The 57,671-nt window shown below is 58.5% G+C and carries 55 protein-coding genes (1 of these 55 running past the window's edge); 35 read left to right on the top strand and 20 right to left on the bottom strand.

Features of this window, described 5'->3' with window-relative positions; translation table 11 throughout:
* From HC757_RS14305 to HC757_RS14295, 3 genes are all read right to left on the bottom strand, one after another.
* Positions 1-3,101, bottom strand: the 5' portion of a protein-coding gene (locus HC757_RS14305) for a two-component regulator propeller domain-containing protein (protein ID WP_169565059.1). Its footprint begins 124 nt before the window's first position; 3,101 of the gene's 3,225 nt are visible here — the first part of the coding sequence; its start codon is at positions 3,099-3,101; the stop codon falls past the left edge of the window.
* Between the two features lie 161 nt (positions 3,102-3,262).
* Complete coding sequence (locus HC757_RS14300) at positions 3,263-3,919, bottom strand: hypothetical protein (protein ID WP_169565058.1); 657 nt, start codon at positions 3,917-3,919, stop codon at positions 3,263-3,265.
* Between the two features lie 89 nt (positions 3,920-4,008).
* Positions 4,009-6,675 carry a YHYH protein gene (locus tag HC757_RS14295; RefSeq protein ID WP_169565057.1) on the bottom strand — a complete coding sequence of 889 codons (2,667 nt, stop codon included), beginning with the start codon at positions 6,673-6,675 and terminating at the stop codon, positions 4,009-4,011.
* Between the two features lie 250 nt (positions 6,676-6,925).
* Here HC757_RS14295 and HC757_RS14290 point away from each other — a divergent pair, with 250 nt between their 5' ends.
* The 4 genes from HC757_RS14290 (at position 6,926) to HC757_RS14275 (ending at position 10,117) form a co-directional block, all read left to right on the top strand.
* Positions 6,926-7,711, top strand: coding sequence for an HNH endonuclease (locus tag HC757_RS14290; protein WP_169565056.1), 786 nt, complete (start codon positions 6,926-6,928; stop codon positions 7,709-7,711).
* 122 nt (positions 7,712-7,833) lie between these two features.
* Positions 7,834-8,730 (top strand): LysR family transcriptional regulator, encoded by an 897-nt coding sequence (locus HC757_RS14285; protein WP_169565055.1) that lies wholly within the window; start codon positions 7,834-7,836, stop codon positions 8,728-8,730.
* 157 nt (positions 8,731-8,887) lie between these two features.
* Complete coding sequence (locus tag HC757_RS14280) at positions 8,888-9,217, top strand: ester cyclase (protein ID WP_244623562.1); 330 nt, start codon at positions 8,888-8,890, stop codon at positions 9,215-9,217.
* Between the two features lie 138 nt (positions 9,218-9,355).
* Positions 9,356-10,117 (top strand): sulfotransferase family protein, encoded by a 762-nt coding sequence (locus tag HC757_RS14275; protein ID WP_425313976.1) that lies wholly within the window; start codon positions 9,356-9,358, stop codon positions 10,115-10,117.
* Between the two features lie 73 nt (positions 10,118-10,190).
* Here the strand turns inward: HC757_RS14275 and HC757_RS14270 are convergent, their stop codons facing one another.
* The 4 genes from HC757_RS14270 to HC757_RS14255 all read right to left on the bottom strand — a co-directional run bounded on the left by HC757_RS14270 (position 10,191) and on the right by HC757_RS14255 (position 15,292).
* Complete coding sequence (locus HC757_RS14270) at positions 10,191-10,901, bottom strand: hypothetical protein (protein ID WP_169565053.1); 711 nt, start codon at positions 10,899-10,901, stop codon at positions 10,191-10,193.
* Positions 10,902-11,136: 235 nt separating this feature from the next.
* The gene (locus HC757_RS14265) at positions 11,137-12,555 is read right to left on the bottom strand and encodes an MFS transporter (protein WP_169565052.1); all 1,419 of its coding nucleotides are present in this window, start codon (positions 12,553-12,555) and stop codon (positions 11,137-11,139) included.
* 119 nt (positions 12,556-12,674) lie between these two features.
* The gene (locus HC757_RS14260; RefSeq protein WP_169565051.1) at positions 12,675-13,742 is read right to left on the bottom strand and encodes a phosphotransferase enzyme family protein; all 1,068 of its coding nucleotides are present in this window, start codon (positions 13,740-13,742) and stop codon (positions 12,675-12,677) included.
* A gap of 275 nt (positions 13,743-14,017) precedes the next feature.
* Positions 14,018-15,292: a hypothetical protein gene (locus HC757_RS14255; protein ID WP_169565050.1), complete on the bottom strand. Its 1,275-nt coding sequence runs from the start codon at positions 15,290-15,292 to the stop codon at positions 14,018-14,020.
* 287 nt (positions 15,293-15,579) lie between these two features.
* On the opposite strand from HC757_RS14255, the gene gmk reads away from it, so the two are divergent.
* The 28 genes from gmk to HC757_RS14115 all read left to right on the top strand — a co-directional run bounded on the left by gmk (position 15,580) and on the right by HC757_RS14115 (position 44,534).
* On the top strand, positions 15,580-16,203 hold the full coding sequence (gmk, locus tag HC757_RS14250) for a guanylate kinase (protein ID WP_169565049.1): 624 nt from the start codon (positions 15,580-15,582) through the stop codon (positions 16,201-16,203).
* Between the two features lie 61 nt (positions 16,204-16,264).
* Complete coding sequence (rpoZ, locus tag HC757_RS14245) at positions 16,265-16,543, top strand: DNA-directed RNA polymerase subunit omega (RefSeq protein WP_102531199.1); 279 nt, start codon at positions 16,265-16,267, stop codon at positions 16,541-16,543.
* 30 nt (positions 16,544-16,573) lie between these two features.
* Complete coding sequence (gene spoT, locus HC757_RS14240) at positions 16,574-18,679, top strand: bifunctional GTP diphosphokinase/guanosine-3',5'-bis pyrophosphate 3'-pyrophosphohydrolase (protein WP_169565048.1); 2,106 nt, start codon at positions 16,574-16,576, stop codon at positions 18,677-18,679.
* A gap of 53 nt (positions 18,680-18,732) precedes the next feature.
* Positions 18,733-19,116, top strand: a complete 384-nt coding sequence (locus tag HC757_RS14235; RefSeq protein ID WP_169565047.1) for a RidA family protein — start codon at positions 18,733-18,735, stop codon at positions 19,114-19,116.
* Positions 19,117-19,192: 76 nt separating this feature from the next.
* A complete protein-coding gene (trmH, locus tag HC757_RS14230; protein WP_169565046.1) occupies positions 19,193-19,888 on the top strand; it encodes a tRNA (guanosine(18)-2'-O)-methyltransferase TrmH in 696 nt (231 codons plus the stop codon).
* A gap of 297 nt (positions 19,889-20,185) precedes the next feature.
* Entirely contained in the window at positions 20,186-21,841 is a 1,656-nt protein-coding gene (locus tag HC757_RS14225; RefSeq protein ID WP_169565045.1) for an AMP-binding protein, read from the top strand.
* 153 nt (positions 21,842-21,994) lie between these two features.
* Positions 21,995-24,070, top strand: coding sequence for an ATP-dependent DNA helicase RecG (gene recG / locus HC757_RS14220; protein ID WP_169565044.1), 2,076 nt, complete (start codon positions 21,995-21,997; stop codon positions 24,068-24,070).
* Positions 24,071-24,275: 205 nt separating this feature from the next.
* Complete coding sequence (locus tag HC757_RS14215; RefSeq protein ID WP_169565043.1) at positions 24,276-25,139, top strand: DUF3014 domain-containing protein; 864 nt, start codon at positions 24,276-24,278, stop codon at positions 25,137-25,139.
* Positions 25,140-25,420: 281 nt separating this feature from the next.
* Complete coding sequence (locus HC757_RS14210) at positions 25,421-26,158, top strand: beta-ketoacyl synthase chain length factor (RefSeq protein ID WP_169565042.1); 738 nt, start codon at positions 25,421-25,423, stop codon at positions 26,156-26,158.
* Positions 26,151-26,957, top strand: a complete 807-nt coding sequence (locus HC757_RS14205; protein WP_169565041.1) for a lysophospholipid acyltransferase family protein — start codon at positions 26,151-26,153, stop codon at positions 26,955-26,957. The genes HC757_RS14210 and HC757_RS14205 overlap by 8 nt, the downstream gene beginning before the upstream one ends.
* Positions 26,944-27,204 (top strand): phosphopantetheine-binding protein, encoded by a 261-nt coding sequence (locus HC757_RS14200; RefSeq protein ID WP_169565040.1) that lies wholly within the window; start codon positions 26,944-26,946, stop codon positions 27,202-27,204. Before HC757_RS14205 ends, HC757_RS14200 begins: the two co-directional genes overlap by 14 nt.
* Before the next feature lie 2 nt (positions 27,205-27,206).
* Positions 27,207-27,455, top strand: a complete 249-nt coding sequence (locus HC757_RS14195) for an acyl carrier protein (protein ID WP_169565039.1) — start codon at positions 27,207-27,209, stop codon at positions 27,453-27,455.
* Positions 27,455-28,003, top strand: coding sequence for a COG4648 family protein (locus HC757_RS14190; protein WP_169565038.1), 549 nt, complete (start codon positions 27,455-27,457; stop codon positions 28,001-28,003). The genes HC757_RS14195 and HC757_RS14190 overlap by 1 nt, the downstream gene beginning before the upstream one ends.
* The gene (locus HC757_RS14185; RefSeq protein WP_169565037.1) at positions 28,000-29,364 is read left to right on the top strand and encodes an AMP-binding protein; all 1,365 of its coding nucleotides are present in this window, start codon (positions 28,000-28,002) and stop codon (positions 29,362-29,364) included. The genes HC757_RS14190 and HC757_RS14185 overlap by 4 nt, the downstream gene beginning before the upstream one ends.
* A gap of 131 nt (positions 29,365-29,495) precedes the next feature.
* On the top strand, positions 29,496-29,876 hold the full coding sequence (locus HC757_RS14180) for an ApeI family dehydratase (protein WP_169565036.1): 381 nt from the start codon (positions 29,496-29,498) through the stop codon (positions 29,874-29,876).
* Entirely contained in the window at positions 29,876-31,645 is a 1,770-nt protein-coding gene (locus HC757_RS14175; RefSeq protein ID WP_169565128.1) for a glycosyltransferase family 2 protein, read from the top strand. The genes HC757_RS14180 and HC757_RS14175 overlap by 1 nt, the downstream gene beginning before the upstream one ends.
* On the top strand, positions 31,646-33,202 hold the full coding sequence (locus tag HC757_RS14170) for an HAL/PAL/TAL family ammonia-lyase (protein ID WP_169565035.1): 1,557 nt from the start codon (positions 31,646-31,648) through the stop codon (positions 33,200-33,202).
* Positions 33,199-33,633, top strand: coding sequence for an acyl-CoA thioesterase (locus tag HC757_RS14165; protein ID WP_169565034.1), 435 nt, complete (start codon positions 33,199-33,201; stop codon positions 33,631-33,633). Before HC757_RS14170 ends, HC757_RS14165 begins: the two co-directional genes overlap by 4 nt.
* Positions 33,634-33,643: 10 nt before the next feature.
* A complete protein-coding gene (locus tag HC757_RS14160; RefSeq protein ID WP_169565033.1) occupies positions 33,644-34,447 on the top strand; it encodes an outer membrane lipoprotein carrier protein LolA in 804 nt (267 codons plus the stop codon).
* A complete protein-coding gene (locus tag HC757_RS14155; protein WP_169565032.1) occupies positions 34,444-36,918 on the top strand; it encodes an MMPL family transporter in 2,475 nt (824 codons plus the stop codon). Before HC757_RS14160 ends, HC757_RS14155 begins: the two co-directional genes overlap by 4 nt.
* Entirely contained in the window at positions 36,906-38,192 is a 1,287-nt protein-coding gene (locus HC757_RS14150) for an NAD(P)/FAD-dependent oxidoreductase (RefSeq protein WP_169565031.1), read from the top strand. The genes HC757_RS14155 and HC757_RS14150 overlap by 13 nt, the downstream gene beginning before the upstream one ends.
* Positions 38,189-38,878 (top strand): DUF3261 domain-containing protein, encoded by a 690-nt coding sequence (locus HC757_RS14145; protein ID WP_244623561.1) that lies wholly within the window; start codon positions 38,189-38,191, stop codon positions 38,876-38,878. The genes HC757_RS14150 and HC757_RS14145 overlap by 4 nt, the downstream gene beginning before the upstream one ends.
* Before the next feature lie 38 nt (positions 38,879-38,916).
* On the top strand, positions 38,917-40,110 hold the full coding sequence (locus HC757_RS14140; protein WP_169565030.1) for a beta-ketoacyl-[acyl-carrier-protein] synthase family protein: 1,194 nt from the start codon (positions 38,917-38,919) through the stop codon (positions 40,108-40,110).
* The gene (locus tag HC757_RS14135; protein WP_169565029.1) at positions 40,103-40,612 is read left to right on the top strand and encodes a hotdog family protein; all 510 of its coding nucleotides are present in this window, start codon (positions 40,103-40,105) and stop codon (positions 40,610-40,612) included. The genes HC757_RS14140 and HC757_RS14135 overlap by 8 nt, the downstream gene beginning before the upstream one ends.
* Positions 40,613-40,691: 79 nt before the next feature.
* Positions 40,692-41,417, top strand: a complete 726-nt coding sequence (locus HC757_RS14130) for a 3-ketoacyl-ACP reductase FabG2 (RefSeq protein WP_169565028.1) — start codon at positions 40,692-40,694, stop codon at positions 41,415-41,417.
* 345 nt (positions 41,418-41,762) lie between these two features.
* Positions 41,763-43,001 (top strand): beta-ketoacyl-ACP synthase, encoded by a 1,239-nt coding sequence (locus HC757_RS14125; protein ID WP_169565027.1) that lies wholly within the window; start codon positions 41,763-41,765, stop codon positions 42,999-43,001.
* 31 nt (positions 43,002-43,032) lie between these two features.
* Positions 43,033-43,776 (top strand): hypothetical protein, encoded by a 744-nt coding sequence (locus HC757_RS14120; protein WP_169565026.1) that lies wholly within the window; start codon positions 43,033-43,035, stop codon positions 43,774-43,776.
* A gap of 278 nt (positions 43,777-44,054) precedes the next feature.
* Positions 44,055-44,534: a GNAT family N-acetyltransferase gene (locus tag HC757_RS14115; RefSeq protein WP_169565025.1), complete on the top strand. Its 480-nt coding sequence runs from the start codon at positions 44,055-44,057 to the stop codon at positions 44,532-44,534.
* 72 nt (positions 44,535-44,606) lie between these two features.
* Here the strand turns inward: HC757_RS14115 and HC757_RS14110 are convergent, their stop codons facing one another.
* The 5 genes from HC757_RS14110 to HC757_RS14090 all read right to left on the bottom strand — a co-directional run bounded on the left by HC757_RS14110 (position 44,607) and on the right by HC757_RS14090 (position 48,158).
* Positions 44,607-45,200, bottom strand: a complete 594-nt coding sequence (locus HC757_RS14110) for an FMN-dependent NADH-azoreductase (RefSeq protein WP_169565024.1) — start codon at positions 45,198-45,200, stop codon at positions 44,607-44,609.
* 137 nt (positions 45,201-45,337) lie between these two features.
* Positions 45,338-45,805 carry a thioesterase domain-containing protein gene (locus HC757_RS14105; RefSeq protein WP_425313974.1) on the bottom strand — a complete coding sequence of 156 codons (468 nt, stop codon included), beginning with the start codon at positions 45,803-45,805 and terminating at the stop codon, positions 45,338-45,340.
* A 36-nt stretch (positions 45,806-45,841) separates the two neighbouring features.
* Positions 45,842-46,279: a D-aminoacyl-tRNA deacylase gene (gene dtd / locus HC757_RS14100; protein WP_169565125.1), complete on the bottom strand. Its 438-nt coding sequence runs from the start codon at positions 46,277-46,279 to the stop codon at positions 45,842-45,844.
* A 22-nt stretch (positions 46,280-46,301) separates the two neighbouring features.
* A complete protein-coding gene (locus HC757_RS14095) occupies positions 46,302-47,240 on the bottom strand; it encodes an alpha/beta fold hydrolase (protein ID WP_169565023.1) in 939 nt (312 codons plus the stop codon).
* Between the two features lie 39 nt (positions 47,241-47,279).
* Positions 47,280-48,158 (bottom strand): virulence factor BrkB family protein, encoded by an 879-nt coding sequence (locus HC757_RS14090; RefSeq protein WP_342343073.1) that lies wholly within the window; start codon positions 48,156-48,158, stop codon positions 47,280-47,282.
* A gap of 89 nt (positions 48,159-48,247) precedes the next feature.
* Here HC757_RS14090 and HC757_RS14085 point away from each other — a divergent pair, with 89 nt between their 5' ends.
* On the top strand, positions 48,248-48,475 hold the full coding sequence (locus tag HC757_RS14085; RefSeq protein WP_169565021.1) for a hypothetical protein: 228 nt from the start codon (positions 48,248-48,250) through the stop codon (positions 48,473-48,475).
* 60 nt (positions 48,476-48,535) lie between these two features.
* Positions 48,536-49,183 (top strand): DUF2959 domain-containing protein, encoded by a 648-nt coding sequence (locus HC757_RS14080; protein ID WP_169565020.1) that lies wholly within the window; start codon positions 48,536-48,538, stop codon positions 49,181-49,183.
* A 12-nt stretch (positions 49,184-49,195) separates the two neighbouring features.
* On the opposite strand, the gene HC757_RS14075 is transcribed toward HC757_RS14080, so the two are convergent.
* The 8 genes from HC757_RS14075 to HC757_RS14040 all read right to left on the bottom strand — a co-directional run bounded on the left by HC757_RS14075 (position 49,196) and on the right by HC757_RS14040 (position 56,307).
* Complete coding sequence (locus HC757_RS14075; RefSeq protein WP_244623560.1) at positions 49,196-50,134, bottom strand: DMT family transporter; 939 nt, start codon at positions 50,132-50,134, stop codon at positions 49,196-49,198.
* A 198-nt stretch (positions 50,135-50,332) separates the two neighbouring features.
* A complete protein-coding gene (gene fusA / locus HC757_RS14070; protein ID WP_169565019.1) occupies positions 50,333-52,393 on the bottom strand; it encodes an elongation factor G in 2,061 nt (686 codons plus the stop codon).
* A gap of 278 nt (positions 52,394-52,671) precedes the next feature.
* Positions 52,672-53,193, bottom strand: a complete 522-nt coding sequence (locus HC757_RS14065) for a type II secretion system protein (RefSeq protein WP_211164426.1) — start codon at positions 53,191-53,193, stop codon at positions 52,672-52,674.
* Positions 53,194-53,366: 173 nt separating this feature from the next.
* Positions 53,367-53,885 carry a YdeI/OmpD-associated family protein gene (locus HC757_RS14060; RefSeq protein ID WP_244623559.1) on the bottom strand — a complete coding sequence of 173 codons (519 nt, stop codon included), beginning with the start codon at positions 53,883-53,885 and terminating at the stop codon, positions 53,367-53,369.
* 149 nt (positions 53,886-54,034) lie between these two features.
* Positions 54,035-54,397 (bottom strand): S1 RNA-binding domain-containing protein, encoded by a 363-nt coding sequence (locus tag HC757_RS14055; protein ID WP_169565017.1) that lies wholly within the window; start codon positions 54,395-54,397, stop codon positions 54,035-54,037.
* A gap of 83 nt (positions 54,398-54,480) precedes the next feature.
* Complete coding sequence (locus tag HC757_RS14050) at positions 54,481-54,888, bottom strand: GFA family protein (RefSeq protein WP_169565016.1); 408 nt, start codon at positions 54,886-54,888, stop codon at positions 54,481-54,483.
* Positions 54,889-55,000: 112 nt separating this feature from the next.
* Entirely contained in the window at positions 55,001-55,618 is a 618-nt protein-coding gene (locus HC757_RS14045) for an HAD family hydrolase (protein WP_169565015.1), read from the bottom strand.
* A 137-nt stretch (positions 55,619-55,755) separates the two neighbouring features.
* Complete coding sequence (locus tag HC757_RS14040; protein WP_169565014.1) at positions 55,756-56,307, bottom strand: ADP-ribosyltransferase; 552 nt, start codon at positions 56,305-56,307, stop codon at positions 55,756-55,758.
* A 698-nt stretch (positions 56,308-57,005) separates the two neighbouring features.
* Here HC757_RS14040 and HC757_RS14035 point away from each other — a divergent pair.
* Positions 57,006-57,443 (top strand): Sbal_3080 family lipoprotein, encoded by a 438-nt coding sequence (locus HC757_RS14035; protein ID WP_169565013.1) that lies wholly within the window; start codon positions 57,006-57,008, stop codon positions 57,441-57,443.
* Positions 57,444-57,671: the final 228 nt, after the last annotated feature.

Genomic DNA, 57,671 nt, shown 5'->3' with positions numbered 1-57,671 from the left:
GACTCATCCGAGCCCTCAGCGCTGCTGCCGCGGTAGAGGCGCTCAAACAAACGCTCAAGTTCCGTTTCCGGCACGCCGGGGGCGCTGTCTTCTATGCGGATCTCAATCTCCTTTGCCCCGGCTTTCAAGCTGAGCCGCACCCGGCCACCCATGGCCGTGTAGCGATAGCTGTTCTTCAGCAAGTTGCCAAGCACCTGCTCCAGCCGGTCCTTGTCGGCCAGTATGAATTGTGGCTCCTTGGTGTCCCGTACCAGAGACGCGGAAATGCCTTTTTGTGCCAGCAGGGGGGTAAAGGCGGCCAGTTGCGCTTCCAGCAGCTGACCCAGATCCATGGGCTGCTTGCTCATGGCGAGATTGGCGCCTTCCTGGGCGGACAACTGCACTATGTCTCCTACCATGCGATTGAGGTTACCAAGGCTGTTTATCAGCGATTCAAAGGTGGCGTCGCTGCTCTGCAGCAGCCCATCTTGCATGGCTTCAAGCTGCAATTTGATCATCGCCAGCGGAGTTCGCAGGTCGTGGCTCACTTCTGCCAGCACCCGGTTTTTCTGCTCCATCAATTCAGACAGCATCTCGGCTTTTCTAAGCGCGTCGCGACGCTCAAATTGAGCCAGTTGCCGGCGCCGACCATGTGCCAGGCGCCAGCGAAACAGCCCATAGAGCCCCGAGAAGATGATGGCCGCCACCAGCAGCCGAAACCACAGGGTTTGATGGTATTTGGGCGCTATGCTGACCTTGAGGGGCAGCTCAGGTCCCCAATTTGCGCCTTGCTCCCTTGCCTGCAACCTCAGCAGGTAATCACCCGGCGAGAGCGAGGTGTAGCGGGCAAGGCGAATATCGGCAGGGGCGCTGAGCCAGTCGCGGTCATAACCATCAAGGCGGTAGCGGTATTCGACTTCATCCGGTGCCGTGGCCCCCGGGCTGGCAAAATGCACTGAAAACTGCTGTTCATCGGCGCCCACATCCAATATCGGCTCCAGTGGATCGAAGGGGAGCGCTTTGCTGCCAAACTGTAACTGAGTAATGGCCACGGCCGCCGGCGTGCTGGGGCTTGGGCTGGCATTGTTGTCCACCAACAACATGCTGTTTGAGGTGACATGCACAAACTGCCTGTCGCTGACGGGCACATTGTTGCGGCCCCAACCCAAATCGAGGGCGCCTTCCTGCTCACGAAATTTGGCAAGCAGCTTGCCGTTCGTATCCAGCAGATAAGAGTTACCCAGCCACAGGCGGCCATCGGCCAGAGCCAGCAATCTTGCGGGTTCGGTCATACCGGCGGTGATGCCCTCGGCAAAGGGGCTGAAGTACGGCAGGGCGCCGCTGTCTTTATCTTGGCTTTGGCCCATTGCCAAGGCCACTGCATTGATGTTTGCCGGCGTCAGCTTGTCTATGCCCTCGGGGTGAACCACCAACAGGTTGCCATGGCTGTCACTGAGGATTTGATTAATCTGATTGTGGCGCAGGCTGCCATCGGTGCCGCTAATCCGCTTGAACATAGTTACCTTGTCAGCGCCGGGCAAGACCAGTCCAAGCCCACCCTGTGTGCCGACCCACAAACGATTTTGCCGGTCCAGGAAGAGACAACGTACAAAGCTGATGAAGGGGCTGCCATCGGCGTTTTTCAACGGCCAGACGTCCTGGTTGCTGAGGGAGACCTTTACCAGCCCCCGGTCGCTGCCGGCCCAAAGCACCCCGTCGGGTCCCAGGGCCAGACTCTTCACAAAGGTGCCCTGATTTTTGGTCAGCGGCAGCGCCAATTCCTGTAACCACTCACCCTTGGCATTGGTATGGACAAGGTTGCCGCTGTCGCCGCCAAACCAATACTCGCCCCGGTTGTCTTTGACTCCTGTGACCAGCAGTTTTTGCAATGTGCGCTCATCGCTACTGAAAGGGCTTAAGCTGCCATCGTTAAGGTTCAATCTGGCGGCCTGCTGCTCTGTCAGTATCAGCAATTCGCCCTTGCCCATGTTCACCACATCATGGATAAAAGAGGAGAAGAGATCTTTGAGTGTGGGAGAAAACCGGTCGAAAAAGGCAAAGCCCGCCGCCTGGGGGGGATGATATTGAAGTCCTTCCCCCAGTACCCCAAGCCAGAGTGTGCCCGATGCCGAGCTGGTTATCGAATAAACTATATCCCCGGCAAGTCCATGACGGTCCGATAAATTTCCCTGCAGCAGCTTGATAAGCCTGCCGGTTTTGCCGTCGCGCATCTCCACCCCTTTGGTGCCGCTGAGCCAAATGCGGCGGCTGCCATCGGCTCCAAAGGTTTCGGCTATGCCTGTGTTGATGGCGTTGCCCCGATCGTCGCCTTCGTTGACGTGAATCACCTCGCGGGTGACGGGATCCAGTATGTAAGAACCCTGGTTTTGGCTGGCAAGCCAGAGGCGGCCATCGCTGGCAAGCAAGAGTCTGCGCAGCACCACCTTGTGCAACAGCTCCCCCTCGTGGGCGAAAAGCGCAAAACTGTCAGTGCCTTTAGCCAACGTTGCCAGTCCCATGGCCGTGGAGAGCCACATGTCGTCATTGGCATCAAATTCGATATCCAGCAAGTAATTGTAATAACGCTCACTTGGCTTATCGAGGGAGCGAAAGGGCTGGAAGCTTGCCGATGCCCAATCCCAGCGGTCCAGGCCATAGTCATGGGCAAACCAGAGCCGGCCTTGGCGGTCTTTTTTGATGGCATTGACCTGATTGCCGCCTATGGTGCCCGGCGCGTCAGGCGCACGGGAAAACCTTGTTGCCTGCAAACTGGTCAGGTCGACCCGGTACACGCCTTGGGTCATGGTACCAATCCACAAAAAGTTGCCATCGGCAAGCAGGGAACGCACATGCAGTTTTGACAGTTCCAGGCCATTAACCGCCTTCAGTGGCTGATATTCATAGCCGTCGAAACGATACACGCCCCTGCGGGTTCCCACCCAGATAAAGCCCCGGGCATCGGTTTCCAGCTTGAGGATCTCCTTGTTTGGCAGCTTGCGGTTGGCCTCGACACTGAACAGCGGCGGTGTGAACAGCCCGGCACTGTAGGCCGGGGCCTGTCCGGAAAACAGCAGGCATGTCAGCCAAAGCAGGGCAAGACGTAAGTATGGTTTCAAATGCATATTCTTCTTTTGGGACTATTAAGTGGGATCCTCTTTTATTCAGGCCAAGATACCTTGTTCAGGCGGCCGGGGAAAGGTGGGATAGGTCGGGGAAGGTTATCCGGCCACCGGGAAACCCGGCGGCCGGCAGGTCTGCACCTGTGCCTTCGGACCTTAATGCATCAGTGCTTGAGTCCTATCTTCAGGCTGCTGCCATCGGCCCCCGGGGTCAGGGTTTGGCTGCGCGGCTCGCTGTAGTTGGTCAGCACTGGCCCCAGGGCTGGTGGAAAGTGGACATTGAGCATTTCGGCCTTGGCGGCGCGCGGCATGAAACCGTCGATATGGATCACCAGGGTCTGATACTCCTCATGAGACAGTGGCTCGTGAGAGAGTGGCTCATGTGACATGTCCTCGTGTGGCGCTTGTCCATGAGCTGCATGTACTGCTGTGTGGGCCGGAGGCAGCAAAGCCTCGGCGATTTCCTCCTCCAGCCGCTGCCTCAACTGTGCCTGGCTGGGGGCCCGGGTCTGGCGGCTTTCCAGCGGCTGGCCATCTATGGCGACGGTCAGTTGCTCGGCAAAGACTTGCACCAGTTGGCGGTGAAATTCCGCCAGTTTGGCCTCATCGGCCACCAGATGGGCTATCGACGCAGGCTTGCCCTGCCACTCCAGCCGCTGAAACAGCGCCGTCAGCGAGGTCGACACACTCAGCGACAGGTGGTTGTGCTGCCTAAGGGTGATGTTGGCCGAGGTCATGTTGAGTCCATGTGCACTGGCGCCTGTCATGGAGATCAGGCCGGCGCAGAGGGCGAGCAGTGGCAATATATGTTTCTTCATCATTCATTTGTTCTCCCGTTTATCGATGCCGATTCCTTGTCTGGCCGCTTCAAGGACGCCAGGTTAAGGGCGCCCTGTTTAACGGCTCAGGTCTAACGACAGTGGGCGGTCACCAGATCATCGCTGCCCGTGCTGTCATTCTTGTCCAAGCGGTAACGGAAGCGGTAGCAGTCCTTGCCTGCCTGGTAACCGGACTCGCCGGACACCAGAGGCCGATAGAGGATCATGGCGACGTTGCCGGCGGGAATATGGCTATTGTCCGCGCTCGGGGTCACTTCGATATAGGTCCAGGTGGCACCGTTCAGACTCAGGGTGTCGTAGTCCGTCAGTTCCACTTCTGTGCCGAAGGTGAAGTCTTGCAGACGCTCGTTTTCCCAGTGGGCCGCGACCGTCTGCATGGCCGTGGCCTGGCTGGCCTCGGCGCGATAGCAGCCTATGGTGTAGGGCGCGGTTGCGCTTGAGTAGTACACATACTCGCTGCCGTCGCCGTGCAGATCGTAGGCGTTGCACTCATCCAGCGGCCGCTCGCCGGTTTTCACCTTCTGCGGTCTGTAATCCAAATTCGTGTAGCGTCCGCCGCCGTAGTTGACGCCGCCGCTGGTCAGCTGGCCGCCGCCGGTGCCGAAGTACAGGGGTATGCCGTCAAACATGTAGGCCAGAGGTTTGGAGGGATCCTGGGTATCCATCAGACACAGGGGCGCATAATGGTAGTGGTAGTCCTCGCCGTTGCCGGCATGGGCGCCGCACTGATCCACTTCGCCCAACAGCACAGTATCGCGGCTGCTGTAGTCCTGGCCCAACTGCGCTACCTCGTCCGGGCTGTTCTCCTTGGCGTAGTGCAGAATAGGCACGCCATCGACCGCTATGCCTATGGGGTGGTGAATGTTGAGGTTGCTGCCGGTGCTTGCCAGATATTGGGGCGCCAGAGGCACGGACCAGCTGGGCTGTTGCGGCAGCGGCACCCGGCCTATCCAGGAATGAGTGCCGACGTTGGCCTTGTCGACATCCAATTGCGAGCGATCCGGCAGGCCCACCAGGGTATTCACCGTCATTGTGCTGCTGTCACAGCTGACCGACACCAGACCGGCATAATCCTCGAAGGCCGCCGACTTGGTGGCGCAGTCGCTGGGGGTGCTGGTCGGTACATGCTCGTCGTTGTTGGGGTTATAGCGCACCCGGGTCATGTGCAGGCTGCTGCTGCCCAGCACTTTGTCTGCGATGGCGTTTTCCAGGGCAACCAGATCCGTGCTGGCGGCGGTTAATCCCAGGCTGCCCACAGGGGCCGACAGGGCATAGAGACTGAGGATATAGGTGTGCTCAGCCGCCCCCTGGGAGCAGGGCGCGGAATAAGACTGCTGACCGTTCACCGAGTTGATGCCGTACAGCCCGGTGCCGTGATCCCCCTCGCTCAAGGCCGTGGTGGCGGCAGGAATGTCGTACTGGATCTGGTAGTAGTGGGCACCGGCAAAATCTGTGTCGCTTGGATTGGGGAAGGTGTACATGGCCAGGGCAAACGACTGGGTGCCCTCGGGGGCATTCTCCCAGGAAAGCGGCAGCATCTTGCCATTGTCCGCCCCCTCGCAGGTGGCGCTGAGTGGCATTATCAGCTTGGATTTCAGCGCCTGACTGCTCAGGAAAAAGTCCCCTGAGGAGCCGCTGCCCGTGCCAGTACCTGAGCCGGAACTGCCTATGATGGCCCGCACCAGCACCTGGTTATCCAGGATAAGGTTGCTGCTCCAGATAAACTGGGCGTCGCTCGCGCTGTTATCGAACAGATCGGTAAATTGGGTGTAGGCAGGTTTGTTGTCGACCCCGACAGTGGTGTTGCTGTAGCTGTAGGCGTTTGGCCAGAGCGAATCATCGAAGTCGCTCGCGGCCCAGTTTTCCGGCACGGCCCAGTGGGCGGCATAGACAGTGGCTATGTCCGAGGGGGCCGTGGTGGCACAGCTGCTGCTGGCGCGCAGCCCGGCGCTCTGGCTCAGACAAGCCGTGTCCGTGATGGGCGCGGTATAGAAGGTTTGCGCCTTCCAGCTGCTGTCTGTCTTGCCTATGATGTTGCCGCCGGCATCCTTGAACAGGGCCACCATGCCGCCGTCGCCGGGATGGAAGCTGCTGCCCTGGTTGTTCTCTGTGCCTGTGCCCAGGTTTTCTTCCCAGTCCACCAGATGCATGGCCACCGTAAAGGGCTGCTTGACCCGAAAACGCACTATGTTGGAGTTGAACTCGGTAAAGGGCACGGGATCCTTGGCGATGGCGATGCCGTTCACGTACAGCTCGAAGTAATTGTCGGCGAAGATAAAGGCGCTTATCACCTCACCATCGGCGTCAATCTCCACTATGTCGCTGCCATTGGCATCCAGGGCGGCAACGGCGGCCGCCGAATCGGCATAGCTGTGACCGGAAACGTAAGCGTTGTAGAGATCGCTCGCCATGGGCACTGTATTGTCCTGATAACGCACCTCGGCCGGTACCAGCCAGGATGTACCATCGCCGTCGAAGCTGCGCCCCAGCGCGGCCACCCGGCTGCCGGCAGAAAACAGGTTGGCCAGTTCCACGCTGGCCGGCCCCTGGGTCAGAGTCGGGCTATCGCTGCTGCCCGTGCCCGTACCGCCGCCGGTACCACCTGTGCCACCTGTGCCAGTGCCACCTGTACCTGCGCCACTGCCGTTATCCTGAGTGCTGTCACCGGCACCGTCACCGCCGCCACAGGCGGTCAATACCGCCGCCACCAGCAGGGGAAAGAGTAATTTTCTGGACATTGACCACCTCTATGATTCGAATGCAAGGGAAAGAGAATGAGCATGGCGCTCATGCCTTAGGCACACTCTAGAGGGCTAATGTGCAGGAAAAATGCAATTGCGGATTTGACGATAAATTTTACGCACTAGCCTGCCAAATCAAACACACCTTTTACCTAAAGCGAATCACTCGATTCAAATTAGCAGTTGAATTTCCTTTTAAGTTAACAAGATAATCAGCAATGACACTCGGATAATCCAAGGAAAGAACATGACAGAGAGACGCAGCTGGACGCGGGACGAGTTGTTGGTTGCTTTCCACTTCTATAACCAAACTCCCTTTGGTAAAATCAGCCATCGCAATCCCGAGATTATCAATACCGCCAAACTGATGGGCCGAACGCCCTCCTCTTTATCCATGAAGATGGCGAACATCGCCAGTTGCGATCCCAGCATTACGGCGAGCGGACGCTCGGGCCTCTCCGGCGCCGCTAAAGCCGATAGGGAAATGTGGCAGGAGATGACTCGGGATTGGGAAAACTTTTTCTTCAATGCCAGCGAGGCGTTCAATAAAATCAACAAGCTTCAGTCCCCTGAGGCTGAGGCCGTCTGCCCCGACCCGAGCCTTGAGCTTGATGACTTTCATGGCCAAGAAAAGCTAGCGACAATCAAAACCCGCGTCGGTCAGCAGCAGTTTCGCGCTGTCGTCCTTAGCGCCTACGACTTTCGTTGTTGCATCACGGGCATCGACATTCCTGAGCTACTGATCGCCAGTCATATAGTGCCCTGGAGCCGAGATCCACAGCAAAGACTAAACCCAAGCAATGGCCTATGCCTCTCGAGTCTGCACGATGCCGCCTTTGACAAGGGACTCATCAGCTTAAACGAACATCTGGAGCTCATGCTGTCGCCAAAACTTTTAAACAGTAGCAACGACTACCTTGCTAACAGCTTCGAACCCTATGAAGGCAAACCTATTACCAATCCGAGTAAACATCTACCCAATCCCATTTTTCTTCAGCACCACAGGAGCGAAATCTTTCATAAGCAGCGCTAGGCTCAAGCTGGACCCATAGGCCGCATGATCCATATTGCTGCCAAATACTCTACAATCCCGCTAAAGATAGCGGCAGTGTTGAGTAAAAATTGACTCGACCCAGACAAGAGCGAAGACCCAAATTGGAACATTTATCGGCATTACCCCTGTTCGTCACCGTGGTGGAATGCGGCAGCTTTTCGGCGGCCGGGTCAAAACTTGGGATCAGCAAATCGGCGGTGAGCAAACGCATCAGCCAGCTGGAAATCGGCCTGGGAGCGCAGCTCCTGTATCGCACCACCCGCAGCCTGAGCCTGACCGAAGCCGGCGAGCGTTACTATGACAGCGCCCGTCAGGCAGTGCGTTTCGCCAGAGAAGGCGAAGATGCCATCAGCGAGCTGCAACAGGCCCCCAAAGGTCTGCTCAGGGTCACTGTGCCCATGGTCTTCGGCAGGCGCCACATAGCACCCGTCATCCCCGAGTTCTTGCGCCGCTACCCGGGCATTCGCCTGCAACTGGCCATGGACGATGGCCAGACGGATCTCATCGCCGAGGGCCTGGATCTGGCGGTCCGCATCGGCGAACTCGAAGACTCCAGCCTGGTGGCCAAGCGCCTGGCCCCCTGCTTGAGTCGACTCTGTGCCGCCCCAAGCTACCTCGCCGCACATGGCACCCCAAGCACCCCGACCGATCTCGCCAAGCATAACTGCCTCTTCTATTCCCTGTTTCGCGGCGGCAGCGAATGGCGCTTTCTCGGCCCGGAGGGAGAAGTGCGTATCGAGCCCAAGGGCAACTTCGAAGTCAACAACAGCGACGCCATCCACAGCGTGCTGCTGGACGGCCTGGGCATTGCCAACATGCCGGAATTCATCGTCGGCGACGACCTGCGCAGCGGCCGACTCGTCCCGTTGCTGCCCGACTATGCCCTGCCGCCCCATGGCATCTACTGCGTCTACCCCAAGCGCAAACACCTGCCGGCCAAGGTCAGCGCCCTGGTGGCCTTTCTGGCGGAAAAACTGGGCGATGGCAGCATGGCGTAACCCTGTGTGCTGAGTCCTAAGGTCCAGGCCAAGCATTCATGGTGAAGCGCAGCATCAAAAGGGCCTGTTGGGAGACCAGGCAGCGCGCACGGGAAGAGCTGCATTAACGCGGCGGCATATGACGAAGCCCCCGAGCCTGAACCCCTAAGGAAAGGGGTTGTCCTGCGAAAATTGTTGCATCTTGGCCCAAGGCCGGGCGCAGGGAATTGCCGGCCCACTCGATGCCTCCAAGGCATTCAGGGCGGCGCTTCCGGATCTATCTGTAACTGTCGAACATCTACTTGTGGTTGGCGATCGCGCCATTGCCCGTTTGCGTTTCAAGGGCCACTTTAGCTGGGTATTTGGCGAGCAACTGGGCCAGGGACAGCAGATAGACTTTCGCGCCGTCGACCTGTATCAGGTGCAAGATGGCCTAATCACGGATAACTGGCACCTCGAAGATTATCAGACCCTGTTTGCACAGCTCGCTGCGGGAACCCAAACATGAAGCTGATCCAGGGTCAGAACAACACTCAGGCAAACCGCCGCCCTGCACAGGGTTAACCAAGTTACGGCCCGGCTCCGGCTCAAGCGCGGCGGCGTAGCCGCCAGGGCCGGTGCAACTTCTGCCGACAAGCGCCGGCGGCTGGGATATACTCCCGCGTCCCGTCAGGCAGATACAGACAGTAACCCATCTATGTCCAACACCCCATCGCAACCCGAGCCCCAAGCCCAGGGCGGCAAAATCTTCATCCTGGGCCTGCCGCGTACCGGCACCACCAGCATCAGCGTGGCACTGCTGGAGGCCGGATTGAAGGTGGCGCACATGGCGTTCACCAAGCGCGCCTTCGAGCTGGCCGATGCCGTGGCCGATACCCCCTGTTTCAGCGACTACCGCCAATTGGACGCGCTGTTTCCCGGCGCCAGGTTTGTCTATCTGGAGCGGGAGATAAGCGGCTGGCTGGCGTCGATGCAGATGCTGCTCGGCAAGATGCTGCCCCACCTGGATGAGAAGACGGGCTATTTTCACCCAGTGCTGAAACGCAGCTTTCGCCACACCTTCGGCGTTGGCCAGGTGGCAGATCCCAGAGACAGTGAGCATCTAACCAACTGTTATCAGAGACATAGACAAGAGGTGCTGGCTTACTTCGATGGGCGGCAGGATTTCCTGTCCCTGGATGTGAGCCGGCAAGGCAGCCTCGGCACTTTGCTGCAATTTTTAGGGCTAGCGGCCGAGGCCAATGAGTCTACGGATGACGAGCAGGAACTGAACTTTCCCAAATTGAACGTCGGCAGAGATGTCGCCGGCTGGGGCGAGTATAAACATCCCAATAAGATCAACGCCAACAGCGCCGGGCCGCAGAGCCGCAAATTTTTCGACTATAAGCTGGAGGAGCGAAGCGCCTAGGGCTCAGCTCTTGGCGCCTGTCACTCCTTGCGCCTCCGTACTACAGCCTGCCGACTCTGTCATGCCAATTCTGTCATACCAAGATATCGACTCTGGAAGTCACAGACTGGGCCAGATAATCAGCGAACAATATAGGATCGATAAAAATACGCTGTTCCAGGGTGCTCCTGTCTTGCCCGAAACCTTGGGGATCAAATTGTGAACTAAACTTTTCTGCCAATGCATTCAAACGTAAGGTGCCGGAAAAATCCTCTGCGCTGAGTTCAACAAAACCTTTTGAGCCATTCCCGTGCCTGTTCGCGGCCAGAGCCGCACCCGAATGCAGATCGCTCATCGCCTGTTTCAACGCATCATTCTCAGCCAACTTATCTTCAAATATGGCTAACTGCCCGCGAGACAAGGTCTCGCTGCCGAGCCTGAGTGTGCCGTCTTCTTGTTGATACAAATCCAAATCACTCAAGTCCAGGCCGGGATCGGTAGCGATCAATGCATCCTTAAAGGAGTTGAATTCATTGACGCTGGTCAGCATGGCTCCCTGGGTTCTCTCCATCCCGACAATATGCTGTTTAAAGCGCTTATCTGCATCGAACGATAACTGTTCCACGGCCGCGGCCAGCTGCTGTGCTTCTAGTTGGGGGTCGGCGATGCCGGCTATCGAGCCGGACTTTCTATCGGGAGTGGCGGGTGATATTTGGCGCTTGCCAAGCTGTTGGGATAATTCGCTCTGGCTAAGGGTATGTTGACTCTTTGGGAGCGGATTGAATTTGTTATGACGGATTTCCATCTGATACCTCACTGTCCTTGTTGGGTAATTGAGCTATTGACTGAATAACTGTTCCTGAATGTGGCTGCGAATGCAAGTCCCTCGATGCCACGCCTCCCATGGCCAATGTTGTGATGCGTTAGAGAGGCAAGGGCTCCAGCAAGGCCATTCATTGTGATAAAAACACAACCCTGTTCGGCAAGAGGAACCTAATACCGCGTTACCTGCCTCCTGCCAGCCCCCCCTTCCCTCTGCCTCAGTCCTTGCGCCGCTTCACCACCGTCAGCCAGTCCAGGCCGACGCCTGAGATGGCGTTGAAGCCGCGAATGCGAAACACCAACCCGAGCAGTTTGGGTCTGGGCCGTACCTTGGGCTCGACCGAGCGCGGAATGAACCAGAGGGTGACCAGGGTCCTGAGCAGGCTGGAGACCATGAACACCAGGAATATAGGGCTGGACAGCCAAGCCCCCCAGCCGGACCAGGCCAGGAAGTCGGCGGCGTGGGAGGCGATGGCGCCGCCCGCCATGGCACCGAGGAACACCAGCGCGGCACTCAGGGCCGCCTGCAGCGCGGCGTAGCTGGCAAAGTCAGAGCGGAACGGCCGGATGTCATAGAGGTAATTGGCAGTGCTGAGGGTGAAGCCGCTCCAGGCGAAGCCGGAGAAGGCCTGCAGCAGCAGTATGTAGCCATAATGGTCGTCAAACAGCCACAGCAGTGGCAGGCTGGGGATCAGGCAACTGGTGATGATCATCACCAGCCGGTTGCCGAACCTGTCGCTGAAACGGCCCCAGAAACTCAGGCTGATGAACTGGGTCGAGATGGAGGCGACACTGGCGAGCACGAATTCCAGGTAGCTGAAGCCGAGATCTTGCAACATGTAAACGGCGAAGAAAGGCGCAGAGATCGCCACCATGGCCTGCATGCCGGCGACGAACAGGCTGTAGTGACGAAAGGTCTGATCTTGCCAGGCAGCGCGAAAATTCTGCAGGCTGCGGACAAACACCCCAGGTTCACGGGCCGTCCTGATGTCGGGATCGTGCATCTGCAGCAGCAACCAGGCCGACACCAGCCGCCCCATGGCGGCGATGGCAAACAGCAGGCTGAAGCCGAGCCAGGCCATGCCGCGCGAGTCTGTGAGGCTGAGTATGCCGCCGCCGACGAAGAACACGCTCAGCGAGGCGCCCATGGTGAGGCGGGTGCGGGCGGCGAAGAAGGCACCGCGGCGCTTCTCCGGCACTATGCTGCCCATCCAGGCGCGCCAGTGGGGCTGGATCAGGTTGATGAACCCCTGATACAGCACGGCCAGGACGATGAAGTACCACACTGGATGTTCGGGCGACCAGGCCGCCAGGGCACCGACCGCCAGCACGGTCAGCGCCTGCAGCACGGCGCAGCAGACGATGAACTGGCGGCGGGAGAAGTGGCTGGCGAGCCAGACCGACAGCAGCTGAGCAAGGGCGCCGAACAGCTGCGGCAGGCCTGTGACCCAGCCCATCTGCGACAGCGAGGCGCCGAGAAAGATGGCATAGGCGTTGAAGAAGTTGTCGCTGGCGGCCGTCATGGTGGAGGAAGCCAGCGCCTCCTGCTGCGAGCGCTTCAGGGTGCCCCGCAGCCAGGCGGTGCGGTCGCTGCGGCAGTTAACATAGCCTGGGCCAGATGGCGCTGGAATTGCCATAATCGGGGATGAGTCCGCGTGAAATCAAGAGGTTGTTAATTGCGCGATTATGGATGATCCCGGCCGCCAAAGCCAGAGTGCAGAGGGGAAATCGCCGGGCCGGACGGCCCGGAAAAATCTCAGGCCAGGCAGGCCTTGAGCGGCGCTTCTTGTTCCAGAAGGCTCTGATACAGGGTGAATTGGTTGGCGGCGCGGTCCAGATTATGGCCCTCGCGCTGGATATGGAAATAGACATCGCCGTTGAGATGGTCGGTCAGGAAACGCACCCCTATCATGAGACATATCACCCTGGCGCCCAGCCACAGGCTCTGTTTCTCCAGGGGCGTCAGCACTTCGCCGAGTTCGGCCAAATAACCACGACAGATGGCGGCGAAGATCTCCGGCCGCACCCGCACCCGCGTCAGGGCCGTCGAGTCTTCCGCCTCCGGCGAGCAGAAGGTCCGCACCATGTCGCCGAAATCATACATGAGGTGACCCTTCATGCAGGTGTCGAGATCTATGACGGCCATGCCGGACATGTCGCGTTTATCGAAGAGCATGTTATTGATCTTGGTGTCGTTATGACAAATTCGCAGTGGCAGCTGCGGCGAGACTTGGGCCAGCTCGCTCAAGAGCCCCTGCTGCGCACGGACAAAATCCACCCAAGTGCGACATTGAGCCAGCCTGTGCCGGCTGTCGGCGGCGACCGCCTGTTTGAGCGCGGCGATGCGCCCGGGCAAATGATGAAATTGGGGGATCACATCCTCGAGCCGAGTGGCATCGAAATCGCTCAGTGCCCTGGCGAAATGGCCGAAGGCCTTGGCGGCCAGCTCGGCCTCTTGCGCCGATTGCACTACTTCTATGCTGTGGCTGTGGGGCAGATAGGCTATCGCCCGCCAGAAACCGTCTTCGCCGAGATCTATGGCCAACTGCCCCTCGAGGGTCGGGTGCGGACTGACGATCTTGAGATCATACTGCCCCGCCGCGGCCTTAACGGCCAGATGCCGGCTTATCATGCCGGCATTGCCCACCAGCGCCATAGGCTGCTTGAAGACCTGGGTATTGATGCGTTGCAGCACTAACTCGCCACCTGGCCAGCGCACCAACAGGGTATCGTTGATATGGCCATTGCCCAGCGGTGCGACTCTGGCATCTGCCGCCACTATGCCGAAATGAGGCAGCACGGACTGCCGGACCAATGTTATCAAGCCAGTAACTCCATCAATTTTTGTTGTACTCAAGTGACTTCCTCCGGATGCCCGAGGGCGGCAGATAACCTTGGCCAACAGGCGCTTGCCCCAGGATGAAATCGGCAGTCGCCCATATGACCAGACTGCGAACGACCTGCGGCGCAGGACCGACTGTTTCAGCTAAGACTCGAGTCATCAAGCGAAAGATACAGACAATGCGGACTTGCTAAACGCGGTGCGGACGAGGGCGAAAGTGTAAAGCAAACGCCCCCGACCTGACCAGCCTTAATAGCCTAGCCCTGGTTCAGGTAGTCGGCGAAGAACCGGCTCTGCTCCAGGGTGTTCTGGCTGCCCTTGAGGTCGAAACGATAACCACAGAGGCTGATGTTACCGCGTCTGGCGATATCGACTATGATGTCGCGGGTGTCCAGAGGCGAGAATCTGGCCTCGGTGGCCGTATCCGCCCCCAGCGTCACCCGCATGGGGCGATAGACAGTGCCGTTGTTGAACTCAAGTCTGGCACAACGTCTGTCTCCCTTGGCATCCGCCAATGACCAGAGGGTCTGCGGCTCGCCGCTATCCCCCAGCCAGCGCAGGAGCAACACCTCCCCCTCCAGCTGCAGGCTGAAACCATCGGCAAACTTCACTTCCCGGCGCACCTGCCTCTGTGCCGTCTCGGAAGTGGCGGCCCCGGCATCCGTCGGCGTGTCGCTTGGCGTGGCAGCATCCGGCCACAGCGCCCATACCAGCCAAGACAGGCCTAGGGCCAACAGGCCGGCGCCCAGGTATTTCCCATAGGGGCGGCACCTCAGTGTTAGCGCCGCAGCCCCTTGCATGCCCTGCCGCAACAGCGCCGTCAGTGAGCCGGACCCGTAGGCCTCGGCGTCACTCTGCCTATCCTGGCTGTCGTGCCACAACTTGTCGGCCCAATAGCCATCATCATTTTCCCTGGCATTCCCCTGCGGGTGGCTTTCCTGCCAGGCATGGGGCGTCGGTTCCTGTGGCCCAGCGGCAAAGCCATGAATCACTGCGGCATCTGCCGTTGAACCTGTGTCCTCCGTCAAGCCGGGCCCAAGATCTGCAGCACTCGGGTCCTGAAATGCCATCTCCAGCCCGGCGCCTTGCTGCCCCGCCAGGGTCGGCTCGACCCTGCGTCTATGCCCGGGGCTTAAGTCCGCCTGGGTCAACACGGGACCGCAGTAGCCCTGCACATAGGTCAGGGATAACCTGGGTGGCAGCCAAGCCAGCCAGGCAAGCGAGGCGAGTGCCGGCAACAGGCACAAGAGGATAGCCGCCAGACCGGCTCCCAACAGCAGCACCAACACATAGGCGAACAGGGGCAGCAACAGCATCAGGCTCAGCCAGGCGGGCTTGTCGGCATCCCGCAGGCGCCGATAGCCGGCCAGCCCCAACACAGGCATGGCCGCCAGTCCCAGCAGGACCAATAAGAAGTTAGCGCCAAACAACAGGGCTGTAATGGAAATCGCGCCATAAACGGCGCTACCGACGGCGGCCAGTCTGGCTCCGGTATCGCGGCCACGAAAACACAAAAGAGATTTTAACAGCACGACTCTTCCTCAGGTTATGAACAAATTGACGCCGACTACGCAGGCACGGCGCCCAGCCCAAGAGAGTAACCAATTTGGCCGTGAATGTCAGTGACCGGGCCGTTTTCCGGCACAATTTGGCCGTGGGCTGGCGCGGATGGGGCCTGAATCGGTATAATGGGCTCCTAAGCCTCGACTCGCGTCCCTCAGGGCCGGAATCGAGCGCCGGGAGCGAGTTTCAGTTCAAGTAGAGCCGACGACTCGTCTCTCAGCCCTATGTTTGCGTTAACTTATTGGATATTTAGCACATGGCCGCACGCGGAAACCTGTTTATAGTGTCAGCCCCCAGTGGCGCCGGAAAGTCATCACTCCTCTCGGCGTTGCTCAAAGATGCCCCTGCCGATATGCAGGTGTCTGTCTCTCACACCACACGTAGTCCGCGCCCCGGCGAAGTCGACGGCCAACACTATCATTTCGTCAGCATCGAGCAGTTCAAGGCATTGATCGCCGACGAGGCCTTCTTCGAATGGGCCGAGGTGTTCGGCAATTTCTACGGCACTTCACGCAGGGTGATAGAAGACACCTTGGCTAGGGGCATAGACGTGTTCCTCGACATAGACTGGCAGGGCGCGCAACAGGTGAAGGCACTGATGCCTGAGGCGATTGGGGTGTTTATCCTGCCACCGTCGAAAGCCGAACTCGAACGCCGCCTCACGGGCCGTGGCCAGGACAGCAGCGAAGTGATCGCCGCCCGCATGGCCCAGGCGGTTTCCGAAATGTCCCATTATGACGAGTATGATTTCATCATAGTGAACGATGAATTTGAGCAGGCGTTAGCGGATTTAAGGGTCATCATAGGCAGCCAGCGCTTAACCCGCGCTAGTCAATGTCATACACACAATGATATGCTTGACGATCTGTTGGCAGACTAACTGTCTTCGTGTACAATTTTGCGTCATTTTTTCCCAATAGATAACACTGGAGTTTCAACACATGGCTCGCGTAACTGTAGAAGACGCCGTAGAACAAATCGGCAACCGTTTTGATATGATCCTGGTTGCGGCGCGTCGTGCTCGCCAAATCGCCGTGCAGGGTAAAGACCCTATGGTTGAAGAAATGAACGATAAACCAACGGTTATCGCCCTGCGTGAGATCGAGCTTGGTTTAGTGACTTCAAACACCCTGGACGCGGATGAGCGCCAAACCGTACGTGAACGCGAAGCTGCCGAGATCGCAGCAGTGGCAGCCATTGCCGAAGGCCGTTCACTGTAAGACCCATAGTTGTAAGAGGGGAACTGCCACTTGTATCTGTTTGAAGGTCTCAAAGAGTCTGCATCGGGTTATTTAGAACCAGAACAAGTAGAATTACTCAAGCAGGCCTATCAGGTGGCGCGTGATGCCCATGAAGGGCAGATGCGCACGAGTGGCGAACCTTATATAACCCATCCGGTTGCGGTCGCCCGCATCCTGGCGGACATGCGTCTCGATCACGAGACCCTGATGGCCGCCCTGCTGCACGACACCATAGAAGATACCCAGGTCACCAAGGAAGATCTCGCCGGACTGTTCGGCACCGCGGTCGCCGAATTGGTCGAAGGTGTCTCCAAACTCGACAAGCTCAAGTTTCGCGACAAGAAAGAAGCCCAGGCAGAAAACTTCCGCAAGATGATGATGGCCATGACCCAGGATATCCGGGTCATACTGATCAAACTCGCAGATCGCACCCACAACATGCGCACCCTGGGCGCATTGCGCCCCGACAAGCGCCGCCGCATCGCCCGCGAGACCCTGGAAATCTACGCCCCTATCGCCAACCGCCTGGGTATTCACAATATCAAGACTGAGCTGGAAGATCTGGGTTTTCATGCCTATTACCCCATGCGCTACCGGGTATTGCAGGAAGTGGTCAAGGCTGCCAGGGGCAATCGCAAGGAACTGATCCAGAGCATAGAAGCCGCCATAGACACCCGCCTCGAAGATGCCGGCATCAAGGGCAAGGTCAAAGGCAGGGAAAAAAACCTCTATTCCATCTACAACAAGATGCGCAATAAGGAATTGCAGTTCCAGGAAGTCATGGATATCTATGCCTTCAGGGTCATAGTCGACAGCATAGATACCAGTTATCGGGTGCTGGGTGCCATGCATGGCCTGTATAAACCCAGACCCGGGCGCTTCAAAGACTATATTGCCATCCCCAAGGCCAACGGTTACCAATCCCTGCATACTTCGCTCTTCGGCCCCCATGGGGTGCCGGTCGAGATCCAGATCCGCACCGAAGACATGGATCAGATGGCCGACAAGGGGGTTGCGGCCCACTGGATGTATAAGGGCGGCACTCACCCCACCCAAGGCACCACCACCCAGGTGCGGGCCCGCAAGTGGATGCAGAGCCTGTTGGAGCTGCAACAAAGCGCCAGCAGCTCGTTCGAGTTCGTCGAGAACGTCAAGACAGAGCTGTTTCCGGAAGAGATTTACGTCTTCACCCCAGAGGGGCGGATCCTCGAGTTGCCGGTCAACGCCACCGCAGTGGATTTCGCCTACGAAGTGCATACCGACGTGGGCAACACCTGTGTCGGCGCCAAGGTCAATCGCCAGGCCTATCCCCTGAGTCAGCCGCTGATCTCGGGCCAGACGGTGGAAATCATCACCGCCAAGGGCGCCCGTCCCAATGCCGCCTGGCTCAACTTCGTGGTCACGGGCAAGGCCCGCGCCAAGATACGTCAGGTGCTCAAGAGCCTCAAGGGTGATGACGCCGTGGCCCTGGGTAAGCGCCTGCTCAACCATGCATTGGGCAAGACCAAGCTCGAAAGCATACCGGCGGAGCAACTGGAAAAAGTGATCCGCGAAACCAAACACACCTCACTGAATTCTTTGCTGTCCGACATAGGCCTGGGCAATGCCATGAGCATAGTCATAGCCCAGCGCCTCATGGGCGATAAGGTTGAGAGCCAGGACAACAGAGACGCCCACCTCATGCCTATCCGCGGCGCCGAAGGCATGCTGGTCACCTTCGCCAATTGCTGTCGCCCCATCCCTGGGGATGCGGTCATAGCCCATGTCAGCCCGGGCAAAGGCCTGGTGGTGCACATGGAAAACTGCGCCAACATCCGCGGTTATCAGGGCGAACCGGACAAGTATATTCCGGTGCAGTGGGACAATGTCGATGGGGTCGAGTACCAGGCCAATCTGAGGGTGGAAATCGTCAATCATCAGGGCGCGCTGGCGAAGATCACTTCTATCATTGCCTCCGCAGGCTCGAATATTCATAATCTCAGTACCGAAGAACGCGACGGCCGGGTATATCTGATCAACCTGCGGATATCTGTCCATGACCGTGTCCATTTGGCTAACGTGATGCGTCGTATCCGGGTACTTCCCGAGGTATTGCGCACCTCACGTAACCGCTAAGCTTTAACCTTAGCCCTTAACTTTAATACCCTAACAAGGAAAGAGAGCACCTCATGGCTGAAAAGATCATCATTGCGACAGACAAGGCCCCAGCGGCCATAGGCACCTATTCCCAAGCGGTCAAGGTCGGCAACACCGTCTACCTGTCCGGCCAGATCCCACTGGATCCGCAAAGCATGCAAATTGTCAGCGAAGACTTCTCCGCCCAGGTGGTCCAGGTATTCGACAACCTGACAGCCGTGTGCACTGCCGCCGGCGGCAGCATGAGCGACATAGTCAAGCTGAACATCTTCCTCACAGATCTGTCGCATTTCGCCACAGTCAACGAGATCATGAGCCGCTACTTCAGTCAGCCCTACCCTGCACGCGCCGCCATAGGCGTGAAAGAACTGCCAAAAGGCTCGCTGGTCGAGATGGATGGTGTGATGGAACTCTAATCCATCCAACTTCACTGAGGGCGCCGCGGCGCCCTCTTGTTTTTGTCTAGCAATCACCCTGAATAGTATCTTAAATATGAGCCCGGAACGTTTCGCCCGCATCAACCAGATGCTGGATAACCGCCAGCCTGATCTCACCCTCTGCCTGGATCAGGTCCATAAGACCAACAACATAGCCGCTGTGATCCGCAGCGCCGATGCCGTCGGTGTGCACCAGATCCACGCCGTCTGGCCCGACATAGAGATGCGGGTCTCGGGCAACACGGCCTCGGGCAGCCAGCAATGGGTCAAGACCATCAAGCATTATCATATCGATGAGGCCGCAGCCGGCTTCAAAGCCGAGGGCATGCAAATCATCGCCACCAACTTCTCCGATGAGGCGGTGGACTTTCGCGACATAGACTATACCCGCCCGACGGCCATCATACTGGGGCACGAGAAAGACGGTGTCAGCCCGGAGGCGATAGCCCTGGCCGACAAGCAAGTCATCATCCCCATGGTCGGTATGGTGCAGTCACTCAACGTCTCGGTCGCCGCCGGCCTGCTGTTGTTCGAGGCCGAGCGTCAGCGCCGCGCCGCCGGCCTGTATGGCAGCCGCAAACTGGATGAGGCCTATTGCCAGACACTGCTGTTCGAACAGGGTCACCCCATCTACGCCAAGGCCTGTCGGCGCAAGGGCATCCCCTATCCACACCTAGACGACCAGGGACAAATAGTAGCCGATAAGGATTGGTGGGACAGGATGCGTGCACCAGTGCCGGAAACCACCTGAGCCGGCAACGGCGGCCAGTGCTAGGGCCACCCCAACTCTTATGGCCAAAGCCTATCGGCGCAAGGGGTATTCCCTATCCACGCATCGACGACCAGGGACAGATACTTACCGATAAAGACTGGTGGGACAGGATGCGCGCACCAGTGCCGGAAACCACCTGAGCCGGCGGCCATTCCCACCCTTATACTCAAGGCCAGATAGCCGCCTTGCACCATACTGCAAAGCAATTGCGCCGCACGGTAATTATCGCCATACTGGTTGGAGTTGAAAAATAACAATAAAGACAGGGAATTGCCTATGGATACTCAGATCAAATCTCCGATAGAAATGCTGGCACACTGGGTAGAGACCCGAGGCGATGAGGTTTATCTGCGCCAACCCATAGACGGCCAATGCAAGGATTTCAGCTGGCGCCAGGTGCAGGCCCAGGTGCAGCAACTCGCCGGAGCCCTGAGGCACCTGGGCCTGGTGCCCGGTGACAAGGTCGCCCTGTTATCCAAGAACTGCGCCGAATGGTTTATCTGCGATCTGGCCTTGATGCACGGCGGCTATATCAGCGTGCCCATCTACCCCACGGCCAATGCCGATACCATAGGTTATGTGCTGGAGCACAGCGGCGCCAAGGCGATACTGGTCGGCAAGCTGGATCACTGGGCCGAGCAGGAAGCCGCCATCGGCGGGGATATTCTCAGGCTGGCATTGCCCTACGATACCATGCCGGCCCAGTATCAATGGCAGCAGTTGCTGAACCTGGGTGAGCCGCTGATAGATGCGCCACTGCCAACCGCCGAGCAGACTATGACCCTCATCTATACCTCCGGTTCGACCGGCAAACCCAAGGGCGCGATCCAGACCTTCGGCAGCTATGGCTGGACCTGCCAGGCCGTGGTGCGGGATCTGCAGACCAACACGGCCGACAGGCTCTTGTCTTACCTGCCGCTGGCACACATCACGGAACGGGTCGCCATCGAAGGCTCTTCCTTCTACTCCGCCAGCCAAGTGTATTTTGTCGAGAGCCTGGACTCCTTCGTCACCGACATCAAGCGCGCCCATCCGACGGTATTCTTCTCCGTGCCGCGGCTGTGGAGCCTATTCCAGCAGAACATCATAGACAAGATAGGCATGGATAAGCTCAACTTCCTGCTCAAGCTGCCTGTCATCAAGAGCCTGATAAAACGCAAGATCCACAAGGGCCTGGGACTGCAGGATGCGCGCCTGCTTGGCTCGGGTTCGGCGCCTATCCCGCCATCACTGATCCACTGGTATCACAGCGTAGGGCTGGATATCTGTGAGGCTTGGGGCATGACGGAAAACTCCGCCTACTCCATCATCAACTACCCCTTCGACGCGGCCAAGATAGGCACGGTCGGCCGTCCCATAGAAGGCAGCCAGGTTCGCAGAGGCGCAGACGGCGAGCTGCTGGTCAAGAGTCCCGGGCTGATGAGCGCTTATTACCTGCAACCCGAGGCCACGGCCGCGGCCTTCGATGCCGATGGTTTCTTCCACACAGGTGACCTGTGCGAGATAGATGCGGATGGCTGTGTCAGCATCACGGGCCGGGTCAAAGACAACTTCAAGACGGCCAAGGGCAAGTATGTGGCGCCTGTGCCCATAGAGCGCCAGCTGGCGCAAGACGCCCATGTGGAGCTCATCTGCGTCATAGGTTCGGGCCTGCCTCACCCCGTGGCCCTGGTACAACTGTCGGCAGGCGCAACACTGCAGCCGCGGGAAGAGGTGCGTGCCTCGCTCAAGGCGACACTGGACAGTATCAATCCGCATCTCGAGTCCCATGAAACCGTCGACGCCATCATAGTGGTCGACGAGCCCTGGAGCATAGAGAACGATGTGTTGACGCCGACACTCAAGATCAAACGCCATGTGCTGGAGCAGAGATTCAGCGCCAGGGTCGAGGGCATTCGCGGCGGCAAGGTCGTCTGGGAAGATGAAATTTAGCCCATCGCAGACGGCTTAGTCCGGATGGCGGCTCATAAGCACGCAAGTGCCATCTGCACCTGCGTGCTTATTGGCCCGCCCAGCGCCAGGATTGCCTTAAACGGATTCTCTGTTAATATATGTATAAATTCACAGTGATTTGGTGCGAATGGCGTGCAGAGACTGGATCTGGTTCCGATAACCGACCTCAAGGGCGTCGCCAACAAGGTCGCACAGAAGCTGGCTAAACTCGGGATAGCAACGGTGCAGGATCTGCTGTTTCATCTGCCGCTGCGTTACGAAGATCGCACCCGAATCTACCCTGTCGCCGAGCTATTCCCCGGCAGCTATGGCACCATAGAAGCCGAGATCCAATCGAGCCAGATAGTCCAGGGCCGCAGGCGCATGCTCACCTGCAAGGTGAGGGACGCCAGCGGCAGCCTGACCCTGAGGTTCTTCAACTTTTCCGTCGCCCAGCGCAATGCCTTGCAAAATGGCAGCTGGATCCGCGCCTATGGCGAAATTCGCCGCGGCATGCACCAGCTCGAAATCATACATCCCGAATACAAGCTGATCCAAGCCGGCGACGAAGCCAGCCTCAGCGAGACCCTCACGCCCATCTACCCCACCACGGAGGGGTTGAAACAGGCCAGCTGGCTCAAACTCACAGAGCAGGCGCTGGCCATGTTGCAGGAAGGCGGCCTGAGCGAACTCTTGCCTGTCCAACTGCAACCCAACAGCCTGAGCCTGGTGCAGGCCTTGCAGCTGCTGCATAGGCCGCCCGTGGATGTCGCCCTGTTCGAGCTGGAAGCCGGACAGCACCCGGCCCAACAACGCCTGGTACAGGAAGAGCTGCTGGCACATAACCTGAGCATGCTGCGCCTGCGGCAACGCAGCGATCGCGACAGCGCCGTCACCATGGCGGCCTCGGGGCAACTGCTGAACCCCTTCCTCAAGAGTCTGGCGTTCAAACCCACGGGGGCACAGCAGAGAGTCGTCGCCGAGATAAGCAGGGATCTGGAGCGGGCCGTGCCCATGATGCGCCTGGTACAGGGTGACGTCGGCTCGGGCAAGACATTGGTGGCGGCGCTCGCCGCCCTGCAGGCCATAGAGAATGGCTACCAGGTGGCCATGATGGCACCGACCGAATTGTTGGCCGAGCAGCACGCGGCCAACTTTGCCGCCTGGTTCGAACCGCTTGGACTCAAGGTCGGCTGGCTGGCCGGCAAGCTCAAGGGCAAGGCAAGGGCGCAGTCCCTGGCTGATATTCAATCCGGCGCGGCCCAGATGGTGATAGGCACCCACGCCATCTTCCAGCAGCAGGTCGTGTTCCATGAGTTGGCGCTGATCATCATAGACGAGCAACACAGGTTCGGGGTGCATCAGCGGCTGGGACTGAGGGAGAAAGGCATCAATCAGGGCTTTCATCCGCACCAGCTGATCATGACGGCGACCCCCATTCCCAGAACCCTGGCGATGACAGCCTATGCGGATCTGGACACTTCTGTGATAGATGAGCTGCCACCGGGACGCACCCCGGTGACCACAGTCGCCATGTCGGATCTGCGTCGCCAGCAAGTGATCGACAGGGTGCGCCAGGCGGCGATGACGGATAAACGCCAGGCCTACTGGGTCTGCACCCTGATAGAGGAATCCGAAGTGCTCGAATGCCAGGCCGCCGAAGATACCGCCGCCGAGCTGGCGCTGGCGCTGCCCGAACTCAAGATAGGCCTGGTTCATGGGCGGATGAAGTCGGCGGATAAGCAGCGCATCATGGCGGATTTCAAGGCCGGCGAGCTGCATCTGCTGGTCGCCACCACAGTCATAGAGGTCGGGGTCGATGTGCCCAATGCCAGCCTGATGATCATCGAAAACCCCGAGCGCCTCGGCCTGGCCCAACTGCACCAACTGCGCGGCCGGGTCGGTCGCGGCGCCGTTGCCAGCCATTGCGTCTTGCTCTATAAGGCGCCGCTGTCACACACGGCCACCCAACGCCTTGGGGTGCTGCGCCAGAGCAATGACGGCTTCGTCATCGCCCAGAAAGATCTCGAGATCCGCGGTCCGGGTGAAGTGCTGGGCACCAAGCAGACTGGGATTGCCGATCTCAAGATTGCCGATCTGGTGCGGGATCAGGCACTCATACCACAGGTCCAGCGCCTGGCCGGGCATGTGATGCAACAGGTGCCGGACAATGTCGACGCCATAATCCAGCGCTGGCTGGGCAATCGCCAGCAATACGTACAGGCCTGATTAGACTATAATTAACTATGGCTCGAGCGCCGACTGAAAATAAAGTGTCAGTGTTCAGCCCCCCGCTATGGACAAGCCAAGCATTTTTTGCAGAATGGATATAACAACACAACCGGATGTGTAACCTCAGCAGGATGTTTTACGTCTATGCTGGCCGAGGAGTCGATAGCTCCAAAATCATCAGCACCCAAGCAAAGGAAGTAAGATGCAAGTGAATCAAGATGATAGAATTACACCTCAGCACAAGAAGGCGGGTGCCAACGGCATCGCCATCCTGGCTGTTGCCCTGTTGGCCCTGTTGCTGGGCGGCGCCTATTACTACATAAGCACCGACAGTAACGAGCCCCAGCCTACCGAGCTGGAGCCGGTTCCTCTGCCGGCGACCACCCCGGAAGAGCCATTGCCGACCGAGGCGCCTGTGCCTGAGCCGGAAATAGTCACAACCCAAGCCGAAATGCCGCCGGAGTCGCAAGCCCAGGCTCCCGAACCCTTGCCGCCACTGGCCGAAAGCGATGACTTTGTCCAGCAGAAAGTCATCACCCTGGCGGACGGCATGGCGATAGCGCCCTTGCTGATCAAACAAAACCTCGCCCGCCAGTGGGTGGTGTTTGTCGACAACCTGGCGCAAGGGGAATTGGCGCGCAAGGCCAGTCCCATGAAGGGGCCGAAACAAGCCTTTAGCGTCACAGACATCACCAACAAGACCTATCTGAACCCGGACGGTTACCACAGATACGATATGTATGCCGACTTCGTCGCCGGCCTGGATGAGCAGCAGCTGCTGCAGACCTATCGTGAGCTGTCACCCCTGTTCGAGACCGCCTTCGATGAGCTGGGCTATGGTGAGCTGAGCTTCGAGGAGCGGATGCAGCAGGCCTTCAAGACAGTGCTGGCCGCCCCAGTGATAGAAGATCCTATCGAACTGACCAGCATCAGCGTCAACTATAAGTTCGCCGATCCCAAGCTGGAAGCCCTGCCCAGTGCGCAGAAACTGCTGATCCGCATGGGTCCTGAAAATACCCGTAAGATCAAGGCCGCCGTCAGGAAGTTACAGGCAGCACTCGAGTAGCAGGCAATGACCTGCGGTCATCATCTGCAGTGAAGGAGGCGGGCCAGTGGCCCGCCTCCAACTTTTTAATCTATTGCTACAAATTACTAACAAGAAGCGCGCAAAGCCCTTCTGCCCCCGCGGTTTTCTGGTGTAGAATACCCCCCCTATGAGCAATGCCACTCGGTAATGGGTCTTTATGGCCGACGCCAGCCATGGCGCTCAGCCACTTTCAGCATGGCTCATATTTCTTCGTAGTTAGGGATAACCAAGGCAGCTAAATCTGCGTCAGAGGCAATAAGGTGCAAATAGAATTCAGCATTCTTTCATGGGGAGCCTGGTCACCCGAATATCAGTGCCAGAGCGACTGGTTGGGCTGGAAAAAATCCCGGGCGCCGTCCGAGTCAGAGCTTGCCTTTGCTCCCCTTGCTTGTGCACCCAAGCTACCCCAGGTGCCGGCCATGCAGCGCCGGCGCTTCAGCCGGCTCACCAAGATGATGTTGGAGGTGGCCTTCCAGGCCGAGCCAGAAGCGCAATGCCGCACCATTTTTGCTTCCCGTCATGGTGAGCTGCACCGCACCATAGGCATACTCGAAGACATCATCGCCAAACAGCCGCTGTCCCCCACAGCCTTCAGTCAATCGGTACATAACACCGCCAGCGGCATATTGAGCATAATCACGGGTAACACGGCGGCATCCACCTCGGTCGCCGCCGGTGACCAAACCCTATCCCAGGCGGTGATCGAGGCCTACGGCCAGCTGCATGAAAGCGCAACGCCCCTGCTGCTGGTCTTCGGCGACGATCCCGTGCCACCGGTATACGATGAATTTACCGCAGAGACAGAGCTGCCACTCGCCCTGGGACTGCAGCTGGCGCCCGCCGGCGTTCGGGGAATCGCCAAATTGCGGCTAGGCTCCAAAACCGCCGCAGCCGATGCCCAATACCTGAGTTATGGCGCCTTCATTCACGCCCTGGCCCATGGCCGGCCCATCGATGGCCTGCTCGCCAACCACCATTGGCAGCTCAGTCATGACTAATCCGGCTAATCCCAGACTCACAGGCCTGGCCTACTTGCCCCGCTGGTGCGGCGGCATCGCCTGTTATGTCGCCTTCGGCCTCGGCGGCCTGCTCAGCTCGCTGACCATACTGCCTGTGCTCAGGTTCTGGCCCGGCACTGCCGAACGCCGCATCCAGAGGGTGCAACACGCTGTGCATCTGATGTTCAAAGTGTTCGTATACATGCTGACCTGGGCCGGCGTGATCCGCCTCAGCACAAACGACATTCACAAGCTGGCAAATGCCAAAGGCATGATAGTCATAGCCAATCATCCCACCCTCATAGACGTGGTGGTGCTGATCAGCCTGATGCCCAATGCCGGCTGCATAGTCAAGCAAGGCCTATGGCGCAATCCTTTCATGCGCGGCGTGGTCTCCTGTGCCGGCTATATTCCCAACCGCGGCGCCGAGTTAATGCTCAAAGATTGCCGCCAGGTGCTGGACAGGGACACGAATCTCATCATTTTTCCCGAAGGCACCCGCACCCTGATAGGCCATAGGGTCAACGACTTTGCCCGCGGTGCCGCCAATATCGCCCTCAGGACCAGGGCCGACATACTGGCCGTCGTCTTGCACACCAGATATCCTGGGCTGACCAAACAGGAACCCTGGTATGAGATCCCAAGGCAAACCATTGAGATGCGCGTAGAAATTGGCGCAACTGTGCCTCATTTCGGGTATGATGCCCGGCTTGGTGATGCCAAGATTGCCCGTCAATTGACCCGGGACCTAGAACACTTTTATAGACAACAACTCGATAATACTTATGAACTTAACTGATAAAATAAAACAACTCATCATAGACAGTCTGGATCTCGAAGATGTCAGCATAGCCGACATAGACTCTGAGGCTCCCCTGTTTGGTGACGGCCTGGGGCTGGATTCCATAGACGCACTGGAACTGGGACTGGCCATCAAGAAGCAATTCGATGTCAAGATCGAAGCCAACTCAGAGGCCACCAAGGCCCACTTTCATAGCGTTGCCAGCCTGGCAAACTTTATCGAATCTCAGCGTGTCGGGGCCTAAGTATGCAGAGTCGTGAACAAATTTTAGCCATGTTAACCGAAATCCTGGTCAATGAATTTGAGATAGATGCGGCGGCGATAACGCCCGAAGCCTCGCTCTACCAGGAACTGGATCTGGACAGCATAGATGCCGTCGATCTGGTGATCAAACTGCAACAGATGACGGGCAAGAAGATCCAACCCGACGAATTTAAGGCAGTGCGCACCGTCGATGACGTGGTCAATGCCATCGAAGGCCTAGTCCAAGCCTGATGCGCCCCCTGTTGCACCTGCTGACGACCTTAATGCTGCTGGCCTATCCGCTGGCGGTCTATTTTGGTCTCACCTATTTGCCCGTCGGCAGCATAGCCCTGGTGCTATGCGCCCTCTTGGTACTGCGCTTGGTGGTGCAGCGGCAACAGATTAAACTCATGTTGTTGCCCCTGTTGCTCGGCATAGGCCTGACGGCGGGCAGCTACTTCGCCCGGCGTCATGATTTGCTCTTGTATTACCCCGTGGTGATCAACCTGAGCATGCTGGCCCTGTTCGGCTATTCGCTCAGGCAAGGCCCGAGCATGATAGAAAGGTTCGCCAGATTGAAGGAGCCAACATTGCCGTCCGAGGCCATTCCTTATCTGCAACGGGTCACTCGTCTCTGGTGTGGCCTATTCGTTGTCAACGGCATCATGGCGGCCTATACCGCGGCTTTTAGCAGCTTAGCCACCTGGACCTTATATAACGGACTGATCTCCTACCTGTTAATGGGCCTGCTCTTGGGCGGGGAATGGTTATATCGCAGCATTTGGTTGAAAAAATCATGACTCAGCTACTGAAAAACTGGTTAACCCAAGGGCCTTCGAGCCAGCAATTGATCAGCTTTAACCATCACGACATAGTCACCGGCGCCTTGTTTACCAATCAGGTCGCCCACTATTGTCGGCTGCTGCGCGAATCCAAGATCACGCGCTGGCTGCTCGCCTGCGACAGCAGCGACCAATTCGCCGTCGGTCTGTGTGCCGCCCTCCTCGCCGGCAAGCAAGTCATACTGCCGACCAATACCCAGCCTGGCACCCTGGCACAACTGGCGGACAAGTTCGATGCCGTACTTGCCGATGTCGGGCTGTGTGAAGACAAGCCTGCCCTGGAACTGAAACGTGAACTCAGCCTGCCGGACAGCCACTGGCCCCAGAGTCAAGGCCTGGGCGAACTGGTCTTGTTTACCTCAGGCAGCAGCGGCAGCCCCAAGGCGATACACAAGAGCCTGAGGCAATTGGATGAGGAAGTCTCGCAACTTGAGCACACCTTCGCCGGGCATTTGCCCCATTGCAGCGTGATTGCCACAGTCTCACACCAGCATATCTACGGACTCTTGTTTAAGATTCTGTGGCCCTTGGCCGCCAGTCGCCCTTTCCTGAGCGATCTGGTCGAATACCCTGAGACCTTAAGCTATTACACCAGCCTGCTGCCCAACCTCTGCCTCATCAGCAGTCCGGCGCAGTTATCGCGTCTGCCAAGCGCCCTGGAACATGAGCGGCAGGCGCGCTCCCCCAGCCTGGTCTTCAGCTCGGGCGGGCCTCTGAGCCTGGAAGCGGCGCAGGGCATAGCCGGCTGTTACGGCCAACCCCCGATAGAAATCTTCGGCAGCACGGAAACCGGTGGCATAGGCTATCGGCGGCAGAACAGCGCGGCCGACACCTGGCAGACCTTCGACAAGGTCAAGATCCGCCAGGCTCAGGAGGACGGTGCCCTGTTGCTGCAGTCGCCCTACCTGGCAGATGCCGACTGGTACAGGTGTGACGATCAGATAGAAATGATCGGCGAGCATCATTTCCGTTTGCTCGGTCGCTTGGATCGGATAGTCAAGATAGAAGAGAAGCGAGTGTCTCTGGCACAGATGGAGGCCCTGCTGCGCCAACATCCCTTGGTCAAAGATGCCGCTCTGGTGCTCCTGACTCAACCCAAGCAGCAGCTGGGCGCCGCCGTCACCCTGTCGGACGAAGGCCTGGCCCTGCTGGCAGCCGCCGGCAAGCTCAACATCAACAATAGCCTCAAGGCCCACCTGTTGACTCAGTTTGAGCGTGTCACCCTGCCCAGACGCTGGCGCTATCCGAATGAGCTGCCCCAAAGCACCCAGGGCAAACGCCTGCAGGCCGACATTATTGGATTATTTTCCCATGACTAGACTCAGCATAAGCCCCCAAAGACGCGCAGTTCTGCAGCCTGCCCACGACGCTGGCCAGTATCATTCAGCTGAGCTGCCCCAAAGCACCCAGGGCAAACGCCAGCAGGCCGACATTATTGGATTATTTTCCCATGACTGACCATGCTCCCCTGGGCCAACGCTCGCAGTTGCCCCCCGTTTTAAGCCAAGCAGCGACAGCCACGACCCTGGAGTTGCAGCTGTTCATCGACGCCAGCTTAGGCTATTTCGAGGGCCACTTCCCAGAGCAAGCCGTGCTGCCTGGAGTGACCCAGCTCGACTGGGCCATACGTTTCGGCTGCCGCCACTTCGGTTACCCGCTCGATGTCGCCACCCTGGAGGTGCTCAAGTTTCAGCAATTGCTGCTGCCTGATACCCAGGTCAAGCTGACGCTGAGCCATGACCGGGCCAAACGCAAACTCACCTTCGGCTATAGCCAGGGCGAGCAGCGCTACGCCTCCGGCAGGATCGCCCTGGGCTCGGCGGAGGCATGATGCGACTGGCGTTGGTGATCCCCAACTATAATCACAGTGCCGCCATGGCCGACACCCTGGCGACCCTGGCGCAATATGAGCTCAGCTGCTATCTGGTGGACGATGGCAGCCGGGATGAGACCCGCTACCTGCTGCAAAGCCTGGCCAAGCAGTACCCCTGGGTGACGCTGCTGCAACACCCCTATAACAGGGGCAAGGGCGCGGCCGTGATGACGGGCCTGAGGGCCGCCTACCGGGATGGCTTCAGCCATGCGCTGCAGGTGGACGCCGACGGCCAACACGATCTGAACGACATCCCGGCCATGATAGCCAAGGCAGAAAGCCGACCCGAGGCGGTGATTTCCGGCCTGCCACAATACGATGACTCTATCCCCAAGGGACGCCTATATGGCCGCTATCTGACCCACTTCTGGGTCTGGGTCGAGACCCTGAGCCTGGATATTCGCGATGCCATGTGTGGTTTTCGCATCTATCCGCTGGCGGCGACCGAGGCCCTGTTCCTGCAAACAGCCTTGGGTGAGCGGATGGACTTCGACATAGAAGTGCTGGTGAAGCTCTACTGGCAAGGAGTGCCCATAGTGCACCTGCCCACCAGGGTGATCTACCCGGATGACGGCATCAGCCACTTCCAGGGCTTCAGGGACAATGTCCGTATCAGCAAGCTGCATACCAAGCTGTTTTTCGGCATGCTCAAACGCCTGCCCAAGCTCTTGGGCAAGCGGCTCGGCAGTAAAGCCGTGAACCACCAGCCGGCGCCCCAGGCCGCAGATGGCGTCCGCGACGAGCGACATTGGTCGCGGATGACCGAGCGTGGCAGTTACCTCGGCATCCGCCTGCTGGCGGCCAGTTATAAATTCGGCGGCCACTGGCTATGCCGCGCCATCATGTATCCGGTGATCTGTTATTTCTTTCTCACGGGCACAGACGCCAGGGCCGCATCCGCCGACTTTCTCCGCCGGGTCAGGGCGCTCGAGTCGGATAATGCCGAGCTCGATCCTGTGTTGAGCCGGGTTCCCGGCTGGCGCGACAGCCTGCGGCATTTCCTCAGTTTCGGTAACGCCGCACTCGACCGCATTGATGCCTGGTGTAATCGCATCACTATCCAACAGGTGGATTTTCCCAATCGCCAACTGCTGGCGGAACAGATAGCCAGCGGCCGCGGTGCCGTGCTGCTGGCCTCGCACCTGGGCAACCTGGAGCTCTGCCGCGCCATCTCCATCCACCAGCAGAGAGTCAAGGTCAACGTCATGGTGCTGACCCAACATGCCGAAAATTTCAATCGGGTGCTGAAACAGCTCAACCCCGACAGCGACTTGAATCTGATCCAGGTGACCGAGCTCAATCCCGCCACCGCCATCTTGCTGCAACAGAAGATAGAGGCGGGTGAACTGGTCGTCATCGCCGCCGACCGCACCCCGGCCAGCCAGCGCGGACGTGTGCTGTTGGCGCCTTTCATGGGCCGCATAGCCGCGTTTCCCCAAGGCCCCTTCGTCCTGGCCGGCTTGCTCGACTGTCCCGTCTTTCAGATGTTCTGCGTGCGCGAAGCCGACTGTTACCGTGTCTATCTGGAACCCTTCGCCCAGACGCTCAAGGGCCCGCGGGAAGGCCGCATGGCGCGCCTGCAGGCCGCAGTCGAGCGCTACAGCCAGCGACTCGAATATCATGCCAGACGCAACCCATTGCAATGGTTTAACTTTTTTGATTTTTGGCGCCAGTCTGACTCAGACTCGGGCGCAACGACTCAAGCTCAAGACAGGACGAACACATAGATGAGCCAAACGACTCAAACAACAGCACAGACAGTAGTATTTGGCCGCCAATTGCTCAGCCTGGAACAAGTGGTTGCCGTCGCCAAAGGCGCCAAGGTCGAGCTATGCGCCGACAGTGATTACATAGAAAGCATACAAAAGGGCGCGCGCTTCATCGACAGCCTGCTGCACGAGGAAGGCGTGGTCTATGGGGTCACCACAGGCTACGGCGATTCCTGCACTGTGGCCGTGGGTCTGGATCTGGTCCACGAGCTGCCCCTGCATCTGTCGCGCTTCCATGGCTGCGGCCTGGGCGACACCCTCAGCCCACTGCAAGCCAGGGCCGTGATGGCCTGCCGGCTCAACTCACTCGCCATAGGCAAGTCGGGCGTCAGCTATGAGCTGCTGCAGCGGATTGAAACCTTGCTCAACCTCAACTTGGTGCCTGTGATCCCCGAAGAAGGCTCTGTCGGAGCCAGCGGCGATCTGACCCCTTTGTCTTACCTGGCGGCGGTACTCGTGGGTGAGCGCGAGGTCATATATGACGGCCGACGCCGGCCAACCCAGGAAGTCTATGCCGAACTGAATATCACCCCCCTGAGGCTCAGACCCAAGGAGGGCCTGGCACTGATGAACGGCACTGCCGTGATGACGGCGCTGGCCTGCCTGGCCTATGACAGGGCCCAGTATCTGGCGCGCCTCTGCAGCCGTCTCACCGCCCTGGCCTCCCTGACGCTCAAGGGCAACTCCCATCACTTCGATGAGATACTCTTCGCCGCCAAACCCCATCCGGGCCAAAACCAGATCGCCACCTGGATACGGGAAGACTTGAATCACTTCGAGCATCCGCGCAACTCAGACAGATTGCAGGACAGGTATTCGATCCGCTGCGCGCCGCACATCATAGGGGTATTACAGGATGCCCTGCCCTTCATGCGCCAGTTTATCGAGACTGAACTCAACAGCGCCAACGACAACCCGATAGTCGATGCCGAAGGCGAACATATACTCCACGGCGGTCACTTCTATGGCGGGCATATCGCCTTCGCCATGGACGGGATGAAGAATGCCGTCGCCAACCTGGCCGATCTCATCGACCGTCAGATGGCACTGGTGATGGATCCCAAGTTCAACAATGGCCTGCCCGCCAACCTCTCGGCGGCGACCGGCAACCGCCGCGCCATCAACCATGGCTTCAAGGCGGTGCAGATAGGGGTCTCCGCCTGGACCGCCGAGGCGCTCAAACATACAATGCCGGCCAGCGTCTTCTCCCGCTCGACCGAATGCCATAACCAGGACAAGGTCAGCATGGGCACCATAGCCGCGCGCGACTGCATGCGGGTGTTGCAACTGACTGAGCAGGTGGCGGCCGCGGCGCTGCTGGCCATGAGCCAGGGAGTGCGGCTGAGGATAATGCAGCAGGAGCTGGCAGAGACCAGCCTGACGCCGTCGCTGGCGACCACCCTGGCCCAGGTCGAGGCCGACTTCAGCCTGCTGACCGAAGACAGGCCGCTGGAAGCCGTGCTGCGTAACACAATCGCCAAGATCCAGGCCGGCGCCTGGGAGGTCTGCCAATGACGGCCCTGCTGACCACTGAGATGGAGATGGTCATCCCCTTCCATGATGTCGACTCCATGGGCATCACCTGGCATGGCAATTATCTGCGCTACTTCGAGATAGCCCGCTGTCAGCTGCTCGATACTTTGGGCTACAACTACCGGCAGATGCTGTCTTCGGGCTACGCCTGGCCGATAGTGGATCTGCAGCTGAAATATGTGAAGGCCAGCAGCTTCGATCAGAAAATCAAGGTCATAGCCTCACTGGTGGAATGGGAAAACCGCCTGAGGATCAATTACCAGATCCTCGATGCCCTCAGCGGCGAGCGCCTGACCAAGGGCTACACAATTCAGGCCGCCGTCAACATGGAAACCCAGGAGCTATGCTTCGTCACCCCTGAGGTGTTTCGTCAGTGTCTGGCTCCCTGGCTCGCCGCCTCAGACAAACAATAAGGTATGCTCCATGTTGCAGTGGTTTAAGCCTCTCTCTCTATGCCGCTTAGCCGTGACCGCCATATACCTGGCACCGGCATGCATGGCCGTCTGCCTGGCGCCTGTGGCCCTGGTGCATGCCGCCCCCCTGGCAACAGCCGAGGCGCCGGCCTCAATCCCGGACGCGGGCCCGGATTATCGTGTCCTGTTTGCCCGGCCCGCCTCCGACACGGACCTGTTGGGGCTGAGCCAAAGGCTGCAATTACCGGACACAGTCCGCGGTGAATTCAGCCAGGCCCGTCACCTCAAGGTATTGAAGCGGCCCTTGCTCAGCCGGGGGGAATTTATTTTCGATCGCGCCCAGGGCCTGGTCTGGCAGCAAACCCATCCCTTCGACACCCTGTTGATCTTGAAGGACAAGCAACTGATACAGAGGGACAGCCAGGGCAAACTCCAGGTGTCAGATGCGACCCAGGCCCAAGGCGCAGGTGCCATCAGCCAGTTGCTGCCGCAGCTGATGCTGGCGATCCTGAGCGGGGATATCCAGGCATTGAGCGGCCATTTCTCCCTCTACCTGCAGCACCCGGAAGCGGCAACCGCGGCTGAGACAGAAGCAGAGCCAATCCCGGGTTGGCGCCTCGGGCTCATCCCCAGAGATCCCCTGGTCGCCAAGGCGATTGCCGCCATGGTGCTCGAGGGCGACAAGCAACTCGACGCCCTGACGCTCCTGAGTGACAACGGCGACCTCAGCCGCATCGAATTCAGCGCCCAGCGTGCCGGCCCCCTGGCCGAGGATGAAACTGCGCTCTACAGGCTCGCAGAACCGACACAATGACCGGCTCCCCTTCCCCGATCGAGGCCTGCGGCGCCAAATTGGCTGCTATCTCCCCCAGAGTGCGTTTCGGCATCTGGCTCGGCCTGCTCTTGCTCATGGCAGCCTATGGCGGACAGCTGTGGAGCCATGGCGCCAAGATCCAGAGCGACATACTGGCCATGTTGCCCAAGCTGCAGCAGGACCCACTGACAGAACGCGCCTTGGCCAGGGTTGAGGGCAAGCTCAGCGACCGCCTCTATCTGGCACTGGTGGCAAAGGATGATGCCCGGGCGATCGCCGCCGCCAAGCTGCTGCTGAGCGAGTTACAGAGCCCCCAGGGCGCCGGCAACCCCTTCAGCGAGATCCGCAGCGGCGCAAGCGACAGCGGCGATGCCCTGAGCCGCTTCTATTTTCCCCACAGATTCAAACTGCTGACCCGGGAGCAGGCACAGCTGCTGCAAGGCGCCGGCGGCGAAGGGCTCGAGCAACTGCTCCAACAGGCATTGCAACAGACCTACAGTGCCTTCGGTTATGCCGGCAGCGGTCTGCTGGCACAGGACCCCCTGCTGCTTTACCCGGCAAACCTGCAGGCATTGGCTCCCAGGCTCAAGTTGGGGGTGTCCCAGGGGATCTTGCTGACCCATAAGGAGGCGCACTCCATCGCCATCATCATGGCCAAGGGACGCCAGAGCGTATTCAATCCCAATGCCCAGCAGACACAGAATGCCGCGCTGCAAGGGGCATTGACCCGGCTGCAGGGCGCCTATCCGGATGTACAAGTGCTCAAGGCCGGCGGCCTATTCCATGCCCTGGCCGCGACCCAGAGCGCCAAGGCCGAGATCTCCATCATAGGCATGGCATCGCTCGCCGGGGTGATACTCCTGGTGTGGCTGGCATTTCGCTCCGTGATGCCACTGCTGCTGGCACTGCTCACCATAGGCTCAGGACTCTTGTTCGCCATCGTCAGCACCCTGGCGGTATTCAAGGAATTGCACCTGTTGACCCTGGTATTTGGCACCAGCCTCATAGGCATAGCCATAGATTACAGCTTTCACTACTATTGCGAGCGCCTGCAACATCAACACAAGAGCGCGGCGGCAACCGTCAGGCATATCTTCCCGGCCATGAGCCTGGCGCTGCTCACCAGCGTCCTGGCCTATCTGGGGATCGGCCTGACGCCCTTCCCCGGCATGCAGCAGGTGGCGATCTTCTGCGCCAGCGGCCTGATCGGCGCCTACCTCTGCCTCTTGCTGGCCTATCCGCTGCTGGCTGGCAGCCGCCTGCCGCCCGGGGATAAGCCGCTGGCGATGGCCCAAAGATACCTGCAGTCTTACCTCGGCTTATTCCGATCCGGGACGCCCCCCCCTGGGAGTGCCGTGCCCAAAGCCAGAATGCTCGCCACCCTGCTGCTGATGGTGCTGCTCGGCTCGGGACTGGCGCGCCTCGCCAGCGACGACAATATCCGCAACCTGCAACAGAGCCCGGCCGAACTCGGCGCCGAGGAGGACAGGCTGCGAACCCTGCTCAGTGGCGGCACGGACAATCAATTCATCCTCGCCAGGGCCGACAGCGAACAGGCGCTGCTGCAAAGGCTCGAGCGCCTGACCCCCGTGCTGGAACAAGCACTGGCCGCGGGCGAACTGGGCAATTTCGTCAGCCTGAGCCCCTACCTGCCGAGCGCTGCCAGACAAGCGGAAAATTACGCCCTGCAGGCGCAGATCTACCTGCAACATCTGCCGCAAATCGGCGACGCCCTGGGGTTGACCGATGCGCTGCTGCCGGCATTGCGCCAGGCGTATCTGGATGCCGCCGGGCTGGAAATTCAGCCCCAGGACCTGCTGCATGGACCCATGACCCAGGATCTCGCCGATCTCTGGCTGGCACCGGCAAGCACAGCGACCGGGCAAGCCAGCGAATATGGCGCCATCATAATGCTCGGCGGCATAGCAGATCTGCCAGGGCTGACACAGAGACTGGCCTATGACGACCGGGTACTACTGGTGGATAAGGTAGCGCAAATTTCTGCCGTCATGGGGCAATACCGCCGCCTGACGCTGGGTTGGCTTGGACTGGCACTGCTCATGGCGGCGCTGATCTTCAGCCTGAGGTTCGGTTTCAAGCTGGCCTGTGTGGTGGTGGCTGTGCCGACACTCGCGGCCCTGCTGACCCTGGCCGCCCTCGGGCTCATGGGGTCGCCTCTGAGTCTGTTCCATGCGCTGGCGCTCATCCTGGTGTTCGGCATAGGGGTAGACTACAGCCTGTTTTTCGCCGAAAACCGCGACCGGGGCGCCGCCGTTATGATGGCTGTCTTCATGTCGGCCTGCTCGACCCTGCTGGCCTTCGGACTGCTGGCCTTCAGCCAGACCCTGGCGATCCATTTCTTCGGCCTGACCCTGTCGCTGGGGATCGCCTGCACTTTGCTCTTAGCACCCTTAATCCAAGCCCCTTTAATCAACACTGTCACCAGGAATGTGAATTCATGTCCAAACTAACGGCCAGCCAGGCATCGAGCCATACCCCAGAAACTGTCGAAGTCGCCATCATAGGCGCAGGGCCGGCCGGTGCCATAGCCGCCAGCCTGTTGCAGCGCCAGGGCAAGAGCGTCAGGGTGCTGGAGAAGCAACACTTCCCCCGTTTCTCCATAGGCGAGAGCCTGTTGCCCTGCTGCATGCAGTTTCTCGAGGAAGCCGGCATGCTCGAGGCCGTCAATGGCGCAGGTTTCCAATTCAAGAATGGCGCCGCCTTCCGCCGCGACGGCCAGACGACCCAGTTCAACTTCACGGACAAGTTCACCCCGGGCCCGGGAACCACCTTCCAGGTACAGCGTGCCGGCTTCGACAAGTTGCTCGCCGACACGGCCCAGAGCCAGGGGGTTGAGATCCGCTATGGCGAAACCGTCGAGCAGATAGACTTGGATGGCACCCCGACCCTGACGGTGCGCAACGAACAGGGCCAGAGTTACCGGCTCGAGGCCCAATATGTGCTGGACGCCAGTGGTTTTGGCCGCGTGCTGCCCAAGCTGCTGGGGCTGGAGCGGCCGTCGAACTTGTCGCCACGCATGGCGATCTTTACCCACATAGAGGACAAGATCGACGCCGTCGACTTCGATCGCAACAAGATATTGATCAGCGTCCACCCGCAACAGAAAGACATCTGGTACTGGTTGATCCCGTTCAGCAACGGCCGCTGCTCCCTGGGCGTGGTCGCCGAGCCGCAGCTGCTGGCGCACCTGGAAGGCAGTCTGGAGGAAAAACTCCTGGCGATAGTCAAGGAAGATCCCGAACTCAAGGCCTTGCTCGCCAATGCCAGCCTGGTACAGGAGTGCGGCACCCTGCAGGGCTATTCGGTCAACGTGACCCAGCTCGCCACGGATAAGTTTGCCCTGCTGGGCAACGCCGGCGAGTTTCTCGATCCCGTCTTCTCCTCAGGCGTCACCATCGCCATGCAGTCGGCCTCCATGGCCGTCAAGTGTGTGCTCAAACAACTCGATGGACAGGCTGTCGACTGGCAGGCCGAATATGCCGCGCCCTTGATGCAGGGAGTCGATACCTTCCGCACCTATGTACAGGCCTGGTACGACGGCAGTTTCCAGGAGGTGATCTTCCATCCTGATCCCAACCCCAAGATCAAGCAGATGATCTGCTCCATCCTGGCGGGCTATGCCTGGGACACCAACAACCCCTTCGTCAGCGAGTCCAGCCGCCGACTCAACACTGTGGTGGAGATCTGCCGCCAGAGCCAGGCAGAGGCGGCCGAGGCTTCATGATGCCTGCCCAGCCTCGCAAGACACTCCTGTGCCTGCTGGCCCTGTTGCCGGCACTCCTGCTGAGCGGCTGCAGCCAGTTGCTACTGCGCCAGACCTGTGTCGGCCTGAGCCATGACATTCATTACTGCCTGGCCCCCATAGAGCTGCAGCCACCGGCGCCCAAACGCCGCCAGGCACCCGAGACCGAGGCGGCGCCCGGGAGCGGCACCGAGCAGCAGGTCTCACAGCTGCCGCTCCCCTTCTCGGCCACCTATAAGGTCGCCATAGGCATCGAGGGTGCCTCCCATGAGTTGCTGAGCCAGATAGAGCTGGATGAGGCCAGGATGACAGTCGTGGGGCTGGCCCCCCTGGGACAGGCGCTGTTTACCTTGGAATACGATGGTACTACACTAAGCAGCCGTCAGAGCCTGCTGCTGGGGGAGCAATTCAAGGCCGAATACCTGCTGGCCATGATGCAGCTCATCTATTGGCCCGAGCTGAGCCTGGCGCCGCGACTCGAGGGCGGAGTGCTGGTCGCGGCGCCTTGTGGCGCAGATTGGTGTCGCGACCTCTATCCCGGGCCGCTGACGGCAGCGAACGCCACCCCAGTGCTCAGCATACGCTACGACCGCCGGGATCCCTGGCTGGCCCAGGTGCAGTTACAGATGCCAGAGACAGGGTTTTCGCTGAATATCAAACCCCTTTAATTGTTAGAGAGCGGCTGCTTGCCGACGGACATGAGACTATGACCCAGATAGCCATCACACACATGGGATTGTGTACCCCCTTGGGGCAGGAACCGCAGCAAATTTTGGCCCGGTTGCTCCAGGGCGATGACAGCGCCATGTGCTGGCGCGAGGATCTATTATTCGATGGCCCGGCCCTGGTCGGCCAGGTGGATTGCCCCTTACCCCAAATCCCCGCAGCCCTGGCCCAATACGACTGTCGCAACAACCAGATGTTGCTGAGCGCGGCCGGGCAGCTCGCCCAGGCAGTCTTGGATGCCAAGAGCAGGTATGGCAGTGAGCGGATCGGCGTCGTCATAGGCACCAGCACCTCGGGTATCGCCAGTGGCGAGGCGGCATTGAAATACCGCCAACAACATGGGGTCTTTCCCGGGGCGTATCATTATCACCAGCAGGAACTCGGCGGCGCCAGTGAGTTCCTCAGCCGGCACTTCGGCCTGACGGGTCCGAGTTATACCCTGTCGACGGCCTGCTCTTCCAGTGCCAAGGTCTTTGCCGCCGCCCGCCGCCTGCTCAATGCCGACTTATGCGATCTTGTGATAGTCGGCGGTGTCGATAGCCTATGTCAGCTGACACTCAATGGCTTCCAGGCTCTGGAGTCGGTTTCCAGCGGCCATTGCCAGCCCTTCAGCGCCAACCGTGATGGCATCAACATAGGCGAAGGTGCGGCACTGTTCACCCTGGAGCGCGGCAGCGGCAGCCTGCTGCTGGCGGGGGTCGGCGAGTCGGCCGATGCCTACCATATTTCTGCGCCCCATCCAGAGGGACTGGGGGCCATTGCCGCCATGACGGCGGCATTGCAGGACGCAGGGCTGACCCCGGCCGACATCAGCTATGTGAACCTGCACGGCACGGCCACGCCAAAGAACGATGCCATGGAAAGCCGCGCCCTGCTGGCCGTGTTCGGCGACACGCTGCCGCCATGCAGCTCGACCAAGCCACTGACGGGGCATGCGCTGGGTGCCGCCGGGGCGATAGAAGCCGCCTTCTGCTGCCTGTTGCTGTCGGCCCATAACAGCCAGAATGGTTTGCCGCCTCAGCTGTGGGATGGCCAGCAGGACAGCCGGGATCCTGCCCTGCCACTGGTGCAGCCCGGTCAGCATGGCCCTCTCGAGTATGTGATGAGTAATTCATTCGCCTTCGGCGGCAGCAATGCCAGCCTGATCTTCTGCCGTGGAGTCAACCATGCCTAGCCCCCTCACTTCCCTGGAACTGAGCCAGCTTCAGATCACCGAACTTGTGCCCCATAGGCAGCCCATGGTGTTGATCGACGCCCTGGTGTCCCACAGTCCGGACTCCCTGAGCACCGAAACCCGGATAAGCAAGGACAGCGCCTATTTCGATGAGCAGCTGCAGGGCGTGCCCAACTATGTCGGCATAGAATATATGGCCCAGAGCATAGCCGCCCTGGCCGGCATAGAAGCCAGACTCAGGGGCGACACGGTGCGCGTCGGCTTCCTGCTCGGCAGCCGCAAGCTCAGCTTCGCTACCCGCGCCTATCGACTGGGGCAGAGTTACAGCACCAGGGTGACCCGCCTGTATCAGGAAGACTCGGGGCTGGCGGTATTCGACTGTGAGATCTACCATGGCGAGACCCGGGTGGCGGCGGCCCAGGTGAACGTATTCCAACCCCAGGACACCCAGGCCTTCGTCCAGGAGGCTCAGGCAGAACAACAAGCCCCTTCATGCCAATGAGGGGCCACTGCCGAGACAGGCTTTAACGGGTTTAGCGCCCCATGTGCGCCCCCCAGAACCACATTTGCGGAGAATAATAATGACAAACAGGGTATTAATCACTGGCTCGAGCCGCGGCATAGGCAAGGCCATCGCCCTCAGGCTCGCCGAAGCCGGCTGGGACATAGCGCTGCATTTTCACAGCAATAGCCAGGCTGCAGACGCCTGTGCCGCCGAGCTGGCCGCCTTCGGGGTCAAGGTCAGCCTGTTGCAGTTCGATATCGCCGACCGCGGCGCAGTCCGGGCCGCCATCGAGGCCGACATAGCCGCCAACGGCGCCTACTATGGGGTGATACTCAACGCCGGCATCAATCGCGACACCGCCTTTCCGGCGATGACCGAAGGCGAGTGGGACAGCGTGATCCATACCAACCTGGACGGCTTCTACAATGTGATCCAGCCCTGTGTCATGCCTATGATCCAGGGGCGCAAGGGTGGCCGTATCATCACCCTGGCCTCTGTCTCAGGCATAGCGGGCAACCGCGGCCAGGTCAATTACAGCGCCTCCAAGGCAGGTATCATAGGCGCCACCAAGGCCTTGTCGCTGGAGCTGGCGAAACGCAAGATCACGGTCAACTGCATAGCCCCTGGGCTTATCGAGACCGACATGGTCTCCGAGTTCCCCAAGGAGATGGTCGAGCAACTGGTGCCCATGCGCCGCATGGGTAAGCCGAATGAAATAGCCGCCCTGGCAGGCTTTTTGATGTCAGAGGATGCGGCCTATATCACCCGCCAGGTGATCTCGGTCAACGGGGGCATGCTATGACAATCAACACGCCTTTTTCCATGCCAATGCCTGTCACACACATCACCCGGCAACGATTATTCTCGGTCAACGGGGGTATGCTATGACACTCAACACACCTTTTTCCATGCCAATGCCTGTCACACACATCACCCGGCAACGATTATTCTCGGTCAACGGAGGCATGCTATGACACTCAACACACCTTTTTCCATGCCAATGCCTGTCACACGCATCACCCGGCAACGATTATTCTCGGTCAACGGGGGCATGCTATGACACTCAACACACCTTTTTCCATGCCAATGCCTGCCACACACATCACCCGGCAACGATTATTCTCGGTCAACGGAGGCATGATCTGACATGGGCGCAACAAAACGTGTAGTGATCACCGGCATGGCCGGCATCAGCGCCCTGGGCCATGACTGGCCCAGCATAGCCAAGCGGCTGCAGGCCCAACACAACTGCGTGGTCAGCATGCCGGAGTGGGATAGGTACCAGGGGCTGAATACCCGTCTGGCGGCGCCCATCACGGATTTCGAGGTGCCGGCACACTACTCACGCAAGAAGATCCGTTCCATGGGACGTGTCTCTATCATGGCGACCCGCGCCAGCGAGCTGGCGCTGCTCGACGCTGGGCTGCTCGACGACCCTGTCGTCGCCTCGGGTGCCATGGGCATAGCCTACGGCTCCTCCACCGGCAGCACGGACGCCATCACCGCCTTCGGCAACATGCTCAAGGACGGCGACATGTCCGGCGTCACCGCCACCAGCTATATACGCATGATGCCCCACACCACGGCAGTCAATGTCGGGGTCTTTTTCGGCCTCAAGGGACGGGTGCATACCACCAGCAGCGCATGCACCTCGGGCAGCCAAGGCATAGGCTACGCCTTCGAGGCGATCAAGTACGGGCGTCAGACCCTGATGCTGGCCGGTGGCGGCGAAGAACTCTGCCCCACAGAGGCCGTGGTGTTCGACACCCTGTTTGCCACCAGCACCAAAAATGACACCCCCAGCCTGACGCCGCGTCCGTTCGACCGCGACAGGGATGGTTTGGTGATAGGCGAAGGCGCCTGCACCCTGGTGCTGGAAGAGCTGGAGCACGCCAAGGCCCGCGGCGCCAGGATTTACGCCGAAATAGTCGGCTTCGGCACCAACTCGGATGGTTTGCATGTCACCCAGCCCAATGCCAAGACCATGGAAATCGCCATCCGCCAGGCGCTGACCGATGCCGAGCTGTCGCCGGATGCCATAGGCTATGTCAACGCCCATGGCACGGCCACGGAACGCGGCGACATAGCCGAGAGTCAGGCCACCCACTCTGTGTTCGGTGCCCATATGCCGATATCCTCGCTCAAGAGTTACACCGGCCATACTCTGGGCGCCTGTGGCGCACTGGAGGCCTGGCTCAGCATAGAGATGATGCATGCGGGCTGGTTCGCCCCAACGCTGAACCTGGATAACCTGGACCCTCAGTGTGCCGAGTTGGACTATATTCGCGGCGACATACGCCGGCTGGACACCGACCATGTGATGAGCAATAATTTTGCCTTCGGCGGCATCAACACCTCGCTGATCTTCAAGCGCTGGAGCGCTTAACACGGCTTTCATTCATAATAAGGACATTCACATGAAGTCATTCGTCGCCAGTCTCTTACTGGCAGCCAGCCTGTTTGGCCCTCAAGCCTCGGCCGGCGAATTCACCCCCGAGAGTTATCGCGCCGTGTTTCAGGGCGACAGCCAATTCAGACAGAAACAAGCGATCGAAGCCCTGGCGATGGCGGGCTTGTCGGATCCCGCCATCTTCGATGCCCTGGAAGCCAGGTTGATAGCCTCACTGCCGGAGGCGACAGACAAGACTGCCGTCGACTACAGCGCCTGGTTGGTCAAGGGGCTGGCCTATTCGGGTAACGACAAGTATCTCGGTACCATAGACAGCCTTATCCACGGCAGCTACCCCAAGAAACTGCGGAAGTACGCCAAGCAGGCGCGCGCTAACCTGTCTCAGTACAAGGTGTGGAACGCCATTCTGACCGACAAGAGTCACTATGATATCGGCCAGAGCCAAAGCAATAACCTGTATGCCAATGCGCTGCACAGTAACGAGCTGGAACTCATGCGCATGGCCGCCAAACGCCTCATGGAGGAAAGCAAGTATGATGATTTCATGCTCTCGCAACTGAGCTCAGAGCTGCAGGCCCAACGTCTGCTGAGCAACGACAAGCTCGCCATAGATACTTACGCTCATATGGCCAAGGCCCTCGCCAGCTCGGGCAATGTCAAATACAGACCCGTGATTGCCGATATCGCCGCCAACGCCCCGCAGAAGAAGCTGCGCAACTACGCCGCCAAATACATGAAAAGCTATTACTGATACAGGCGCCGGCCCCAGGTCCTTCGGGGCTCTGGTCCGGCACCAACCCGACTGCCGCTCCCCTCAACACCTCTGCACCTCGGCGTTAGCGAACGCACGGCAAGCGCGCATACCGGCTCCCATTTGCACCTTCAAGGGGCAACCTGGGTTGAGCTCGCCTGGACATCCCGTGCCGCCGCGGCGGCTCAACCAGGCATGACTCTTGCTGGCACCTGGCGACATTCTGGCTCTGCGCCGGGCTCTGGTTCTGATACCGAAATATTCCATAGGAGGTAAAGATGAAAATTGTACTCGACGATCTGTCTGGCCCGGAAGTCGCCGCCCTCTTGCAGGAGCATCTCGACGACATGCGCGCGACCTCGCCCCCGGAAAGCGTCCATGCCCTGGATCTCGAGGGGCTGCGCCGGCCCGAAATACGTTTCTGGACCCTATGGCTAGAGGGCGAGCTGGCCGGTTGCGGCGCCCTCAAACGGCTCGACGCCGGGCATGCAGAAATCAAATCCATGCGCACCGCGAGCCGCTTCCAACGCCGGGGCGTGGCCTCCAGCTTGCTGGCGCACCTGATAGCGGATGCCGGCAACTGCGGCGTGCAACGTCTGAGCCTGGAGACCGGCAGCATGGCGTTTTTCGCGCCGGCGCGCAGCTTGTATGCCAAACACGGCTTCGCGTTCTGCCCGCCCTTCGGCGACTATCGCCCGGACCCCAACAGCCTGTTCATGAGCAGGCGGCTGCTACCTGAGCCCCAGGGCGAGGCATAAAAAAACGCCTCGATCCGCTGGGATGAGGCGTCTATTTTCGGCTCCCGAGGGAGCCCGTCGGTCTTTGCCTGGTTAGGCAGGCACTTGCTCTAAGTCTTGCTTGGCGGCGGCCATGGCTTGCTCGCTGGCTTCCGGGCCCATGGCCAGGGCTTCACCGTAAACGGTTTCCACTTCGGTGATGCCGACGAAACCCAGTACCGTCTTCAGGTAAGGCACCACGTGATCCGAGGCGCCATCCTTATGCATGCCGCCACGGGTGGTGATCACGACCGCGCGCTTGCCTTCCAACAGCCCCTTGGGCCCCTTCTCAGTGTAGCTGAAGGTCACTCCGGCACGGGCGATCAGATCTATCCAGTTTTTCAGCTGAGTCGGGATGCTGAAGTTATACATGGGCGCAGTGATCACTAAGGTATCGTGCGCCTTAAGTTCGCCTATCAGGGTATCGGACAGGGCGAGGGCACTCAGCTGGCGCTGGGTCAGATCTTCGCCACCACGCAAGCCGCTGGCAATTTCACCATCCAGTACCGGCAAGGGATCGGCTGCCAGATCCCGGGTGGTGATCTCGGCGCCCTGCTGCTGCCAATGTTGGATCAGATGCTCTACCAGCTGAGCAGACTGTGAATAATCACCCAGGATACTGGATTTCAACACTAATACTTTAGACATAATCAATAACTCCGCACGTAAATCCAAGTGAGTTGAAAGGCCATTCCCAACTCGATGGCGCCAGTTTATTAGCCTATAAAAAAGAAATATAGCGGATAAAATCTGTTAATAGCTTCGATTAAATAGAAAGGATGGGTTCACCCCTTGGGCGGCAGGCTGACGTACAGGCCGCTGAAGCGGGCGCACAGGGTATCGGCGCTGAAGAGTTCGACCTCCAGCTTGACCTTGGCCTTGCGGCCCTGGCTCAAGGCCGCCTGTCCTGCCTCTGGCCAGGCCACCTTGGCCAGGGGATTGCCCGTGACCGGTGCGAGATAGCGTATATGGGCATCGGCCAGGACGATATCGCCGCTGACCCCCGCCAGCTGCTGTTGCAGCCACAGCATGCCCCAGCCGCTGAGCGTCATCAGGGTATAGATGCTGCCGGCAAACATGGTCTGATGCAAGTTGATGTTGGGCGCCAGCGGCGCCTCGACCGTCAACGACCTGCCATCGAACGCCGAGGGGCGTATCGCCATGAATTCACTCACGGGAATGGCGTCGTGCCAGGTGCGGCGCAGCCGTTCCAGCAGCTCGGGATAATCTTGGGGATCCATATGCTTGCTCATCTCTTGTTAATGGCCATTGGACGCGTGTTCGTTCACTCAGACCTGCAGTTGGAAGGTCACAGGGCCATCGTTGACCAGCTCGACCTGCATGTCGGCACCAAAGCGCCCCGTTTCTGTGCTTATGCCCTGGCGGCGGCAATAAGCCACGAAGGCTTCATACAAGTGCAGTGCCTGTTCCGGCGTGCCCGCGCCGGAAAAACTCGGTCTCAATCCACGGCCCGTGTCGGCCGCCAGGGTAAACTGCGACACCACTAACAGCTGGCCCCCCACCTGCTGCAGATTGAGATTCATCTTGCCGCCGGCGTCGGCGAACACCCGGTAGCTCATGACCTTGGTCGCCAGCTTCTCCATCTTCTCCAGGTTGTCGTCTCGCTCGACGCCCAGAAGCACCAACAGTCCCCTATCTATGGCGCCGGTAATGTCAGCATCGACCGTGACCCTGGCGCGGCTGACTCTCTGTATCAAGGCTATCAAACTCATTTCTCCTCTTGGTTGGCTAGGGCACAAGATTGCCCAGTTCCATGGCGGCTATCGCCGCCCGCACCTGCAGCTGAGTCAGGTTGTCGGCCAGCAGATGATGCCCCGCCACCTCTCGGTAGCTTATTCGCGGCTGCGGCATCAGCCGCTGGAATTGCCGCGCCAGATGCGGGGGACATACCCAGTCTTGGTTGGCCTGCAGTATCTGGGTCTGGGCCGTTATCCCGGCCCAGATCTCAAACAAGTGTTCGTTGGCGGCAAAATACCCCTGATGGGCGAAGTGCAGCTCGATACGCGCCAGCGCCTGGGCTCGAGCCTGGGCGAGCAGAGAACGCGGCACGACCGCGCCGGGCAGCGCCAGCGCCAACTCCCACTCGAGCCAGCGCCTGACATAGGCCAGGCGTGTGTCGGCGGCGGCTCGCGTCACGCCGGCATAATAATGGGCTATCAGGGCCGCGGCCGAGTCACAATCCGACTCCCCCAGCAGCGCCCCGTAGGCCTGGGGGAAGCGGACCGCGGCGCCTTCTTGGCCGTAGAGCCACTCCAGGCCGGCCCGTGATGGAATAAACAGTCCCCAGTAAACCTGGGCCAGCACCCTGTCGGGATGACGGCCACTGTAGATCAGCCCCAGCGTCGCCCCGAATGAGCCGCCAACCAGGCATAAACGCCTCACCCCCAGCCAGAGACGCACCTTCTCTATATCGGCCAACAGCGCCTCCAGGTCGTTGTGGGCCAACTCGCCACTGGGACGGGACAAGCCGGCGCCACGCTGATCCAGCAGGAGGATACGAAAGCGGCGGCCATCGAACAGGCTCAGCTCGTCCACAGAGCAGCCCGCCCCCGGGCCGCCATGGAGGTAGAGCAAGGGCACACCTTTGGGATTGCCATACTGAGCCAGATGCAGCTCATGGCCCTCACCCACGGCCAACCAGTCGCGCCGTATCAGGCTCGCCGTCATGCGCTCGGCTCCAGGCGCAGATGCCGGCGGAGTCCGGCATCAGACCTCATCTGAGGGGGCCGCGGCTGCCGGCGCGCCATCCAGATATTCGGGCAAGGCGGCGGTAATTTCCGCTCCCAGCAGCACTATGATCCATGACAGATAGACCCAGACGAAGAGGATGGGAATGGTCGCCAGCGCGCCATAGATGGCCTCATAACTGGGAAACTGGGTCACATACAGGGCAAAGGCCCGTTTGCCGGCCTCGAACAGGAGTGCCGCCACCAAGGCCCCGAGCAGGGCATGCAGAAATCTGACTTTCTGATTCGGCACCACCATGTAGAGCAGCAGGAACGCCGCGATCGAAAACAGCAGCGGCAGTCGCGCCACCAGCAGCGGCATCAGCCCCGACAGCGCCTCCTGGTCGAATAACTTGAGCGATACCAGATAGGAGGTCGCCACCAGGCTGGCGCCCACCAGCACGGGCCCCAGGGTGAGCACCATCCAATACATGGAGAAAGACACCACGGCCTGGCGTTTTTCCTTGGTACGCCAGATATTGTTGAGCGACTTGTCGATGGCGGAAATCAGCATGATGGCCACCACCACCAGGAAGCCTATCCCCACCGCCGTGCCCTTGGAGGCGTTGTGGACGAATTCATTGAGGTAGAGATGCACAGTGTCGCCGGCGGCTGGCAGAAAATTATTGTAGACGAAGGCTTCTATCTGGCCGCGGATCCCCTTGAACACGGGAAAGACAGACAACATGGACATGGTCACGGCCACCATGGGCACCAGGGATAACAGAGTCACATAGGCCAGATGACCGGCGCGAATGTTGATCTGATCCTGATGCAGGCGTTGTTTCAGGTGCAGCAGAAACGACCAGACACCCAGGGAGAAGGAACGGAAATGCGTTATATCTATCTTTTTTATCACGGTTTTCTCTTGATTGAATGGCTGCTGCATGGGTATCTTCGTACAATAAAGCCTATCGGCTAAAATGTACAAGTCTCAGGAGTGAATTGATGTCTCAACAAGGACAAGGATCGACCGGCAACGTGATTGCCGCCATCGCGAGTTTTTTCTTCCCCGGGTTAGGCCAGTTGGTGCAGGGCCGTATCCTGGCCGCGCTGCTGTTTTTCCTGATCCCCGTCGTCGGTTATGCACTGTGGTGGTTGGTAGTCCCGGCCATCATAGCCGGCATAGTCCACCTGTGGAGCATTATAGATGCGGCCACCTTCAAGGCCGACTGACAGCCTGGCGCCACGCGCCTCCGGCTATCACAGCAGACATAACTTAACACGGACTCACTCATGAAAAATGCACTCTCCCTGATGCTGGTCACGGCCAGCCTGCTGCTCGGCGGTTGCCAGAGCGCCTACTATGGCGCCATGGAAAAGGTCGGCTACCACAAGCGCGACATCATGGTCGACAGGGTAAAAGACGCCAAGGAATCCCAACAGGAGGCGCAGGAGCAATTCAGCTCGGCGCTGGCGGAAATGCAGGCCCTGCTCAGCCATGATGGCGGCGATCTGGAACAAGCCTACAACAAGGCCAGGGACGAGTACGAATCGGCCCAGGATGCGGCCGACGAGGTCAGCAAACGCATAGACAAGGTCGAAGACGTTGCCGAGGCCTTATTCGAGGAATGGCAAACCGAAATCGGCGAGATCAGCAAGGCCAGCCTGCGCCGCAGCAGCGACACCAAGCTCAAGGCCACCCGCAGCTCCTACCAGAAACTCCTGGGCAGCATGCGCCGCGCCGAAGCCAAGATGCCGCCGATCCTGACCGCCATGAAAGACAACATGCTGTACCTGAAGCATAACCTCAACGCCCGGGCCATAGGTGCCATCAGGGGCGAGTTCGCCAGCCTGAAAACCGATATCTCAGGGCTCATCAAGGAGATGAACAAGTCCATCGCCGAGTCCAACAAGTTCATCGCCTCACTGGAAGGCGAATAGCCGGTCCCGGGCCTAACTCCCGGGACCGGCTTTGGGCTCAGCTTTAGGCTTGGCCTCCAGCAGCACCAGGGCCACACCGCCAAGGATGGCTGCGGACGCCAGCAGCAAACGCAGGGAAACGCGCTCATCGAGCAGCAGCACGCCGCCGAAGGCCGCCAGCACGGGCACACTCAATTGCACCGTGGCCGCCTGAGTCGCCTTCAAATAGGGCAGGACGCTGTACCAGATGGCGTAGCCCACACCCGATGCCAGGGCGCCGGAGGCAACGGCATAGGCCAGCCCGGCCGGGGGCATGGAGAGCCGGCCCATGTCGAAGGCACTCGCGAGCAGGACCGAGGCGCTCAAGACCAAGGTAAAGGGCAAGGTGCGCAGAAAATTGCCAGCGGTCAACGAGATGGCCTTGCCGCTGCCATTCGCGGCTCCGGTTGCAGGGTGAGCCGCACTGCGGCCACGCAGGGAATACAGGCCCCAGGACGCCCCGGCAAACAGCATCAGCAGGGAGGCCGGCAATGGCGCCGCCGCGGCGCCGGGCAACAAGAGTCCCAACAGGCCGGTTAACGCCAGCAACAACCCCAACCACTGCACCGCCGCCAGCCGCTCGCCACGCCAGCAGCCGTAGCCTATCATGCTGGTCTGCACGGCGCCGAACAGCAACAGGGCACCGACACCGGCCGGCAAGGCCAGATAGGCGAATGAGAAGCCGGCGGCATAGCCAAACAGGGCCGCCGCCGAGATCCAGTTGCCCTGCCCTCTGTAGGGACGAGAGGTGGCCCGGCAGATGAGCAGCAAGGCCAGGGTGCCGGACAGGAGGCGAACCGAGGTGAAGCTGGCGGCGTCCATGCCGGTATGGGCGAGCGCCTGCCGGCATAAGAGCGAATTACCGGCAAAGGCCAGCATGGTCGCCAAGGTCAGGCCAAAGAGTTTGAAGCGGCTCTGCATTGAGGCTGTCATGGTCTTCACCCGCAAAGATGGCGTGTATAGGGATGCGGTATCACACCTAATTCACGCTTGCTGACCTGGTTATCCAAGCCGCTAACAGAGTGAGGGCAGAGTGAAAGCAGGGTCGCCCATCTGCCATAAGACGGTTGGCGACGCGCTGTTTAACTATGATCCGGTCGACTATGTTCCGATCGACTATGTTCCGATCTGCTATGACGCGCTTGCCTTGGCGCTGGCCTCGGCTATCAGGGTCTTCTGCACATAGTCGGGCACAGCTTCGTAGCGTTTGAATGCCATGACAAACTGACCGTCACCGCCCGTCATCGACTTGAGCCGGGTCGAGTAATCTTCCACCGTCGCCAACGGCGCCTCGGCCGCCACTTCGACCTTGCCCGTCGTCAGGGCCTGGGTACCACAGATGATGCCACGATTGGCGCTGATATCCCCTGTGATATCGCCGACATGATCCTGTGACACACAGACCTGCAGCTGTACTATGGGCTCGAGGATCACAGCAGATGCCAGCCTGGCCGCATCCATGAAGGCCTTCTTGCCCGCCATCACGAAGGCGATCTCCTTGGAGTCGACGCTGTGGTGCTTGCCATCGAGCAAGGACACCCGGATATCCTGCATGGGATAGCCCGCCAACACCCCGGCATTCATGGCCTCCTTCACCCCTTTCTCTACCGCGGGTATGTACTGCCCGGGCACCGAGCCGCCAACCACCTTGTTGACGAACTCGAAGCCGGCCCCGCGCGGCAAAGGTTCGAGCAGCAATTCCACCTCGCCGAACTGGCCCGCACCACCCGATTGTTTCTTGTGGCGGTAACGCGCCCTGGCAAGTTGGGTAATGGTTTCGCGGTAAGCGACCGCAGGCACGGCGGTATCCAGATCCAGGTTATAGACAGAGTGTGCCTTCTCCAGCGCTATCTGCAGATGCAGATCCCCCTGGCCCTGCAATATCGTCTGTCCCTCGGCCTCGCTGCGCGTGACGTTCAGGCTGGGATCTTCCACTACCAACTTGTTGAGCACTTCGGCCAGTTTCTGCTCGTCGCCGCGCCGCCTGGCCGACACCGCCAGACCGAAGATGGGCTGCGGCAGCATGGGATCGGGCAGATGAAACTCGTCTTCCTCGTGGCAATCGTGCAGCACGGCTCCCGGCTGCAGCTCATCTATCTTGGACAGGGCGCAGATGTCGCCCGCCACGGCGCGGGTCACGGGCAACTGTTTATCCCCCTGCAGCTTGAACAGGCCCGTCACCTTGAAGGGCTTGCGGCTATCGCCTATCAGCAACTTCATCCCGAGCTGAATCGTGCCCTGATGCACCCTGAACACCCCCATGCGGCCGAAGAAGGGATCTATCGCCACCCGAAACACATGGGCCAGCACATGATCGTCCGGCGAGCGACTCACAGTCACAGGCTTGGCATCGGCACCCGAGCCGCACATGAACTGCGGCGGGTTGGCCTCCAAAGGATTTGGGCATAGCGCCGTGATGAGTTCGAGCAAGGCGGTGACGCCCACCTGAGTCCCGGCGCTGGTGAAGCACACAGGAACCAGATGCCCCAGCCTCAGCGCGGTTTCCAGGGGCGCATGCAGCTGCTCGGCATCCAGGGATTCGCCCTGTTCCAGATACAGATCCATCAGGGCTTCGTCTTCTTCCAGCACGGTATCGACCAATTCATCGCGGGCCGCGCTCAGGGTATGAAACAGCGGCTCGCCAGCGGCCTCCTGTGGCGGGTGCAGGTAACAATCCATCACTTGCTCCAGATCGCGGCTGGGCAAGTTCACCGGCAGACAGCGATGGCCGAAACGCCGCTGGATATCCTCGACCAGGGCCGGCAGCTTGTCGCCATTGCCATCTATGTGATTGATCACTATCAGCACTACCTTGCCCTGGGCCCTGGCCGCCTCGAAGCTTCTCTGGGTGATGGGCTCTATGCCGGTATTGGCATTGATCACCAAGAGCACGGACTCGACCCCGGGCAGGGGCAATAAGGCGCGACCGAAGAAATCCGGCAATCCCGGGGTATCTATCAGATTAATTTGATGCTCATCGATGTTCAGGCTGAGGAAGGCGGGTTCCAGACTATGCTTATGCTCTTGTTCCTGGGCGGTGAAATCCGCATGATTGGTGCCCTTATCCACACAGCCCATCTGGGGTATCGCATGGGCCTGGAACAGCAGCGCCTCCAGCAACGACGACTTCCCCGCCCCCGTGTGCCCCAGCACCGCCAGGTTGCGTATCTGCTCTGTGGTAAAATCGGCCATAGCCGCCCTCCCCCTTAGCTACATGCATGGCTCGGCCATAGCCCATGCCGGCCAGCGTCAGGCGCATGTTGGTTTCATGCCTGCTTGAGACTATCACTGGCGTAGATGTTTGGTGTTTGATGTTCATGACACATAAAGCTTAGTCATAAACCTGCGGGGGGTAACAGAAAATATGGTCTGGAATCAAAGTGCCAGTCGCAGGGGGGATAAGAAACCTAAGAAACGGCGGCGCGGCCCTTGGGCCGGACACCCTGTCGGCAGGGCCAGGCCCTGGCTTGCTAATCTATCTGCACCGAGCCGGTATCGACCTGGTATTTCATGGTGAGCCTGGGTTGGGCCCTCTGGATGAAATCCACGACACGGTAGATACAGGTGCGGGGAGAGCTGTAGTAGGTGTAGGCGATATCGACTCTAGTGCTTAGCAGATCGGCATCCGCCACATAATCTATGCTGAGATCTGTGTTGGTGACGCCATGCCAGAGCTGGCGACAGGCATCGAACAGTGCAGTATCCTTGCCTTCGGTGGCATAGGGCCAGCCGGTGGCGCTAGAATCGACATCGCCGTCCCCAAAACTGCTCAAGTTATCGACCGCCTCGCCGTGGCCCTTGACCAACCAGCCTGTGTGGTAGAGTTTGACACCACTCTCGAAGGCGGCAAACTCGGCTTCGAATACCTGTCTGGTGGCATCGTCTCTGAGATTGACAAACTTGGGCACGGCAACCACGGCCAGGATCCCCAGTATTATGATGACAACCACAAGTTCGATCAGGGTAAAGCCCTTGTTGAACCTTGCCTCCATCTTGGCTCCTTTGCCTTAGATTATGCTGCTTACAGTGAAAAAAACGCGCTAAAGGTCTCTGCCACCCATTCGGGCGCGAGTCTACTGAAAAATCCTGGCCATGGCAATTCACCGGGCAGCTGTGTCGGGGTGAAGCCGCATTTCGCCTAAGGCCGCCGCTGCCAGTGCCCCTGCTAATCCGCAGTTTCGGGCGTACAGAAAGCCTTGCTGTAGAAGCCCGAGGGATCGAAACAGCAAACCCTCTTCTTGCCCGAGGCCAGCATGTCGCACGCATCCTGGATCCTCTTGGCGCGCGTCTTCGCCTGCTTGGCGGACGTGATCCAATGGATCCAATCGACCCGGGCAAGGGTCGTGGTGGCATCCCAGGTTGCCCTGGACTCGGGGGCCGCCTGCAGCGCCAGGGCAAGATCGCCAGGCACTTGCGGCTCAGGCTCCTGCGCCAAAGCCGCAATCTCGAACTCTGCCTCATGCCCCATCTTCGCGGCTGAGGCTTCGAGCAGGGCGGCATCGATGCGCAGCCAGTGACTCTTCTGCCCATTCGGCTCGAGCAAGGCCTCGAAACTGTGGCCGTTAATCGCCGCCGATACCGTCATGCGCCCGCGCCGCGGCAATTTGGCACTCGCCTCAGGGGGCAGAACTATGAAGGCCCAGTCGCTGCCGTCTGCCGCCTTGGGGCTAAGCAGCCGAGCCATAAATTGCGATCTTGTCTCTTGTTGCACCATATCCAGTTCCCTCCGCGCGAAGTGCTACTAACATACTGTTAATTTACAAGATTTTTCTTACTATACTTGTGAATGGCACAAAACCAGCCAACGGCTCCTGCCCACTATGCAAGGGTTTGTTAGGTATTCATGCCAACCATGACCCAGATAACAACCAAGACAATAGAAATAAAGATAAATTTAGAGATTCTATTTGAGCCTTGAGCATGCACATCTATTAGCTCATGAAGGTTTTCGCCCTCAGGCACATCGCCAAGTGAGTTCACCTGCGCTCCCTTTAGGCCACTTTCACTTTCGCCGATACAGACGGTAAGGATGCATCCTTCCTTATGGATCCTTTTATCGTATCCTTTAATATCTTTCAAAGGTAAAAATCCATGTTTCTCAGCTCCGTAATCAACAAATGCAGCTTCAAGCATGGGTTCTATGCGTGTGATTCTTGCCTTAAAATAATTGCCAACTTTAAACACTGTTTGATTCATAGTCGCTCTTCTCGATATCCAGCGCCGCCAACCTGGGCCGAAGTTCCAGTAGCCAGATCCCTCTGGCAGGCCTGGTTCAAAATTTACTCTGGGAAGCCACTGAAATTCTCGGCCTGTAAGCCTGGCTTTAGCCAACAAGCTTCTTCAGCTGTAAAAATATTGGCTTGCGGCTGTATATCGGGAAGTTCATTTAATGAACCCGCAGGCACAATCAGTGAGGTTTTAGTTTTGTTGATGAAAGGTACAGCAGAGCCACATGTTTTACAAAATGACTTAGAAAACTCTCTTGCAGGGTGCTCGTAGGTCGTAACGTTTGTTTGGCCACTAAGCCACTCAATGTTGTCTGGTTCGGTGAATATATTAGAGGCAAATGCGGAGCCGGTGAGTTGCTGACACTGTTTGCAATGGCATAGATAAAAAGCCTTGAATCTATCTGTTACGAAAAACTGTACCGTGCCACATAGACATTCACCCATTAAATGCTTATCCATACTTCAAAACACTCCTAATTTTGACGCCCCGATTTGGGGTAAAGCGTAGGCTGCAATAAAAAGCGCAGCGACCGGGAGCCTAGGTTTTTGTCCAGGGCGGCGCAGCAGACGACTAGATAGTCTTGTTAACAGTCTTTTCCAACACAAGCTTACCTTGGTAATAGCGGAGATCTGCCAAATTTAGCATGGGTATATCCTCCTCTGTATCACCGTAAGCATAAATAGTATCAAATTCATTGAGGTTTATTGTTTTTCTTATGTTCTCGACTTTTCGCTCCTTGCTGCAATCTCCGCTCAAATACGAACCTGTTAATATCCCATTCCGCACTTCCAGTTCGCTGCAAATTAAACCTACATCTAAGTTATTGCACCAAATTTTGAGATAAGGAGAAAGTGAAGCCGAGACAATTACCACCTTATCTCCATTTGCTTTATGCTCAGCAATTTTTTCAAGCATTTCATCCCGTAGGACAGTAGGCAGGTATTCCGAAACAAAAGTGTTGGCAATATCAACAACTTTTGACTCTGATGAGCGCCAAAATGCTACTTTTGAGATCAATGGCCTTACTCGTGGAGCCGATACAATTCCGAGTTTGTAGAGCAGTATTATTGGAAGTAATACAAAGCCACCGACGTAAAGACGAGTCCGGCCCGCAGCCGCCACGACAAACTTTGTATAAGTATCCTGTGATGTAATAGTTCCATCAAAGTCGAAGAGCGCAAGGTTCATCCAATCCTCCTAAGCACTAACACCTGCAATAAGGTATGCGCCCACAGAGCCTGCCAAGCGCATCGAACTTCAAACCAAAACCGCCGAGTGTAACGCATCACCTTGATTGCTTGTTATGTTGTGCCTTACAACACACTCTAAGCCACTTGTTGCAACGTTAAATCAAAACTATCATCTCGTTCATCAGCACAAAAAAATGACGAACCACGAGGGATCAATACCTCTTGAATTTCAAGGGAAAAATCGTCTGAAAATAACGCAATATCACGACCATTTAGATGACTAATTTTGATTAACCAACAATCATGCTCAGCCATATCAATTTGGTTTGGAGCTTTCAGAGTACTCAAGTATGCATTTTCAGTAACTTGCAAATTACCTTCGAGACACTCTTGTTCATCCAATGTTGGAACAGTCCAGCGATATACTTCTGATTCACCGTAAACTGGTAATTTATTTAAAGCCGAATCAATTAGCTTGATTAAAAAGTGGTTAAACTTGCCATCGCGTAATGCTGAGTTAATTTCCTGATAAATTGGAGGGTAACATTTAGTATAAGCATGCAGCGCAACTGCTTCATCTCGCGTAACACTTATCTCTTTTTTTAGCTTCCCATGATTCATCTGAACAATAGCGAGGAACTGGTCATATATATCGACTTTGAGAAGTCGCTCTAAACTCGTACTCATATGATTAAATTACTATTTTCCTCGTAACAACATAACATTTTAATAGTGCTCATGCGCATATATACATTAGCCCAATGCAAACCAAGTTATCACAAGCTGCTGTTGTGTAAAGCATTAAGTTCGGTTTAGTGCCATACGTTCAGGCTAAACGCGCATGCATGCAGATGCCGCCGTTGATAATGTCCTGTTGCTGCATGTCCTCTGTAACACTACTGTCAAATCGAAGAGGGATATAACCCGAGTGCAAGCATGGCTGTGACCTTCGAAAACAGGGCCATTTGCGTTCCATACGCAAATTGGCATTTCCACCATCCTTGGCAGTCAAATGTTTTCGCAGAGCCCACAGGGATGTGCTTGCGGCGTGTCACAGCTGTGCTTGCACATCCCCCGCGGGAGGCGATGGCTTGTCATGACTCCGGTTTTTTGCTCTTTAACATAAAATGCAGCTCGTAACCCTGCTTGAGTATATGACGACATTTGAGATCAAGAGCCGGCATTTCACTACTGCCCTGTAATAAGACAATGCGACAGAGTCGCTTCATGGCGTGACATTCGCCCCTCCTTGGTCAGCAGATGTCGCCGTCGAGCCTACACGGATGCTTCTTGTGAGATCAAGAGCGATAGGCGAAGTCATTGCGCATCACACCTTATCCAGGGCTGCTAGACTTACACCTCTCTCGTCAAAAGGAGTTGATCTTATGAAGATGTCAGTACAAATGGCTGTCACAGTGTTGGCTTGCTCTCTAATGGGCTGCACCGCCATCTCTGTGCAACCCATGGATGATGCTTTTGCGATGCAACAAGTATGCATTCAGGAAAATACCAGAGTGATCAGGGGGGATTTCCTTCCTGTGCTGGTGCAGGGATTTCATAAGCATGGCATTGATACCAAACTCGTTCGCGGCGAAATGCCCGATTATTGCGAATTTGTGGTGACCTATACTGCGACGCAAACATGGGATCTTGCCATGGTGTTAAAAGATGCCGAGGTGTGGATCCACAGATCCGGGTTGCAAGTGGCCTATGCCAATTTTCATCTCAGGGGAGGAGGTGGATTTTCCTTGATGAAATGGCAGGGAGCCGAGAAAAAAATTATGCCAATGCTCGATGAATTGCTGGCCGAATATCATCCCTAGTAAAGAGTGAGTACATAGCCGGCAGAGTATACCCACTCCCCATCGAAGCGGCCGAAAGGCGTTGGAGCAGATGAGCGTGAGCGAGGCATGGTGAATATGGCACATATATGGTCACCTTGGGTTTAGCAAGGTTAATGTCCATTTCTTGTCCAAATCCGTTTGCGTCGTTCGATAGTTCACCTTTCACAATAGGGCGTGGTTGTTAATGGTTGGCGGTCTTGCGACATA

Origin of the sequence: Shewanella salipaludis, from assembly GCF_012911865.1 — a bacterium.
In the GTDB taxonomy this organism is placed as follows: domain Bacteria; phylum Pseudomonadota; class Gammaproteobacteria; order Enterobacterales; family Shewanellaceae; genus Shewanella; species Shewanella salipaludis.
The sequence above is the reverse complement of the archived record's forward strand: the minus strand, read 5'-3'. Positions and strand labels throughout refer to the sequence as shown.

Bases quoted from the DNA above. Each gene is read 5' to 3' on its own strand.
- HC757_RS14300 (WP_169565058.1), bottom strand. From the start codon at position 3,919: ATGATGAAGAAACATATATTGCCACTGCTCGCCCTCTGCGCCGGCCTG.
- HC757_RS14295 (WP_169565057.1), bottom strand. From the start codon at position 6,675: ATGTCCAGAAAATTACTCTTTCCCCTGCTGGTGGCGGCGGTATTGACC.
- HC757_RS14290 (WP_169565056.1), top strand. From the start codon at position 6,926: ATGACAGAGAGACGCAGCTGGACGCGGGACGAGTTGTTGGTTGCTTTC.
- HC757_RS14270 (WP_169565053.1), bottom strand. From the start codon at position 10,901: ATGGAAATCCGTCATAACAAATTCAATCCGCTCCCAAAGAGTCAACAT.
- HC757_RS14265 (WP_169565052.1), bottom strand. From the start codon at position 12,555: ATGGCAATTCCAGCGCCATCTGGCCCAGGCTATGTTAACTGCCGCAGC.
- gmk (WP_169565049.1), top strand. From the start codon at position 15,580: ATGGCCGCACGCGGAAACCTGTTTATAGTGTCAGCCCCCAGTGGCGCC.
- rpoZ (WP_102531199.1), top strand. From the start codon at position 16,265: ATGGCTCGCGTAACTGTAGAAGACGCCGTAGAACAAATCGGCAACCGT.
- HC757_RS14235 (WP_169565047.1), top strand. From the start codon at position 18,733: ATGGCTGAAAAGATCATCATTGCGACAGACAAGGCCCCAGCGGCCATA.
- trmH (WP_169565046.1), top strand. From the start codon at position 19,193: ATGAGCCCGGAACGTTTCGCCCGCATCAACCAGATGCTGGATAACCGC.
- HC757_RS14225 (WP_169565045.1), top strand. From the start codon at position 20,186: ATGGATACTCAGATCAAATCTCCGATAGAAATGCTGGCACACTGGGTA.
- HC757_RS14215 (WP_169565043.1), top strand. From the start codon at position 24,276: ATGCAAGTGAATCAAGATGATAGAATTACACCTCAGCACAAGAAGGCG.
- HC757_RS14205 (WP_169565041.1), top strand. From the start codon at position 26,151: ATGACTAATCCGGCTAATCCCAGACTCACAGGCCTGGCCTACTTGCCC.
- HC757_RS14200 (WP_169565040.1), top strand. From the start codon at position 26,944: ATGAACTTAACTGATAAAATAAAACAACTCATCATAGACAGTCTGGAT.
- HC757_RS14195 (WP_169565039.1), top strand. From the start codon at position 27,207: ATGCAGAGTCGTGAACAAATTTTAGCCATGTTAACCGAAATCCTGGTC.
- HC757_RS14190 (WP_169565038.1), top strand. From the start codon at position 27,455: ATGCGCCCCCTGTTGCACCTGCTGACGACCTTAATGCTGCTGGCCTAT.
- HC757_RS14185 (WP_169565037.1), top strand. From the start codon at position 28,000: ATGACTCAGCTACTGAAAAACTGGTTAACCCAAGGGCCTTCGAGCCAG.
- HC757_RS14180 (WP_169565036.1), top strand. From the start codon at position 29,496: ATGACTGACCATGCTCCCCTGGGCCAACGCTCGCAGTTGCCCCCCGTT.
- HC757_RS14175 (WP_169565128.1), top strand. From the start codon at position 29,876: ATGCGACTGGCGTTGGTGATCCCCAACTATAATCACAGTGCCGCCATG.
- HC757_RS14170 (WP_169565035.1), top strand. From the start codon at position 31,646: ATGAGCCAAACGACTCAAACAACAGCACAGACAGTAGTATTTGGCCGC.
- HC757_RS14165 (WP_169565034.1), top strand. From the start codon at position 33,199: ATGACGGCCCTGCTGACCACTGAGATGGAGATGGTCATCCCCTTCCAT.
- HC757_RS14160 (WP_169565033.1), top strand. From the start codon at position 33,644: ATGTTGCAGTGGTTTAAGCCTCTCTCTCTATGCCGCTTAGCCGTGACC.
- HC757_RS14155 (WP_169565032.1), top strand. From the start codon at position 34,444: ATGACCGGCTCCCCTTCCCCGATCGAGGCCTGCGGCGCCAAATTGGCT.
- HC757_RS14150 (WP_169565031.1), top strand. From the start codon at position 36,906: ATGTCCAAACTAACGGCCAGCCAGGCATCGAGCCATACCCCAGAAACT.
- HC757_RS14145 (WP_244623561.1), top strand. From the start codon at position 38,189: ATGATGCCTGCCCAGCCTCGCAAGACACTCCTGTGCCTGCTGGCCCTG.
- HC757_RS14140 (WP_169565030.1), top strand. From the start codon at position 38,917: ATGACCCAGATAGCCATCACACACATGGGATTGTGTACCCCCTTGGGG.
- HC757_RS14135 (WP_169565029.1), top strand. From the start codon at position 40,103: ATGCCTAGCCCCCTCACTTCCCTGGAACTGAGCCAGCTTCAGATCACC.
- HC757_RS14130 (WP_169565028.1), top strand. From the start codon at position 40,692: ATGACAAACAGGGTATTAATCACTGGCTCGAGCCGCGGCATAGGCAAG.
- HC757_RS14125 (WP_169565027.1), top strand. From the start codon at position 41,763: ATGGGCGCAACAAAACGTGTAGTGATCACCGGCATGGCCGGCATCAGC.
- HC757_RS14120 (WP_169565026.1), top strand. From the start codon at position 43,033: ATGAAGTCATTCGTCGCCAGTCTCTTACTGGCAGCCAGCCTGTTTGGC.
- HC757_RS14115 (WP_169565025.1), top strand. From the start codon at position 44,055: ATGAAAATTGTACTCGACGATCTGTCTGGCCCGGAAGTCGCCGCCCTC.
- HC757_RS14110 (WP_169565024.1), bottom strand. From the start codon at position 45,200: ATGTCTAAAGTATTAGTGTTGAAATCCAGTATCCTGGGTGATTATTCA.
- HC757_RS14105 (WP_425313974.1), bottom strand. From the start codon at position 45,805: ATGAGCAAGCATATGGATCCCCAAGATTATCCCGAGCTGCTGGAACGG.
- HC757_RS14095 (WP_169565023.1), bottom strand. From the start codon at position 47,240: ATGACGGCGAGCCTGATACGGCGCGACTGGTTGGCCGTGGGTGAGGGC.
- HC757_RS14085 (WP_169565021.1), top strand. From the start codon at position 48,248: ATGTCTCAACAAGGACAAGGATCGACCGGCAACGTGATTGCCGCCATC.
- HC757_RS14080 (WP_169565020.1), top strand. From the start codon at position 48,536: ATGAAAAATGCACTCTCCCTGATGCTGGTCACGGCCAGCCTGCTGCTC.
- HC757_RS14075 (WP_244623560.1), bottom strand. From the start codon at position 50,134: ATGACAGCCTCAATGCAGAGCCGCTTCAAACTCTTTGGCCTGACCTTG.
- fusA (WP_169565019.1), bottom strand. From the start codon at position 52,393: ATGGCCGATTTTACCACAGAGCAGATACGCAACCTGGCGGTGCTGGGG.
- HC757_RS14065 (WP_211164426.1), bottom strand. From the start codon at position 53,193: ATGGAGGCAAGGTTCAACAAGGGCTTTACCCTGATCGAACTTGTGGTT.
- HC757_RS14060 (WP_244623559.1), bottom strand. From the start codon at position 53,885: ATGGCTCGGCTGCTTAGCCCCAAGGCGGCAGACGGCAGCGACTGGGCC.
- HC757_RS14055 (WP_169565017.1), bottom strand. From the start codon at position 54,397: ATGAATCAAACAGTGTTTAAAGTTGGCAATTATTTTAAGGCAAGAATC.
- HC757_RS14050 (WP_169565016.1), bottom strand. From the start codon at position 54,888: ATGGATAAGCATTTAATGGGTGAATGTCTATGTGGCACGGTACAGTTT.
- HC757_RS14045 (WP_169565015.1), bottom strand. From the start codon at position 55,618: ATGAACCTTGCGCTCTTCGACTTTGATGGAACTATTACATCACAGGAT.
- HC757_RS14040 (WP_169565014.1), bottom strand. From the start codon at position 56,307: ATGAGTACGAGTTTAGAGCGACTTCTCAAAGTCGATATATATGACCAG.
- HC757_RS14035 (WP_169565013.1), top strand. From the start codon at position 57,006: ATGAAGATGTCAGTACAAATGGCTGTCACAGTGTTGGCTTGCTCTCTA.